32 protein-coding genes and 2 pseudogenes (1 of these 34 only partly in view) are annotated in these 45,011 nt (G+C 67.3%); 20 read left to right on the top strand and 14 right to left on the bottom strand.

The genetic code is table 11. The annotated features are described in order from the left end of the window. Positions 1 to 69: 69 nt before the first annotated feature. Together AB0I81_RS51075 and AB0I81_RS51070 are read left to right on the top strand one after the other, a co-directional pair. A complete protein-coding gene (locus AB0I81_RS51075; protein WP_360674608.1) occupies positions 70 to 282 on the top strand; it encodes a hypothetical protein in 213 nt (70 codons plus the stop codon). A 21-nt stretch (positions 283 to 303) separates the two neighbouring features. Next, positions 304 to 684, top strand: a pseudogene (locus AB0I81_RS51070) (IS3 family transposase); the annotation flags it as partial. Positions 685 to 2,194: 1,510 nt separating this feature from the next. Here the strand turns inward: AB0I81_RS51070 and AB0I81_RS51065 are convergent. From AB0I81_RS51065 to AB0I81_RS51055, 3 genes and pseudogenes are all read right to left on the bottom strand, one after another. Next, positions 2,195 to 2,566, bottom strand: coding sequence for a hypothetical protein (locus AB0I81_RS51065; protein ID WP_360674605.1), 372 nt, complete (start codon positions 2,564 to 2,566; stop codon positions 2,195 to 2,197). A gap of 246 nt (positions 2,567 to 2,812) precedes the next feature. Then, positions 2,813 to 3,695: pseudogene (locus AB0I81_RS51060) on the bottom strand (aminotransferase class III-fold pyridoxal phosphate-dependent enzyme). Further along, a complete protein-coding gene (locus AB0I81_RS51055) occupies positions 3,692 to 4,060 on the bottom strand; it encodes an aminotransferase class III-fold pyridoxal phosphate-dependent enzyme (protein WP_360674602.1) in 369 nt (122 codons plus the stop codon). Before AB0I81_RS51055 ends, AB0I81_RS51060 begins: the two are co-directional and overlap by 4 nt. Before the next feature lie 932 nt (positions 4,061 to 4,992). On the opposite strand from AB0I81_RS51055, the gene AB0I81_RS51050 reads away from it, so the two are divergent. From AB0I81_RS51050 to AB0I81_RS51035, 4 genes are all read left to right on the top strand, one after another. Further along, positions 4,993 to 5,541 (top strand): EF-hand domain-containing protein, encoded by a 549-nt coding sequence (locus AB0I81_RS51050; protein ID WP_360674600.1) that lies wholly within the window; start codon positions 4,993 to 4,995, stop codon positions 5,539 to 5,541. 66 nt (positions 5,542 to 5,607) lie between these two features. Further along, positions 5,608 to 12,810 (top strand): SDR family NAD(P)-dependent oxidoreductase, encoded by a 7,203-nt coding sequence (locus AB0I81_RS51045; RefSeq protein WP_360674597.1) that lies wholly within the window; start codon positions 5,608 to 5,610, stop codon positions 12,808 to 12,810. Beyond that, complete coding sequence (locus AB0I81_RS51040; protein WP_360674594.1) at positions 12,807 to 13,886, top strand: thioester reductase domain-containing protein; 1,080 nt, start codon at positions 12,807 to 12,809, stop codon at positions 13,884 to 13,886. The genes AB0I81_RS51045 and AB0I81_RS51040 overlap by 4 nt, the downstream gene beginning before the upstream one ends. 393 nt (positions 13,887 to 14,279) lie before the next feature. Further along, positions 14,280 to 14,630, top strand: coding sequence for a hypothetical protein (locus tag AB0I81_RS51035; protein ID WP_360674591.1), 351 nt, complete (start codon positions 14,280 to 14,282; stop codon positions 14,628 to 14,630). Between the two features lie 231 nt (positions 14,631 to 14,861). Here the strand turns inward: AB0I81_RS51035 and AB0I81_RS51030 are convergent, their stop codons facing one another. The 3 genes from AB0I81_RS51030 to AB0I81_RS51020 form a co-directional block, all read right to left on the bottom strand. After that, complete coding sequence (locus tag AB0I81_RS51030) at positions 14,862 to 15,014, bottom strand: hypothetical protein (RefSeq protein ID WP_360674588.1); 153 nt, start codon at positions 15,012 to 15,014, stop codon at positions 14,862 to 14,864. Positions 15,015 to 15,249: 235 nt separating this feature from the next. Next, a complete protein-coding gene (locus tag AB0I81_RS51025; protein WP_360674585.1) occupies positions 15,250 to 15,696 on the bottom strand; it encodes a cupin domain-containing protein in 447 nt (148 codons plus the stop codon). Positions 15,697 to 15,705: 9 nt separating this feature from the next. Then, positions 15,706 to 16,260: an EF-hand domain-containing protein gene (locus AB0I81_RS51020; RefSeq protein ID WP_360674583.1), complete on the bottom strand. Its 555-nt coding sequence runs from the start codon at positions 16,258 to 16,260 to the stop codon at positions 15,706 to 15,708. 511 nt (positions 16,261 to 16,771) lie between these two features. On the opposite strand from AB0I81_RS51020, the gene AB0I81_RS51015 reads away from it, so the two are divergent. Then, positions 16,772 to 17,158, top strand: coding sequence for a hypothetical protein (locus AB0I81_RS51015; RefSeq protein ID WP_360674580.1), 387 nt, complete (start codon positions 16,772 to 16,774; stop codon positions 17,156 to 17,158). 615 nt (positions 17,159 to 17,773) lie between these two features. Here AB0I81_RS51015 and AB0I81_RS51010 read toward each other — a convergent pair. Next, on the bottom strand, positions 17,774 to 17,941 hold the full coding sequence (locus AB0I81_RS51010) for a hypothetical protein (RefSeq protein ID WP_360674577.1): 168 nt from the start codon (positions 17,939 to 17,941) through the stop codon (positions 17,774 to 17,776). Positions 17,942 to 18,131: 190 nt separating this feature from the next. Here AB0I81_RS51010 and AB0I81_RS51005 point away from each other — a divergent pair, with 190 nt between their 5' ends. Continuing rightward, positions 18,132 to 20,309, top strand: coding sequence for an AAA family ATPase (locus tag AB0I81_RS51005; protein WP_360674574.1), 2,178 nt, complete (start codon positions 18,132 to 18,134; stop codon positions 20,307 to 20,309). Positions 20,310 to 20,706: 397 nt separating this feature from the next. Here the strand turns inward: AB0I81_RS51005 and AB0I81_RS51000 are convergent, their stop codons facing one another. The 4 genes from AB0I81_RS51000 to AB0I81_RS50985 all read right to left on the bottom strand — a co-directional run bounded on the left by AB0I81_RS51000 (position 20,707) and on the right by AB0I81_RS50985 (position 28,748). After that, positions 20,707 to 22,170 carry an IS1380 family transposase gene (locus AB0I81_RS51000; RefSeq protein ID WP_360674572.1) on the bottom strand — a complete coding sequence of 488 codons (1,464 nt, stop codon included), beginning with the start codon at positions 22,168 to 22,170 and terminating at the stop codon, positions 20,707 to 20,709. A gap of 378 nt (positions 22,171 to 22,548) precedes the next feature. Continuing rightward, the gene (locus AB0I81_RS50995) at positions 22,549 to 27,393 is read right to left on the bottom strand and encodes a type ISP restriction/modification enzyme (RefSeq protein ID WP_360674569.1); all 4,845 of its coding nucleotides are present in this window, start codon (positions 27,391 to 27,393) and stop codon (positions 22,549 to 22,551) included. 517 nt (positions 27,394 to 27,910) lie between these two features. Then, complete coding sequence (locus AB0I81_RS50990; RefSeq protein ID WP_360674566.1) at positions 27,911 to 28,063, bottom strand: hypothetical protein; 153 nt, start codon at positions 28,061 to 28,063, stop codon at positions 27,911 to 27,913. Positions 28,064 to 28,328: 265 nt separating this feature from the next. Beyond that, positions 28,329 to 28,748, bottom strand: a complete 420-nt coding sequence (locus AB0I81_RS50985; protein ID WP_360674564.1) for a hypothetical protein — start codon at positions 28,746 to 28,748, stop codon at positions 28,329 to 28,331. Between the two features lie 331 nt (positions 28,749 to 29,079). Between AB0I81_RS50985 and AB0I81_RS50980 the strand changes: the two genes are divergently transcribed. From AB0I81_RS50980 to AB0I81_RS50960, 5 genes are all read left to right on the top strand, one after another. Then, entirely contained in the window at positions 29,080 to 31,077 is a 1,998-nt protein-coding gene (locus tag AB0I81_RS50980) for a DUF87 domain-containing protein (protein WP_360674562.1), read from the top strand. A 3-nt stretch (positions 31,078 to 31,080) separates the two neighbouring features. Then, complete coding sequence (locus AB0I81_RS50975) at positions 31,081 to 32,490, top strand: hypothetical protein (protein ID WP_360674559.1); 1,410 nt, start codon at positions 31,081 to 31,083, stop codon at positions 32,488 to 32,490. A 46-nt stretch (positions 32,491 to 32,536) separates the two neighbouring features. Then, entirely contained in the window at positions 32,537 to 33,772 is a 1,236-nt protein-coding gene (locus AB0I81_RS50970) for a DNA adenine methylase (RefSeq protein WP_360674556.1), read from the top strand. A 219-nt stretch (positions 33,773 to 33,991) separates the two neighbouring features. Next, positions 33,992 to 34,207: a hypothetical protein gene (locus AB0I81_RS50965; protein WP_360674553.1), complete on the top strand. Its 216-nt coding sequence runs from the start codon at positions 33,992 to 33,994 to the stop codon at positions 34,205 to 34,207. A 10-nt stretch (positions 34,208 to 34,217) separates the two neighbouring features. Continuing rightward, positions 34,218 to 34,511: a bacterial transcriptional activator domain-containing protein gene (locus tag AB0I81_RS50960; RefSeq protein ID WP_360674550.1), complete on the top strand. Its 294-nt coding sequence runs from the start codon at positions 34,218 to 34,220 to the stop codon at positions 34,509 to 34,511. 57 nt (positions 34,512 to 34,568) lie between these two features. Here AB0I81_RS50960 and AB0I81_RS50955 read toward each other — a convergent pair whose 3' ends face one another. Beyond that, on the bottom strand, positions 34,569 to 34,961 hold the full coding sequence (locus AB0I81_RS50955) for a hypothetical protein (RefSeq protein WP_360674547.1): 393 nt from the start codon (positions 34,959 to 34,961) through the stop codon (positions 34,569 to 34,571). Positions 34,962 to 35,245: 284 nt separating this feature from the next. On the opposite strand from AB0I81_RS50955, the gene AB0I81_RS50950 reads away from it, so the two are divergent. The 7 genes from AB0I81_RS50950 (at position 35,246) to AB0I81_RS50920 (ending at position 43,023) form a co-directional block, all read left to right on the top strand. Then, positions 35,246 to 36,757 carry an ATP-binding protein gene (locus tag AB0I81_RS50950; protein WP_360674544.1) on the top strand — a complete coding sequence of 504 codons (1,512 nt, stop codon included), beginning with the start codon at positions 35,246 to 35,248 and terminating at the stop codon, positions 36,755 to 36,757. 1,402 nt (positions 36,758 to 38,159) lie between these two features. Further along, on the top strand, positions 38,160 to 39,359 hold the full coding sequence (locus AB0I81_RS50945) for a hypothetical protein (protein WP_360674541.1): 1,200 nt from the start codon (positions 38,160 to 38,162) through the stop codon (positions 39,357 to 39,359). A 285-nt stretch (positions 39,360 to 39,644) separates the two neighbouring features. After that, positions 39,645 to 40,649, top strand: a complete 1,005-nt coding sequence (locus AB0I81_RS50940) for a DUF932 domain-containing protein (protein WP_360674538.1) — start codon at positions 39,645 to 39,647, stop codon at positions 40,647 to 40,649. Positions 40,650 to 40,872: 223 nt separating this feature from the next. Then, positions 40,873 to 41,331, top strand: a complete 459-nt coding sequence (locus AB0I81_RS50935; protein ID WP_360674535.1) for a hypothetical protein — start codon at positions 40,873 to 40,875, stop codon at positions 41,329 to 41,331. A 95-nt stretch (positions 41,332 to 41,426) separates the two neighbouring features. Then, entirely contained in the window at positions 41,427 to 41,954 is a 528-nt protein-coding gene (locus AB0I81_RS50930; protein WP_360674532.1) for a hypothetical protein, read from the top strand. A gap of 68 nt (positions 41,955 to 42,022) precedes the next feature. Beyond that, positions 42,023 to 42,532 (top strand): hypothetical protein, encoded by a 510-nt coding sequence (locus AB0I81_RS50925; protein WP_360674529.1) that lies wholly within the window; start codon positions 42,023 to 42,025, stop codon positions 42,530 to 42,532. Positions 42,533 to 42,645: 113 nt separating this feature from the next. Further along, on the top strand, positions 42,646 to 43,023 hold the full coding sequence (locus tag AB0I81_RS50920; protein WP_360674526.1) for a ParB N-terminal domain-containing protein: 378 nt from the start codon (positions 42,646 to 42,648) through the stop codon (positions 43,021 to 43,023). 77 nt (positions 43,024 to 43,100) lie between these two features. Here the strand turns inward: AB0I81_RS50920 and AB0I81_RS50915 are convergent, their stop codons facing one another. Both AB0I81_RS50915 and AB0I81_RS50910 read right to left on the bottom strand, forming a co-directional pair. After that, positions 43,101 to 43,355: a hypothetical protein gene (locus tag AB0I81_RS50915; RefSeq protein ID WP_360674523.1), complete on the bottom strand. Its 255-nt coding sequence runs from the start codon at positions 43,353 to 43,355 to the stop codon at positions 43,101 to 43,103. Between the two features lie 1,290 nt (positions 43,356 to 44,645). Continuing rightward, a protein-coding gene (locus AB0I81_RS50910; RefSeq protein ID WP_360674520.1) for a methyltransferase domain-containing protein crosses the window boundary here: on the bottom strand, positions 44,646 to 45,011 show its 3' end. It continues 762 nt past the right edge of the window; the window shows 366 of its 1,128 coding nt (coding positions 763–1,128); the start codon falls outside the window, past its right edge — the gene reads right to left on this strand; the stop codon is at positions 44,646 to 44,648.

Here is a 45,011-nt window from a genome sequence, read left to right as displayed (position 1 = left end):
TCCTGATGGCTGGGCAATGGGAGCCGGATGAGCTGCGAGGTTCACGTCCGGTTCTGCGAGAGCCGGGGGGTGAAACTCCCCCCGGCTACTCACCTGGTGCTGTGTCATGAGGTCACCGTCCTGCGTCGTCAGGTCTCCCGGCCACGACCAGACTGGGTCGACCGAGCGCTGCTGACCGCACTGGTGCGACTGCTGCCCACGCGGCTTCGCCGCCATCGGATCGTGACGCCGGGCACCTTGCTGGCCTGGCACCGCCGCCTGGTCAGCCAACGCTGGACCTAACCGAACGCGACCGGACGTCCGCCAATCCCGGATGAACTGCGTAACCTGGTGATCCGAATGGCCGACGAGAACCCACGATGGGGGCGCCGGCGGATCCAGGGCGAACTGCTCGGCCTCGGCCATCAGATCGGAGAAGGCACCATCCGCCGCATCCTCACCGCGGCCGGCCTCGGTCCAGCGCCACGCCAGACCTCACCTACCTGGCGACAATTCCTCACCTCACAAGCCTCCGGCATCCTGGCCTGCGACGTCCTGCACATCGACACCGTGTTCCTCAAGCGCCTGTACGTCTTGTTCGTCATGGAGATCGAGACACGCCTCGTGCACTTGATGGGCGTCACCTCCAACCCGACCGGCGCATGGACCACCCAGCAGGCCCGGAACCTGCTGATGGACTGGTGAACGCGCCGGCGCCTTCAGGTTTCTCATCCGGGACCGTGACGGCAAGTTCTCCCGCTTCTTCGATGAGGTGTTCACCGCCGCTGGCGGGGGTTCACTACTTGCGCGGCCGGCGCCCTTACCGAAAGCCCTACAAGCTTCGGCGATAAATCGCCAGGCCCCTAGAGGTTCGACGTAGTGATGGGCGCTCACACCGGAGAATAGCCACTTTGGGTGGCACGAACGACCCACAGGCTGCGCCATCCAAAAGTGTCCAGCGCGAGGCCACGCCATGGTCCGTGCCAGATCACACGGAAGGGCTCGTGTGCGTATCCCTGCTTGTCATCCCGGCCACGGGGCGCACCCCCGGCGCGCGGGGTTGACAGCGAGATAGCAGTCCCGCGGCGACCTGCGCCGTGACGCGAGGGCCCGCCGCCACCATGCCGGTGGCGGGCCCTCGCCGTACACCCGGAAGGCGTACTTATGGGAAACGCACCCCACGTTTGCCTAGCAGACGCTCTGAAGCGGAAGCGGGAGCCCAGATGCCTCCAAGGAAAGGCCGGGCACAGCCCCGGTGCCCGGCCCGCAGAACGGGATCGCGCCCCCGGCGGTGCCGTGGACCGTGTTCACGAGGCCGCCGGGAAACGGCGCCGCCGCGCCGGGACCGCGAGCGCGCACAGCGCGGCGGCTCCGGCCAGGACAAGAACGCCGGTGGCGAGGCTGATGATGCGCATGGGAGTGACCCTCCTGATCGGGGAGGCCCTTGATGTCCCCTGCGCTGTCTGTGCCACGCGAGCCCACCACCGAACGTCACTGGTGGTGACGGTGCGCTGTCAGGCGCGGGGGTTCGCGGCTTCGTGCGGACAGGACGGCCGACGCAGGCGCACACTGGGGCGGGTGGACGCCTCTCGGGATCAGTGGCGGGCCGCCGTCGAGGAGTCCCGGCGCCGGGCCCGGCGGGCTGCCGAGATGACGGCGCGGGTCCGGGAGTACGCGGCACGAGCGGCCGAGCGCCTCCGGGCCGTGCAGGAACGGCGGGAGCGCTGGTGGCGCGCGGGGTGGGGCCAGAACTCACCGTCAAAAGTGAGCCTCGATCCAGGATCAGAGCGGCGCTCGCCGGAGCGCGAGTTCCTGGCGCAGAGGAACAGTGAGCCGCCCCAAGACGGTGACCGCAGAGACGGAGCGCGCGACCTCATCCACGAGCGGATCCTGCGGACATCGAATGGAAATGAACGCGTTGGCGGGGGGCGAGTCGGCGCTTCCGGCGGGGTTCCCGTTCGTGTTCGTCAGACGCCGAGTACCTCGCGCCCGCCTCCCGATCCGGTCGTGGCCGGGATCGACGGGTTCCGCCCTCAGGGCACCTGGCCGGGCAGTTCCCGGCACGACGGAACCCCCCCCGGCAGCGACGGGGGGGTCCACTTTTGCAAGGTCGTTGGAGGTCGGCGGCGAACGGCCGGGCCACGAACGCCCGGCCCGGCCGCCGGCCGCCACTCACCGGCACGGAGTATCCCGCGCGCTCTGGCGCCCGGTGTGGCTAGGGGATGGTCAGGTAGAACTGCGTGTCCACGCGCGTGCCATCGGAGGCACGGAAGGTAAAGACGGTGACGGTGTTTGTTGCCTTGTTGTTGCACTCGGTGTTCGGCCAGTTGTAGGCGCTGATGGTCCTGCTGCCGCTGCGTGCCGTGGCTTGGATCGGGGTGCTGCTCGTCACGGTTACCGAGGGGTCGACGGCGATGCAGTACTTGCCGGTGTCGTATTTGGTGACTGAAGCGATGTTCTTGCTCGACTGCAGGGTTCCATCGGCTGCAACGATGGCGTAGGCCTGCGCGTAGGGGGCGTCAGCGGCATGGGCGGTAGCCGGCGCCATGATGGCAGCCGCCGCCATGAGCCCGACGCCGAGACGCATGCCGGTCCTAGTAATGATCACGGGAGTTCCCTTCCTGACAGCCGCTGCGTGCGGCCATAAGATCAGCATTACCGAGAGTAGCTCTTTGATTACTCAACGCCATATGAGGTAAGCATATGGTTACCTGGCGGTGACGTTCATGGCCCGTCAGTGCCACTGGCCCAAGCGGGCCCAGGCAAGCGCCGCCCCCGCCAGGCGCAGCGCCCCGCGCCGCCTGGCCCGTCTCCTGCTCACCCATCCGACCGGCTACGCGACAGCGACACTCAACTGGTGCAGGAACTTCACCGCCGCCCGTCCTGAGCTGACCGCGCTCGCCCGCCATGTCCGCGACTTCGCAGCACTCCTCACCCCGGCTGAAGGCAACGACGACAGCTTCACCGCCTGGATCACCAGCGGCGGGGTCAGAGCCGCCCGGTCTTTGACCCTGCGCAGCAGGATGCCCGCCTTCAGCGCGCGCTCATACAGCTCGGGCCTCGGCTCGGCGAGTTCGACGCCGATCATCAGGCCGACCCCGCGAACCTCCTTGACCACGTCCCGCTGTGCCAGCGGCGCCAGCTCGGCGAGCATCCGCGCGCCGAGATCGGCGGCGCGGGCGACGAGCCGCTCGCGTTCGATGATGTAGATTGGCCAGCGCGACGGCGGCCCACGCGGCATGCCCGCCGAAGGTGAAGCCGTGCATCACCGGCGCCTCGCCGAGCATCGACACCACCCGCTCGCGGACCATGACCGCGCCCATCGGCACGTAACCGCTCGTCAGCGCCTTGGCAACGACCATGAGGTCGGGGCGGATGTCGTAGCGTCCGGCGGCGAACCAGCGCCCGGCGCGGCCGAAGCCGGTGGCCACCTCGTCGGTGATGAGCAAAATGCCGTGGCGGCGCAGCACCCTCTGCACCTCCGCCCAGTAGCCGTCCGGAGGCGGGATCATGCCCGCCACGCCCAGGACGGGCTCGGCGATGAACGCGGCGACCCGCTCCGCCCCGACCCGGTCGATGACCGCTTCCACCTCCGCGACCAGATCCTCCGCCGGGCGGCCGTGGAGAGGCGACAGGTGGACGAACCCGGGCGCGAGCGGGCCGTAGTCGTGGCGGTAGACCTCCATTCCGGTCGCGGCCATGGCGTTACCCGTCACGCCATGGTGAAAGGCGTGCCTGGCCAGGACGAGCGTACGGCCGGGGCGCCTGTTCGATGCCAGGCCAGGCGCGCCAGCTTGATCGCGCTGTCCACGCCCTCACTCCCGCCGCTGGTGAACAACACCCGGCTCAGCCTGGCCGGAGCCAGGGCGGCCAGCCGGTCGGCCAGCAGCCGGGCCGGCTCGTTCACCATGGCCGCCATCAGCGGAAAGGAGGCCAGCTGACGCATCTGCGCGGCGGCGGCCTCGGCCAGCTCGGCGCGCCCGTACCCGACCGCGCACTGGCAGAGCACGGCCGTGGTGTCGATGAGGTCGCGGCCGGTGTCGTCCCGCAGCACGGCGCCGCTGCCTTCGATCAGAGACACGGCAGGAACGCATCAAGCCGCGCGAACCCAGTGAAGAGGGCAGAATTCATCGATCAGCTCCACGGCATCGCGAGTCCGTCACATCAGCCTCTCTTTTCCGGCGAAGCGATCATCCGTGTTGCGGGAAGCGTCCACCCGACCAGTGCGCGAAGCCATCGGCCCAGAGGCGGCCTGCCGCACCGGCCCTGTGGCCGCCGTTCCTGCCCGAGCCGTTCCGGCGTTACGGGCGCCACAGTGTCAAGCTCCGGCCAAGCTTCCCGCCTTGCCCCACGCCCGTCGCGGCCCGGCAGGGTGACGGCGGGTCTGACGGCTTCCGCAGGTACGTGCGGGCGGGAGCCCCGGCTGGTCACCGGACGTGCCCGCCTTCCGCATCTGCGCGGGCCGCGCGGCGCGGTGGCAGGCCCTCCGGCGCGAACCTCCACGTCAACCAGGTCGGCTGGGTACCGACAACCCCGGGCGCCCACGGCCCCACCGCGGCTCCGTCCCATCACCAAGTACAGGTAAGCACACACCCGAGATCAGCATCGGCACCGTCCTGGCGGGCCTGGCTTTGGCCGCCGTCACCGTGACGATCGCGTCCGCCGTCCACGCCACTGCCGCCGTCGACAAGGAGGGCAGGTGTCAGGTGACGCAGTATCTGGCCGCGTGGCGGTGCTCGCCGATGTCGGGTGGTGTGCAGCGCTCTCCATGGATCACCGGCGGCCACGTGTGGAATCCCGGCCCGCGTTCTTCGCAGAAGAAGGTGATCTCGCTAGTGGCGTGGGCGTAGGGGGCAGCGATCAGGCTGGGGGCGATGCCGAGGATGACAGCGGTCGCGGCCAGTGGCGTTCGAGTGAAGCCGAAACGTCAACGCCTTGACTACTGTAAGTAATTGTTTGATTATTCTCTGTAGTTGATCGGCTATCGGCTGTACCGGCCGGAGGGGACTCGGCGTGCTCACAGACTTGCAGGAACGCAAGCTCGACAAAGCGTTCGGTCACATGGACGTCAACCGCAACGGGCGTCTGGAACTCGATGACCTCATCGCCCTGGGAACCAGGGTGCTGGCCGCCTTCGGCGTCAGCCCCGACAGTAACCTGGGCAATCGCCTGTTCAGCAGCTACTCCGACTACTGGGAAGTCCTGCTCACCAAGATCGATCTGGACGGCGATCGCAAGATCAGCCCCGAGGAGTACCGGCTCGGGATGAACGCGGCCTTCGTCGAGGACCCCGACGGTTACGAGAGGGCTCTGCGGCCGGCGATCCAGGCGACGCTCGACGTCACGGACGTCAACGGCAATCGTGCGCTGGACCTGGAGGAGTTCCAGCGGTTCCAGTCCGCCTTCGGCACCAGCCCGGAGGATGCGGAGTTTGCCTTCCGGAAGATCGACACCGACGGTAGCGGCGCACTCACCATCGAGGAACTGGTGGAGGCCGGTCGGCAGTTCTATGTCGGCGAAGACCCCGTTCTGACCGGCAATTGGCTCTTCGGCCCGGTCTGAGGCAGAACGATGGCGGCCGCCTGTCACGCTCGGGACGGGCGGCCGCCGACTGAGAAGCGGGGGGTCATGCGGGAACCGTTGGCGATCGTGGGAGTCGGCTGCCGCCTGCCGGGCGGCATCGAGAGTCTGGAGAGCTTGTGGGAGGCGCTGGTCGCCGGAAGTGACCTGGTGACGGAGGTGCCTGCCGATCGGTTCGATCCGGCGTGGTTCGTCGATCAGGCGACCAGGCGGTACGGCAAGAGCTACACCGCCCATGGGGCGTTCCTGGACGACCTGGCCGGATTCGACGCCGACTACTTCGGGATCGCGCCGAAGGAGGCCGACCGGCTCGACCCGCAGCAGCGACTGATGCTGGAGCTCGCCGTCGAAGCTCTCGACGACGCCGCCATCGATCCGGCCGGCCTCGCGGGGTCCGACACCGCGGTGTTCGTAGGCGTGTTCAACGGCGACTACGGCAACCTCCAGTGCCGCGATCCCGCCAGCCTCAACGCCTACTCCGTCGCCGGATGGACCTTCGGCAACACCGCCAACCGGGTCTCCTACTGCCTGGATCTGCGCGGTCCCAGCCTGGGTATCGACACCGCCTGCTCCTCCGCGCTGGTCGCCCTGCACGAGGCGGCCCAGGCCGTACGCTCAGGGGAGTGCGGGATTGCCCTGGCCGGAGGCGTCAACGTGCTGCTCGACCCGTTCTCGTTCGTCGGGTTGTCGCAGGCCTCCATGCTCTCGGCCCGCGGCAGGTGCCAGGCCTTCTCCGCCGCTGCCGACGGTTACGTGCGCGGTGAAGGTGCGGGCATGGTCGTGCTCAAGACGCTCGCGGACGCGCAGGCCGATGGGGACCGGATCCACGCCGTCCTGCTGGACACCGGCACCAACGCCGACGGCCGCACGCTCGGCCTGACCCATCCGGGCGTCGAGAGCCAGACGCGGCTCCTGCAGACGATGTACGCGGACATCGATGTGGACGACCTGGTCTACTGGGAGGCGCACGGCACCGGCACACCGGTCGGCGATCCCGTCGAATGCGAGGCGGTCGGCCGGGCCGTCGGGTCGCGCCGCTCGCCGGGCAACGCGCTCCCGATCGGTTCGATCAAGTCGAACATGGGCCATCTGGAGTCGGCGGCGGGCATGGCGGGGCTGATGAAGGCGCTCTTGGTGCTGCGGCACGGGCAGATCCCGCCCTCGCTGCACGCCGAGGTGCTCAATCCGGCCATCGACTGGGCGGGGCTGAGCCTGTCGCCGGTTCGCGAGCAACGGCACACCGCACAGGTGGAGCGGGCGCTCGCCGGAGTGAGTTCCTTCGGCTTCGGCGGCGTCAACGCCCACGCCCTGCTGGCCGCGCCACCGCGACGAGCAGCGCCGCCGGACAGTGCGGCGCCGTCAGACATGGCCGGTACAGCGGGCCCGGTGGCGCGAGCCGTACCCCTGATCGTTTCCGGGCGAACGCCGGCCGCCGCGACGGAGCTGGCGCTGCGCGTGGCCGACCAGTGCGAGACGCTGCGGCCCGAGCAGTTCCACGATCTGGCCTACACCCTCACCCGACGCCGCGGCCTGCGCGAACACCGGGTGTCGGTGCTCGCCACCACCCCTGCGGAGGCCGCCGGGCTGCTTCAGCAGGCCCAGCCGACGGCAGCCGGGCAGGACGGCAGGATCGCCGTCGCCTTCGGCGGCGCGGGCACCCCGTGGCCGGGCATGGCCGACGATCTCATGGCGGCGGATCCGGATTTCCGCGCCACGATCAGGCACATCGGCAAGCTGCTGTCCAGGCACGTGTCCTGGTCGCTGGAGGCCGAGATGGCCGCCCCGGCGAGCCGTTCCCGGCTGGCCACGGCCGAAGTGGGCCAGCCCGCGATCTTCGCCATGCAGATGGGCATCCTCCAGATCCTGAAAAAGCATGGCCTGGTGCCTGATGTCGTTTTCGGGCACAGCGTGGGAGAGATCGCGGCCGCCTGCGCCTCCGGAGCGCTCGACCTGGAGAACGCCGTCCTGCTCTGCGCCGAACGCGGCCGGGCTCAGCAGCTGACCATGGGCCAAGGCGGCATGGCCGCGGTAGGCCTGCCCCCTGACCAGGCCGCGGAAGCCATCGAGCCCTTCGGCCTCGAGATCGCCGCGATCAACAGCGACCGCGACGTGACGGTCGCGGGCCCCGGTGAGGCGCTGGAGCAACTGGAGGAGGAGCTGGCGGGCAAAGGCGTCTTCTTCCGCCACCTCGCCGTGGACTTCGCCTTCCACAGCCAGGCCATGGATCCCCTGCAGGCTGGCCTGACCAAGGCACTGGCGGAGCTGACACCCGCGTCCCCGGCCATCCCGATGATCTCGACGGTCACCGGCCGCCCCGTCGAGGCCCCCCTGGATGCCGCGTACTGGTGGCGCAACGTCCGTCAGCCGGTGCTCTTCGGCCAGGCGGCCGCTCACCTGGCAGACGCGGGATTCCGCATCTTCCTGGAGGTCAGCCCGCACTCCGTCCTGCAGACCTACCTGAAGCGGGCCGGCCGGCAGGTCACCGTCCTGCCCACGCTCCGGCGCGACGAGCCGGGCTCGCCGGCGGTGCGTACGGCTGTCGCCGCCCTGCTCGCCGCCGGTGCGAAAGCCGACTGGACAACGTTCTTCCCCCTCCCTGGACGGGTGCTCGACCTGCCTGCCTACCCCTGGCAGCGCGAACGCCACTGGAATGGCCAGGCCGACTGGTGGGCGCCCAGACTGGAGCATCCGCTGCTCGGAGCGCGTACGCAGGCGCTCGACCCGACCTGGAGCGCCCCGATGGACCCGGCCAGGGTGACCTGGTTGAACGATCACCAGGTGGCCGGAGCCGTGGTGGTTCCCGCGGCCGGATTCGTCGAGATGGCCCTCGCGGCCGGTGCGGAGACACTCGACGGCCCGGTCGAGGTGGTGGACATGAAGGTGCTGCGCCCGCTGGCCATCCCCGAGGAGCGGGTCCCGCACGTCCAGGTCTCGATCTCCGAGGACGGCAGCGTGCGCATCGCCTCCAGGACCGGCGCGCAGGAGGAGTGGCACCCGCACGCCCGATGCCGAGTGCGCCAGGCGGTCTCGGCAGCCGTGCCGAAGGCACCGAGCCCAGCCGTGGACTCGGCGCTGGAGCTCGGAGCGGAGGAATACTACGCCCTCGCGACCCGGGCGGGCCTCGACTACGGACCGGCGTTCCGCGGTGTGCGGAGTGTGCGAATCGCGGACGCGCAAGCGCTCGGGCAGTACCGCTTCACTGAACCCTCCGGCGCCTACCAGGTGCACCCCGCACTCGTCGACAGCGCCCTGCAAACCGGGCTGGCCATCCTGTGGCAACACGGCGACGAACCCACCGCCTACGTGCCGATCTCCTTCGAACGCGTCAGGCTGTGGCGGCAACCACCGGGCACGGGCCTGGTCCACGCCAGGCTCCGGCCGCAGATCGACCCGCGCGAGGCGGTCGTGGACTTCACCATCACCGACACCTCGGGGGTGGTCACGATGGAACTGACCGGATGCCGGGTGCGCCGCCTGCCCGGGGAGGAAGCTCCCGCACGGCACGTGACCGTCCTGCGCGCGGCCCCGCACCCCGGCACGGGGGCCGGCGCGGGCATCGCCATGACCGACCTGCTCGCCGCGGTGGAACCGCACCGCCTCGACCTGCGCAAGCGGCTGCTGGCCCGGCGTGACCGGCACGCGCGGTTCATGACCAGCTACGGGCGGCTGGCCGCCCACTTCACCGTCAAGGCGATGCGCGACCTGGCCGGCGAGCGCTGGAGCCCGGCCGACCTGATCTCAGCCGGGATGCAGCCGAAGTACGTCCGGCTCGCCCGCACCCTGTGCGCCCAGGCCGGCGAGCTGTGCGAGCCGGCAGGCGAGGGTACCTGGCGGGCGACCGGCCACCCCGATCCCGGCCCGCTCTTCTCCGACGCCCTGTTCGAATTCCCGGAATACGCGGCCGAGCTGCAACTCCTCGGCCAATGCGGGCGGCAACTGACCGAGGTGCTGCGAGGTGCCAAGGACGCCGTCGAAGTCGTCTTCCCGCAGGGTGGGCTCCAGGCCGCTGAACATTTCTACGACAGCGGCCCAGTGCTGCGCCCTGTCAACCTGCTGGCCCGATCCGTGCTCGAGGAACTGGTCGCCGCCTGGCCCGCCGGCCGCCCGCTCCGCGTCCTGGAGGTGGGTGCCGGGACCGGCGGGATGACCGCGACCCTCCTGCCCGTGCTGCCGCCCGAGCGGACCCGCTACACCTTCACCGACCTGTCTCCCGCCTTCCTCACCTCGGCCGCCGCCCGCTTCAAGGGCTTCGACTTCGTCGACTACCGGGAACTGGACCTGGAGGAGGACGCGGCAGAGCTGAGAGCGAGCTTTGATGTCGTCATCGCGGCCAACGTGGCGCACGCCACCACGGATCTGGAGGCGACACTCGGCCGGATCGCCGATCTGCTGGACGATCGCGGTCTCCTGCTGCTGGGTGAGACTCTCGACGCGGGCCCGACAACCATGATCTTCGGCCTGCTGGACGGCTGGTGGTCGGCCACCGACACCACCCTGCGTCCCGGCGGCCCGCTGATCCGGGCAGCCGACTGGCTGCGGCTGCTGCCGCGCTGCCGGCTCACAGAACCTGCCGAGCTGCGCGCGGAGGAGGAGGCGATCGGCATCGACACCGCGCTCTTCCTGGCCACCCGAGAGCCGAGAGCCGAAGCCGCCGCCCCGCCGCCCGTCGCGACCGGAGACTGGGCGATCATCACCGAGTCGGGCCGCGACCAGGCACTGGCCGAAGCGGTCGCGGGCGAGCTGACCAGAGCAGGAGCCCGGGCCGGCGTCGCCCCCGACCTGGGAAACGCCCGCCATGTCGTCTACTTCCTCGACGGCGACCACGCCGCGGCGGACGCCGACCCGGCGGACTGCGCGCAGCGGGTCGTCTCGGCCACCGCGACCTTCGGCGCGATCGCCGCCGCCCTGGAACCGGGCGCCACACTCTGGCTCGTCACCCGCCCGTCCGGGACGTTCCCCGCCCCGGAACGGCCGGACTTCCCCGGTGACGCTGCCCTGTGGGGAGTCGCCCGCTGCCTGGTCAACGAGATGCCCGGGCTCGCCGTACGGAAAATCTCCCTGGAGCGTGGAGCGTGCGACGCCGAGCGACTCGTGGTCGAGTTGCTCGCGCAGGACGAAGAGGACGAGGTGGTGCTGACCGCCTGCGGCCGGTTCGTGCCGCGGCTGCGCCCGGCACCGGAGCCCGCCGCGGTCGGTGCCGAGCCCCGCGTCCTGCGGCTGCGCAACCAGGGCTCGGCTTTCCGCCTGGACTGGGCGCCCATGGCGGTGCCCGTCCCGGGCCCCGGCCAGGTGACGATCGAGGTCCGGGCGGCGGGCGTAAACTACCGCAATGTGCTGTGGGCGCTTGGCAGGCTGCCCGCTGACGCGGCGGGCGGGCCGAGCCACGAACGGGTCTACGGCTTCGACTGCGCCGGAGTGGTGACCGCGGTCGGCGCGCAGGTTCAGGACCTCGTTCCGGGCGACCGCGTATTCGCCGCCGCCGAGCACCCGCTCGCCTCGCACGTGGTGCTGGAGCGTGCCGCGCTGGCCCGCATTCCGGACACCATGGGGTACGGCGAGGCCGCCACGCTGCCCGTGGCCTTCCTGACCGTCCGCCTCGCTCTCGCAGACGATGCCGTACGGCTCACGCCGGGCGAGACGGTGCTGGTGCACGGCGCTTCCGGCGGCATGGGCCTGGCCGCGATCCAGCACGCCAAGCTGGCAGGAGCCCGGGTGATCGCGACAGCGAGCACGCCAGGCAAGCGCGACCTGCTCAGGAGCCTGGGCGTGGAGCACGCCCTGGACTCCCGCGGCCTGCGCTTCGCCTCCGAGGTCAGGGCCATCACCGCAGGCGAGGGCGTGGACGTGGTGCTGAACTCGCTCGCGGGCGACGGCCTGGCCCGCGGGGTGGAACTGCTGCGTCCCCGCGGCCGCTTCGTCGAGCTGGGCAAGCACGATCTCTTCTCCGACGGCAGGCTGGCGCTGAGCCTGCTCCGGGGCAATGTCTCCTTCGTCACCGTCGATCTCAAGCAGATCGCCGAACAGGTGCCCGACGTGGCGCATCGGCAGTTCGGGGAGATCGCGCGCCTGGTCGCGGCGGGCACCTATCGGGCTCTGCCGTACCGGAGTTTCCCGGCGGAGCGCATCACCGAAGCCTTCGACCAGATGCGGACGTCCCGGCACATCGGAAAGCTCGTCATCGAGTTCGAACCTTCGGCCCCCGCCACGCAACGGCGCGGGCTGGATCCGGACGGGGTCTACCTGGTCACGGGCGGGCTGGGCGGGTTCGGCGCGCGGGCTGCCCACTGGCTGGCGCGGCAGGGCGCCAAGCGGATCGCGCTCACCAGCAGGCGCGGCCTGGACGGGCCGGAGGCGCGCCAGACCGTCGAGTCGCTGACCGCCCTGGGCGTGGAAGTGACCGCGCACCGGGCCGACGTCACCAATCTGGAGGCGATGCGTGCGATAGCCGGACCCGAGGTCAAGGGCGTGATCCACGCGGCGATGGTGCTCCAGGACGCGCCCCTGACGGAGTTGACGCCGCAGCACGTGCTGGCCGCGCTGGAACCGAAGCTGCGCGGCGCGCTGGTGCTCGACCGGCTGGCGCCGTCGGCGGAGCTGTTCGTGCTGTTCTCCTCCGTGACGGCGACGGTCGGCAACATCAGGCAGGCCAACTACGCGGCCGGCAACCTGTTTTGCGAGGCGCTGGTCAGGGCAAGGCGGGCGCGCGGCGCGAGCGGTCTGGCGGTCGCCTGGGGAGCGGTCGGCGAGGTCGGCTACCTGGCGCGTACCAGCGAGGCCGAGGCGTTCGTCTCCCGATGGACCAGCCCGATGAAGCCGGCCAAGGCGCTGCCGGTGATCGGCGAGCTCCTCGCCCAGGACCTGGACGTCGCCCTGATCGGCTCGGTCGACTGGGACAGCGCCCGGCTGCTGTTCCCCTCGCTGGACGCGCCCCGCTTCTCCGCCATTCGCTCGAACGATCCGGCCGCGCCGACCGCAGACCTGCGGGAGCTGATACGGGCCGGCGACGAGGCCGGGCCGCTGGTCACCGAGGCCGTCACCCGGCTGCTGGCCGGAGTCCTGCAGGCCGAACCCGCCGACATAGCGCCACAGCGACCGCTGGACGAGCTCGGCATCGACTCCCTGATGCGAGCCGAACTGCAGGGGGCGATCTGGCGCAATCTCGGCTGCGACATCCCGATCATGGCCATCGGACCGGGTACCAGCGCCGACGAGCTGGCCAAGCAGGTCCTCACCCGGATGCGTGCCCTGTGAGCGTCCTGGTGACCGGGGCCACCGGCTATCTCGGCGGTTACTTGTGCGCGCAACTGCTGCGGTCGGATCAGGTCTGCTGCGTGGTGCGCGGCCGTACCGACCAGGGTGCGGACGAACGGTTGCGCGCCCACCTCACCAGGCTGGGCGGGCCGTTCGACCAGGAACGGCTGACGGTGGTGCGCGGCAACCTGAGCCAGCCGCGTATGGGTCTGTCCGCCGCCGTCTACACGAGGCTGGCCGAGCGGGTGGAGACGATCTACCACTGCGCGGCGACGGTGAACCTGGCCGCCTCGTGCGAGCATCTCGTCCCGGGCAACGTGACAGCGACGCAGGAGATCGTCCGGTTCGCCCGCCACCGCAGGGCCAAGGCACTCCACCATGTCTCCTCCGTCGCGGTCTTCGCCGCGGCCCGCGAGCTGGGCTGCACGGAGGTGGATGAGGCCACTGAGCCGATCCTGGCGATGAGCGGCAGATTCGGGTACGGCCAGGCGAAGTTCCGCGGCGAGGAACTGGTGCGCCTGGCCGCCGCCGAAGGCCTGCCCGCCACCATCTACCGCCCGGGCGCCATCCTCGGGCACAGCCACGACTGGCAGTTCTCCGACACAGACCTGTGGACCCGGCTGATCCGCGCAGCCATCGAGGTGGGCGCGGCCCCGGCCAGCCCGGCCACCATGCCGGGAGCGCCCGTCGACCACACCGCCGCGGTGATCATCGCGCTGTCCCGGTTGCCCGGCGCGGCCGGACAGGTCTTCCACCCCAACTACCTGGAGCCGATCACGGTCAGCTCCGTCTTCGACCAGGTGCGGGCGGCCGGCTACCACCTTCCGGCCATCGATCCGGCCGACTGGAAGCAAGCACTGCTGCGCCAGGCCCACCTGCCGGCCGCCGGGCTCGTCCTGGCGTGCTGGCCGGGTATCGCGTACATGGTGGTCCCCGAGCCCCGCTACCTGCCTCCGCATTGTCGCGCGCGACTCACGACCTCGGCGGCACCGATACCGGAGCCCGCTCTCGACCGGGCGTACTTCGCCCGGATGCTGGCGGGTATCGCGGAACGGGGCTACATCCCGAGGGCGTGACCACGACTGAGCTCAGCTGCGCGTACGAGCCACCCAGAAAGCGCCACCACCATATTCACGGATCCTTCGAAAGCGCAGTTCAAGATCGAAGCAGATCACGTGATGGCCGCGGAACAGTGTGATGCCCGGGCAGTGGCCGGCGCAGTACATCCTGACCGGCGACCCGGACTTCGTTGTGACCCATGGCGGGGGACCATGGCAGAGACGTTGATGTCGGCCGAGGCCGACGCCCCTGTGCGGCGCCGCCCGCCACGGTGAGCGAACTATAGCTGTCCACCGCCAGCCCTCACCATGCCCCAGTCAACACCGACAACAGAACGGCCGGCCGCCCTGCCCCCGCGCCGGTAGTTCGTCTCTATCAGTCCTATCGCCACCGAGAAGGAGTGCACCGTGATGGCTCAGGCGTTCCCAGACGACAGCACGTCCGCCGACACGAGCGAGACGAATCCAGTACGGCTCGAACTTGAACGGCGTGAGGACGGAACCTACCTGCTGAGGGCAACCGACGGTAACGCTCTGCCGGCGCAGATCTCGGTCGTGAACTCGGCCGGCGAGCCCTGCGCCACCTACACGGGGCAGCCGGAACCCCTCGAACGGCACCCCAAACGCGGTTCTTCCGGATCCCCACCTATCGGGTCGCCGGAGGCCGTAGCCCTCGTCTGGGAGAGGGCAACCCTGGCGGCGATGACCGCTTCGGGCGCGTCGGGATCGCCTCCTGTGCAGCGGAAGTTGAAGGGGGAGTAGTGCCCCAAGATGGCGGGAACTCGAACGAGCCGATCTCGGTGGCTCTGTTGGATGCCGCGGACGCGAGGAGTGGCGGACGGCGCTGCCGCCGTGCCCGCAGCCGGCGCTCGGGGCGTCCGCCGACCATGACCGCCGAGCGGATCCGGCTTACCCGCCGCCTGCTGTTCGGCATATCGGTTGGCGGCGGGCGAGCTTGTCGCGGCGGAAGCCGGAGAGCATGCGGGGAACTTCCTAGATCAGGTGACCGGTCGCTTCTGCCGCGCTTCGATTGCTTACGGTCATAGAACGGATGGGGCACATCTGCTGAACGGCGGCGCGAATGCCGGAGGAAGCCATCAGTTCATGCGAAGGCTGTGGACCGGCGAATTTGGTCACCAGCAGCATGGGGATGCTGTCCGGGCTGACACGTGCCCGACGAGCCGCCGCCAGCCTACCTACGGGCATCTTGAGACCTCTGCGCATGACGCCGGGCGCGGAGGGAACCGCGAGCTCGCGCGGGGAGGGGGCCGCAAGGAGCCGGGCAGGCCAAGAAGCTGCTCAAGAGCCGCCTGACCAGCCGGACCAAGATGTACGCGTCCGCGGTCCGATGGATCCGTGCTGCCATCGGCGAGTACGCGCTCTAGTCGGCCGTGGCCGAGGGAGCGTGCACGGCCGGCTGGCGTTCCAGGTCGGGCAGGAGCACCGTGCTCTCCTGCTCGCGCGGGTCGGTGCGGGCCAGCACGACCTCGGCCGGTTCGCTGTCGCTGAGGTTCACCGGCATGTGCGGGGTGCCGGCCGGGATGTAGATGAACTCGCCCTGGCGGGCTTCGAGGTAGTGCTGCAAGTTCTCGCCGTACCGGGCGCCTACGGAGCCCTTGATGACGTAGATGGCCGTTTCGTGGTGGTCGTGCTTGTGGGCCCGGCCGCTGCCGGCGGGTGGGATGGTCTGCAGGTGCATGCAGATGTTGCGGGCGCCCACGGTCTCGGCGGCGATGCCGGCGAAGAACTGCAGGTGCTGTTTGCCCTCGTACATCACGGCGGAGCGGATGACCCGGCAGTGGCCGTCAGGCTGTGGTGAGTGGTCCACGTCGTCTCCTCAGAGCCGGCCGAAGATCAGGTTGCCGGGCGCGTCCGGGTCGGTGCTGCGGTAGAAGTCGCGTTGTGCGGCGTGGATCTCGTCGAGGCCGAGATGGCCACTGGTGTCGGTGTCGAGCCGGTCGAACACCTGGCGGCGCTCCTCGTCGGGCAGCGCGGAGATGCCGGGAATGGCGGCGAACTCCTCGTAAGAGATCCGGCCGTCGTTGTCGGTATCGCAGACGGTGAGGACGGACTCGGCGACGCGGCCGGCCGTCACCTCGTAGCCGTGAGCCCGGAACTCGTCGCCGGCGAGGTAGGCGACGAACTCGGCGCGGGTCAGCTGCCCGTCGCTGTCGTCGTCGGCGCTGTGGATCAGGGCGTTCCACATGCTCGCGTACGCGGCCAGCACGTCGCGGCCCTTGTCAGAGTCGGCGGGGACGTCGAACGCCGCCAGGAACTGCGCGGCGGCGGCCTCGAAGTCGTCCTTGGTCAGCACGCCGTCGCCGTCGGCGTCGAACAGCGCGAATCGTTTGTCGAACTTGCGGGCGAGGACGTCGGGCACGGCGAAAGCCATGGCACCTCCTGGAATGGAGCGTTTCTCGATGGCGCCTCCACCCTAACATCACTTAAAGCTACGGTAAATTACTCTCTGTAATTGGTGATGGTGGGCCGGCAGTTCCTCCCGGAGCGTCACAGTGCCTTCCTCTCCGCAATCCTTTGCACCGGCAGGCCCGCTCGGTCGTGACGGGTGCCATATCGACCGGGTGCCGACCGAGCGGACCGGGCCAGTGACCGCGAGGCCGGCTCACCGTATTGGCGCGTTGGTCGAGCCAGAGAGGGTGGTATGGGCCGGCCACCCCGCTGAACGACAGGCCGCTGAGAGATCCGGCGCCGGACCCCTCGGACCGTCACGTGCAGGGGAGCTTGGGCATCTGTGCCATCAACTCCGGAAACCGGGGCGATTCAAACGGCTTGACTACTGCTTGGACAGGTCTGCGATCAAGTCGGGCGTGTCCCGCCCGCTAGGCGCTTCTATCCGGCCCTTCTCTTGGGTGTCGTGCGGGTCTGGCTTTACGGTCCGGCCTGTGGCGGTCGATGCCCGTCAGCGCAATCCGCCACAATTCGCTCTCACCATCGGCCCGCCGATGTGCCGGACGCGTGCCGAAGAGCATGTGACGAGCATGAACTCGGCCATCTTCGCCTCGAAGAAGGCGGCCGAGAATCGAGAAAGTGCAGGTCAGGTGGGGTATGGAGTGGTAGGGCGCCCGGGGCTCGAACCCGGAACCTACGGATTAAAAGTCGCAAGGTATTGTGTCGGGCCATATTTCAACGTATTCAATTGTATCACTCTGCTGAATTTTGTCGCATTCAAAATGTCTGAAAATGTCGGCCAGTGTTCACGGGTACCGATAGCCGAAGAGCACGTGACGAGCACGCGGCCGGGCATCCGATGCGCCATGGCACACTCTTGACCGTTCGATTTGCCATGATCTCTGCATGTTGGTCTTCTATCGGTAGGGCCAGGTGCCAAGTGCCAAGTGCCAAGTGCCAAGTGCCAAGTGCCACGAGAGCGTAGTGGGTATTGCCGCCGGATGTCAGTTGCTCCGCCACGAAAGTGTCAGTAACGGCGGGGCTCTCGGGTCAACCGCGCAGGTCGGTGTCTCGGCGAGATCCAGCAGCGACGCCATCTCGCTATTGACACTGAACAAGACCAGTCGGCTCAAAGCCCGGCGCGTGCCCCGGGCCACGCCGTACCGTCTCGGTCGTGACACGCCAGAACGCGGCAACCGACCCGCCCTGCGACGACGACGGCCCGGTGACCGCGCTGCCCAGCGTCTGCCACCGCTTCGGCACCCCACGTCGACCTGCTGGCCGACCAACTCGCCGCAGTCGACCTGAGCGCCGACGACGCCCGAGCACATCAATGATGTGATCATGCGCGCCTTCACCGCGAGCGCGCTGGCTGGCTGGATCGCGCTGGCTGGCTGGATCTGGGTACAGCCACGGCGCGCGGTGGCTCTCGATGATGCGCCGATGTGCCGCGCACGGTGCGGCCCCTCACCTTGGCGGCGGCCCTACCCACCCGTTCACCGCTTGCCCCGCACGGCCCGAACCACCTCGGCCACCGCGCGCAGCACGCCCGCGCGGTCCCTCGAGGCGCATCCCCTGAGAGCCACGGAGACGATCAGCACGGCCGCCAAGGCCGCGCACACCAGGCTGGCCACCGGCACCAGGATCCACACCTCGACGTTCATCCGCACGTCCTCTCTCTCACGTGCGGCCGCGCTCCCGGCCGCATCTGGTGGCATTTCAGCGCACCGCCGCCAGAGGGTGAAGGGTTGCCGGACCGGCCGGAGAAACGGGGAAAAGGCCAGGCCACGACGTTGTCCGGCGACGATCCGGCCGGACCCGCCGGATCAGAACCCACCGGAGAGGACGAAACAAGTGACAGGAAAGAAGCCGATCTCTGCGGCAAGAGCGGTGCTGAGTCAGGAGCTGCAGCAGTTAGCGCAACAAGCCCGCGCGTGCTCGCCAGGCCTGACACGAAAGAAGGTAATCCAAGAGGCCAGCAGTCTGCTGGCGGGCAAGGAGAAGAAGGAAGAGGGCGCTAATGCCCCCAATGCCGTGCCCGGCTTGGGCAAAAGTGCGGTCGATGAATGGTTCAACTGGGGGACTCCTGCCCAAGACTTCCGCCTGCTGTGGAGCGTGGTCCGCGTCCTGCTGGAGCATGTAGGCACCCTCCCGTCCTACAACACCACGCACGCTGGTTGGCGACACCAGTTCGAGTTATGGAAGCTGCGCTGGGAGGCTGCCCGTGTCGTAGACAAGTCGCCGCGAGGGACCGCCCCGCCCCCTGACGTGCCTTTCACGCTTCCCCCAGGCATCCCGATCTTCGTCGGCCGGGACGGCCAGCCGGCCCGGCTCCGTGAGGCGCTGGACCCCGACTGCGCCGAGCAAGGCCTGCAGGGTGCCGTGATCGACGGAATGGCCGGGGTGGGCAAGACCAGCCTGGCGTTGCACATCGCGCGTGAGACCGTGACCGAGGGATGGTTCTCCGGCGGGGCGCTGTTCGTCGACCTCCAGGGGTACGACAAGAATCGCAGCCTGAGCGCCGACCAGGCCGCCGCGGAACTGCTGTGCCAGGCGGAGCGTGCAGAGGGTACGTCTACTTCGGCGTGGCTGGACGCGTACCACAAGATGCTCCGCACGGCCCCAGGGCCCATGCTCATCGTCCTGGACAACGCCTCCAGCGCGGGCCAGGTCTCCCCGCTACGGCCTTCGGGACGCGGCCACCGGATGCTGGTGACCTCCCGCTACAAGCTCCCAGTGGTGGGACTGCGCAAAGTGGACCTGGGCGTGATGACGCCCGCGGAGGGCACTGCCCTGATCAGACGGCAGTTGCGTGTCGGCGATCCGCGGGATGCCCGGATGGAGCGGGAGCCTGCGGAGGCCGCACGCCTGGTTGGCCTGTGCGGCTGCCTCCCGCTGGCTCTGTTCATCGTGGCCGCGTTGCTGGAGATCGAACCGGACCGGCCGCTGGCGCGTCTCGCCGACGAGCTGACCGGCGAGCGCAGCCGGCTGGAGCTGCTGCATACCGGTGACGCGGCCGAGGCCCCGGTCCGCGCCGCGTTCACTCTCTCCTACCGCCACCTCGGTCTCGGCAACTCGGAGCGAGGCGACGCCCTGCGCAGGCTGTTCAGCTTGCTGCCCCTCGGGCCCTTCCCGGATCCGAGCACGCCCGGCGCAGCGGCGATGTTCGGGCGACCGGTTGAGGAGACCCGTCCGCTGCTGCGGGAACTCGCCAGAGCCCACCTCATCGAACCCGGCCGACGAGCCGAACTCTGGCGCATGCACGATCTGATCCGACTGTACGCCTTAGAGCTGTGTATGGAGCACATGTCCGCCTCTGAGCGAAGCGAGGCCTTCAAGCAAGCCGGAACCGCAGATATGTACCGCGTCCACCGGGACTACACCAATAGCGTCGAGTGGGCGGGACGGGTCGTGGCACGCTTCAACGGCTGGGGCGACGCACTCGCCTGGCCCGATGCCGAGCGCTCGCGCCGTCTGCTGCACGTCAACGAGCTGGCGGAACGCACCGGGCACGCCGACGCCCGGGCCTACCTGGCGGCGGGAATTGCCGCCTTCGGTGAACATCACCTGCCCGGCGAGAGCCTCGACGAGGTCCTGGAAGTTCTCGATGCTTTGATGCGGTCACTCGACGAGTCGGTGAAGTACGCGGACTCCGTTCCGGTCGAGTGGGACGAGGACGGCGGGACAGGGACGGACGAAAGCTCCGGCTCGACAGCGGACGAGCTGCTCCTAGAGTTCGTTTCGCGCACCTTGGCCGATGTCGCGCACACAGTTGCCGCGGGCAGGTACGACGAGGCCATCGAGGTCCTCACGGAGGCAGCGGCGGCTCTGCGCCACGGCCCCCCGATCGGCCCGTTCTACGAGGCATGTGTCCTGCTGTGGATCGGCGAGGTCCGGACGATACAGGGCCGCATCTCCGAGACGCGCCAGGCATGGCACCGTGCGATAGAACTACTCACCGAGGCTGGCAACACGGAGGAAGCCGAGCGGCTCCGGTCGAAGCTGCGCCGGCTGCCGGGACACGAAACCTGAGATCTCAAAAGTGGATCTCATAGGTGATCCTGGTCGCGCGAGCTCCTTCGCAGCAGGGGCATGGACGGCCTCGGCGATCTGCAGGTCAGATGGGGCGTGGAATGGTAGGGCGCCCCGGGCTCGAAACCTACGAATTAAAAAAATCGCGATGTCTACAAATACCAGTATTGAAAATGTCTAAGCCTGAATCCACGGTGTGATTCCAGGTGAGTCGTTCTCTGGTCCGATTCCTCTACGAGGAGCGATTCCGCAGGTAGATGGGCTGTTTTAGGGCGTGGGAGGGCCGCCGCGCGCGGGTCGCGGCTTGTCCGGTGTCTGGGGAGGATCGGGGTGTGCGCGGTGGCGCGGGTGACCGTGAGGGTCGTCGGCGGTGCGTGTGGCGGGGGGTTTTGGCTGGTCAGGCCGTTCGGGTGGCGGGTGGGTCGTGGGTGGCGGTGGAGGCGTTTATCCAGGCGTGCTGCCAGCGCCATCGGGCGGGCAGGTGCAAGACCAGGTGGCCACGCCCGTCGGCAGGTCCGTGCCGGGCCAGCCGGGCGGGCACGCTGATGAGGTGACGGCGCAGGGTCGCCCCGCGCGCCTTGGCGTGGAAGGTCGAGGCCAGGCAGCCCAGCGCGCGCAGCAGATTGTGAGTGATCGCCGCCAGAGTGAGCCAGGCGGCATTGGCCGTGAACATGCCTGAGGGCAGGTGTGCGAGCGGCCCGTCGATCAAATCAGCGTTGACTTGCTCCTGCACCGCGTGATCACGATGCTGCTCCTCAGCTTGGAGCAGCGCGTACGGACTGTCGGTGAAGATCGGGTAGTAGCGCCAGGCGGGAAACAGTTCGTCTTGGCCGCGCTCGGCCTGCTCGTTGAGCTTCCTGACCCGCCGCACGATCAGCCGGGCGGGCACGGTCTGGCCCTTCTTGCTGGTGAAGGCGGTGTAGCCGACCTCGGCGACCTCGGCGTCCGACACCCAGCCGCCGGCCTGCTCATCGAAGATCGCTCGCGGATATCTGATCGGGGTCCAGGCGTCCTCATCGATGGCGGCGATCGCCGCTTCGACCTTGGGATCCAGCTTGGCGGTGACGGAGAAGCGCGCGTCCTGAGCACGGCAGGCGCCGATGACCCCGGCGCTGTAGAAGGCCGAGTCACCGCGCAGGATCAGGGTGCCTGAGCAGCCCGCGGCGCGGGCAGCCGGGATCGACTCGCGCACCAGGGACGCCGCGCCGCGGGCGGAGCCCGCGCTGCCGCCCCGCAACCGGGTGGCGGCCACCACCGGCGCGGCCAACGGCGTGGACAACGTCACGGCCAGCACATTCAGCCCACGCACCAGGACACTCTTCCCCTGGATTTTCGTGTGCCCGAACCCGGAGCCCTGCTTGGCATAGCCGTAGGTGCGCCGCTGCATCGAGTCGATGTCGAGGAAGGCCAGCACCTCCTTACCCGGCAGCAGCGGCGTGTGCGCGGCCAGCGAGACCAGCATCTGCCGGGCGACCTTGTCCAACTGGCGCACGTTTCCCCAGGTGAAGGCGCGCAGGAACGACCCAAGCGTGGACGGCGCGCGAATACCGTCGAACAGGTGTGAGCACACCAGCAGTACCGGGACGTCCGCGCTCATCCAGTAGTCGATGTCAGATGCATCACATAGAAAGTGGAAAGACCTCTCGTTCTCGCCCGAGAAGAGACGGTCCCGTGCGTTGCTCTGAACGAACAGAACCCGGTTGGCGACTTCGCCTGTTGCAGGGTTGCGGAGCTCGATCTCGCCATCGATGCCGGCGTCCAACTTTCGCTCGTGCCAGGCGAAGCCCATCCGGCTGACGAGTTGGTGGATCAGGGCGATGCCACTGTCGCCGATGTGGGCGCTCTTATCTAGCTTCTTCAAGAATGCTCGCTCCGAACTTGTCCGGGCAGGGGCGATAGCAGCACTCTATTCCTCAGCACCGACAAGTGGGTCTCGGTAGCTCGCCAGCCAGGTTGGCACCGGCAACGCCCCACGCGCCATGGCTACACCTTGCGCAACCGTGCCATCGGAGCGCGCGAGCGACCACGTCACGGCGCCTGACCTGGCAGATCGGCCAGACGCGACTGGTCAGGCCGTGCAGCCTGGATGAACGGCAAGCCTCTGAAGGAAATTCCAGGCTAACGTTCAATCGTCCTCCTCGGCGTCGAGGAGCTTGCGCCCGCATCCACGCATCCTCCAGTATGCTCAGCCCGACGGAGCAGTTCAGGGGCTCGCACGTATCATCACCGTGGTGAGTGCCTACTCCATAATGTCCAATGGTGGGAGATGATCCACGATTTTCATCGTCTCCAGGCTGACCGTCACAATGCGCTTGAGAAGGTCGATGATGTAGCGGGGATCATCGGACCACTCGTTGGGATCGTTGACAATGCCGGACGCCTTATCGATCTTCACCTGGTATCGATCAATGATCCACTCGATCGCTGAGCGGGCGCCAAGCTGGTAGTGGTATGCCTCCTCCGGGATGTTGGTGAGGGTGACCCGGCTGTTGTAGGAGATCGTCGAGTAGTCCGTCCGCCCTTTCACCTTAGGGATCTTCATCTTCACGACGCGGTATAGCTCACGCTCCGGAGTATCGGTGGCATTGCTACTGATCGTCTCGACGATGCCCTTGTACGGCTCCGCCTGCTCATAATGGAGGTGCACCTCAGCGAGTTTCCGGCCAGCCTCAGCGTATCCGCGGAAATCTCTCACCTTGGGGATGCGTGGGAGAGATTTCTTGAGGTCTGCGGCGAAGCGGGTGCGGTAGTCGGGGGAGTGGAGCAGGCCGTACGTATAGTAAAAGATGTCGTCCTTACTGATCGACGAGTCGCCGTACATAGCGCGGTAGCCGCGGAGGGCGACATCGGTAATGTTGTCGACGCGCTCATAGCTGTCTCCATGACCGGCCTCTACTGCGGCAAAAATGTCGTCGCCCTTACCGAGGCCGCGGTAGGTGTAGCGCGGGTAGAAAGTTCCTCCACTGCCGGCGCCGGTCACATGGAGGTCCGGAATGGCATCAAGCATGAGCACCGAGAAAGGGACAGCAGAACTGCTACCAACATTGTAGTACCCGAAGTTCGAATGATCAGGCGTCGGAAATGCCTGGGGCACCTGTGAAACTGTCGCGTTGACCTGCCGGTCCATATAGAGGTGCTGCCTAGCGAATGGCCGATAGGTTGCCGAAGCAATTCGCTCCTCGTTGAATGCGTAGCGCTTTCCCCTGGCGATAGCTCCTTCATCGGCGCGATTCCAGCTGATCCTCTTTGAGTCGAAAGTGATGAACCCCTTCACGTCGGAAGGTTTGGGCGAGGTGATCGCCCTCATCTGACAATACTCAAAGAACGCTCGACTCTGGGAGTTGTAGAAGTCGATCATCGACTCCATGTTTTCCGTGAGTTTCGATTCGGAGAAGTTGTACGACCAGGGGTCCCGTCCGGTCACGATACCGTTGGTATGGAGCCGGAAAATTGGCTCTCTACGACCAACCTTGTCCTTCTCGCCGAGGGGTTGAAAGGTGGCGAACCGCTCGTCCCGCTGATTGATCCAGTCCCCGTTGGTGTGCGCTGTGATTTGTTGCCAATCCACCGTGTCGAGGTTCTGTGAGCCGACGGCGCGGAGTTTGTCCTCGCGGCTGAGGTAGTCGCCGATGTCCCGGTAGTACAGTGTGCACCCGGTGCCGGTGCCGGAGGCCTTGCCGCCCTTGACGAGGATCAGGATGGCGACGGTGTTCCGACTACTCGAGCCGAAGACGTTTCCCGCCTCCTTCTGGCGTTGCTCCCCGGCTGTTCGGGCGTTACCTCGCAGATTGTAGCAGTAGATCGCGTCGAACTCGCCGACTAAGGACTTGCGTAAGCCGTCATAGGTATTGCCATCGATGTAGCCGCCGTTCGCGACGTACGCGACAACACCCTCGCCCTTAATTCGGTCGGAAGCCCAGCGGATGGCACGGACATAGGAGTCGTACAAATTGCGCTTTAGCGTTGCCGTTGACTTCGCCGCGTACGTGCACTTAATACGCTCGTCCAATACCTCATATTTGATGTTTTGGTTATCGTCGTTCTGGCTGTCCTGTCCTACCGAGTATGGCGGGTTGCCGACGACAACCGTAATGTCCTGCGTCTGCTGCTTCTTCGCGCGTTCGCTATTGCCTTCTAAGACATCCATACCATCGAAATGGGCGGCACCCTCTGCGAGTTGGAAGGTGTCAGTGAGGACGATGCCCTCGAAGGGTTGGTACTCGCCGCTGGCGAGGTCGTGGAAGGCGGCCTCGATATTGATGGCGGCGATGTAGTACGCGAGGAGCACGATCTCGTTGGCGTGCAGTTCGCTCGCGTATTTGCGCTGCAAGTCCTTTGGCTTGATCAGGCCGGATTGGAGAAGGCGTACCGGAAAAGTGCCAGTGCCGACGAAGGGGTCGATGATGTGAACGCCTTCGTCGGACAGGGATCGCCCGTAGTGTTTGGCCAGGGCCTGTTCGGTGGAACGGATGATGAAGTCGACGACCTCGACGGGAGTGTAGACGATGCCGAGCGCGTCGGCGGTCTTCGGCAGGGCGGTCTTGAAGAACTTGTCGTACAGCTCGATGATGACCCGTTGCCGGCCCTCGTGGTTGTCGATGCCCTCGGCGCGGACTCTTACCGAGTCGTAGAAGCCCTCCAGCGTCTTGGTCTCGGCGTCGAGGCTCTGATCGTCCAGGATGTCGAGCACCCGCTGCATGGCTTTGGAGACGGGGTTGTGCTCGGCGAAGCCGGAGTCCTTAAACAGGGCGTCGAAGACGGGTTTGGTGATGATGTGCTGGGCGAGCATATCGACGGCCTGGGCTTCGCCGACGCCAGGGTTGATGTTCGAGCGCAGTTCGTTGACGAACTCCTCGAAGGCGGTCTTCTTCCGGGGAACCGCCAGGGCCGCTTTGATGCGGATGACGTGGCGGTTGGCGATCTGGGCAATGTCTGTGGCCCATTTCTCCCAGTAGTGCCGCTCGCCGACCTTGTCGACGATGCGTGCGTAGATCGCGTTCCGCCAGTCGCTGATGGAGAACAACGCGTCCTGGATGTGTTGGGCGCTCTGCGCGGCCCTGTCCTTGGTGGCGTCGTCGCTCTCAGTGGTGCCGGAACCGTCCGCGCCCCCGACTGACTCGTCGTTAGGGCCGATGCTGCCGATGCCGATCTTGTTGTCGGGCTTCTTCTTGTTCAGATCGATCTGGTTGACCGTCGCGTTGAAGCGGTCGTCGTGGGCGCGCAGGGCCTGGAGGACCTCCCAGACCGTCTTGAAGCGCTTGTTGTCAGCAAGTGCCTTCTCCGGTGACATGCCAGCGGGGATGGCGACAGGCAGGATGATGTAGCCGTACTCCTTGCCGGGGGCCAGGCGCATCACGCGGCCAACGGATTGGACGACGTCGACCACGGAGTTTCGGGGGTGTAGGAAGAGGACCGCGTCCAGGTTCGGGACGTCGACGCCTTCGGACAGGCACCGAACGTTAGACAAGATCCGGGCCGTGGCCGGACCTGGGTCCTGCTTCAGCCAGTCCAACCTCCTGTTGCGCTCCAGGGCGTTAAACGTGCCGTCGACGTGCTCGACCTCGCAGCGCAGCACATCATCGTCCGCGCCGTCGTAGGCATCGACGATGTCGTTGAACCGGTCCGCGATCTGCTTGGAGTCGGCGATGGAGCGGGCGAAGGCCACAGTGCGCTTCATCGGCTCCTCGCCTTCGGCGAATCCCGACCCGTCGGCGAAGGTTCCGGTGCGTTTGGCCATCGCGTTCCAGCAGCCGATGATCTTCGCCGCGTCATCGAGGGCCAGTTCGGACCCGCCGCCAGCAAAGCCTTCTTGGAGGGTCTTGGCGACCACGCCCTCATCGACGGTCAGGATGAGAACCTTGTAGTCGGTGAGCAGCCCCTGATCCACCGCCTTGCCGAAGCCCAGGCGGTGAAACTCGGGTCCGTAGAGGGATTCGTCATCCATGGACGCGAGCACCGCGGAGCTGTCCTCTGCCTGGGACTTGCTGCTGTCGTCGTACAGGCGCGGAGTGGCCGTCATGTACAAGCGCCTGGCGGCTTTCAGGTATTGCTCGTCGTGGACCTTGACGAAGTTGGACTCGTTCTGGCCAGCCAGGGTAACACCGGTGGTGCGGTGGGCCTCGTCGCAGACGACCAAGTCGAACTCGGGCAGGCCCTTGTGCTGAGCCTCGGCAACCACCGGTAACGACTGGTAGGTGGAGAAGGTGACCTTGATGTTTCCTTTCGGGCCGCCGCCGGTGATCTGGTTGTACAGCTTGTCAGCGTCGGTCGTGGCGGGAAAGACGAGGTCGTACGGAGAGATGTCCTCGTTGTCGCTCCGGCTGCCCGCCTTGGTGTCCGAGCACACGGCGTATGGTCGCATCGGCACCTTGGCCTCTGCGGTCCATTCCCTCAGCGTCTGGGAGAGCAGGGAGATGGAGGGGACCAGCACGAGAACGCTGCCGCCCGTTGGGACGAGGTCCTCGGCAATGCGAAGTGAGGTCAGCGTCTTACCCGTACCGCACGCCATGATCAGCTTGCCTCTGGCGTGAGACAAAAATCCTTTGCGCACCGCGTTCAGAGCGAGGTTTTGGTGGGGGCGCAAGTCCTTTTTGTTCTTGCGCTTCAGCATCTCGGGGGCGTCGAGGCTGAACTGCGACCAGTCGACGCTCGATTCATCCAGATCCTGCACCCGCAGGCGCGTTACGGGAATCTGTTGGCCTCTTAGGGCATCTTCCGCGTGTTTGCTCCATTTGTCGGTTGTGGACACAATGAGGCGTGAAGAGAACCCATCCTTGCCAGATGCGGTGAAAAACGAATCAATGTCGCTTTTCTGAAGGGTATGACTAGACCGATAGAACTTGCACTGGATGGCGGTCAGGGCCCCCGTCTCCCGCTCCTGGGCGACAAGATCGATGCCCGTATCGGGCTTTCCGGCCCGTCCAGGCCAGTCGTTCCAGAGCCAGACCCTGCTGAACCGACTGGACCACGAGGGGTCCACACGCAGGTAGGCAGCGATCAGTCGCTCGAACTTGCCCCCCTTGTCTAGCCCGCCAGTCGAAGAGATATCTAGCTTTTCAAGAACTTCTTTAATACTTGTCGCCAACGTCCGATTCCTGCTCTCGCGCTCCCGGTTCCTGCTGGAGATAGAAGCCATAATGCATGCGGAGGTTGACCGTTAAGTATGGAAATAGATGTCCTTTTGTGGACACGCTGGATCATTGACAAACGACTACATGCCTGGCTGCGGGAGCACCACAAGTGCGTATACCCCTTCCTCGTGTCATGGCCAGGCGCTCAGTTCGCTACCGGATCACGAACCCCGACCGGTCAGCCATCCACGACGGGGTATCGTCCATGCCATCTGCCACGAGTTCATCGCGATCCACAGGTCTACATGAACCACTCCATGAGCACGGCATTGCCTGGAGCGGATTCGCAGCACGCGCCGCAGGGCTGCCTAACGTCAACCCCCTGTCAACCCCCGGCGTCCCCGCCCGGCTCTGCCCCGCCGTCCTCCTCCTTGGGGACCGCCAAGCGCAGGATCTGCCACTCGTCCGCCGCGCCCGCCACCCGCCAGTACGACGGCCGCAGGGGCAGCGGCTAGACCCGACCGCAGTCCGTCAGTCGGTCGAGGTGCTGGCCCAGCACCAGATCGCCTCGGTCGCGGCGTTCTCGCTGGGGGCGGTGCCGCGGCGGGCCGCGGCCAACGTCGATGCGCTGCTGTGCGAGACGTTCCGGGTGGTGGTGGCGGCGTTCGGCCGCGTCGTCGACACCGCGGCATGGATCCGGCCACGCGGCCGACGCTGGACCTGGCCCCCCGGCCACCCTCGATGCGGCTGTCGGAACTGCAGCACGGCTCCGCGACCTGGGCCAGGTACCCGTACTCAGGTGCAGCCCGGCACTGCAGACGTACCCTCGCCGAGGCCGCGATTGTTGTCGCCTGACAGTCGGTTATCGGCCACCCCTGGAGGTGCTTAACGAGTCTCTCTCACTCCAAGCAGCCGCATAAGCTCAACGCCATAAAACGGCTGTCCGGAATCACCGTGGCCCCCCACTCACCGGCTCACCGCGCTCTTTAAGAACGATCTTGGCCGTCGCTTCGATCAGCTGCTTGGCGGCGCCGACTGCGTCATCTGGGTGTTCGGCGACTGATCGGCGTATCCGCTCGAGCTGGTAGTCGGCGGGGAGTTCGTCGGCGCCGGAGACCTGGTGCCGGTAGGGGATGATCGCCGATCCGGAGCTGGTCGACGCGCAGGTGGCGGTGCTGGTGGCCGGCGCCGGCATGTCCCGGCCGACGGCTTCGGGCTCGGGCTCGGCGAGCATCTGGGTGATGACCTGCTCGGCCACGCTCACCCGGTCGAGTTCGTGTTGGACGTCGGTCAGTTGCTTGGTCAAGTGCTGGGCCTGCTCGGTCAGTTCGGTACGGCGGGCGGCGATCCGTTCCAGCAGTGGTGACACCCTGCCTCACCTCCGGCGATTACCGTGGATAATCACACGGATACGGATGCTAGAGGGTGGATGTGATCGGCTGCGGTGGAATCGGTGAGAAACATTGATCCGCTGATGGCGGACGATCACTCGTCATGATTCCCACGTATCACCAGCCCGAGTATGCCCAGCCGCAATCAGGCAAGGCCCCTGGCCTGCAGTTTCAGGTTGACACGAGCCCAGTTGGGTTAAGGGAGACAGTTTTGTCGGTGGCGCGTTGTACCGTCGCTTCCTGACTCTGGATCACAATCTTCGGTCTCTGGCGGATGCGTCAGCGCATGCGCCCACGGAGGGAACGCGCATGACGGGCATCATGGAGACAGTCGCGGCGACGGTGGGCCTCAAGAAGCCGCTGACGGCCTTGATCAATAAGGGTTGTATGCCAGTGGGGGGCATCTTCCGCTTGGACTATGACTCGGCGATCGTGCTCACCGATGACTTCAAGAAGCACCAGGCCGGCGGGGTGCCCCGAGGCGGGTTCCTCCTCGCGGTTGCGGGCGAGAACTCGGGGGCCGGGTTCATTCTCGAGGACCAGGAGGTCATCCTGCTGCGCGTGCGGGGGACCGCTCCGCTCCCCAACGAGTCGGAGCTGATTCAGACGCGGCTGGCGGTCGTCCGTGATGCTGGTGCGTCCGGCGTCGGGTTCGACGACGTTACCGATGTCCTCACCCGTAACGAGCTTCAGCAGTCGGCGTTCGACTGCGAGGTGCTGGGGACCTTCTACACCGAGACCGACGCCCGTGATGCGCACATAGAGTACGGCGCGGATATCGACAACGTGGTCGTCTCTGCCCGATATCAGGTCTTCCTGCCGTCCACCGAGGTCCTGTCGTGGCTGGCGTCTTACCCCGAGCCCGCCGATCAGCGGGATGCTCTCGCCATCGGCAAGGTGCGGTTCGCTGCCACCCGGCGTAAGGCGCTGATCGCCGGGACTGACCAGGCGGAAGTGCGTATCGACGTGGCTGACTTCGTCGGTCGCAAGACCGCTGTGTTCGGCATGACCCGTACGGGAAAGTCCAACACGATCAAGACTCTGGTCACCGCGGTTCACCGCTACGGCTCAGAGCACGGCCGAACCATCGGCCAGTTGATCTTCGACCCGCAGGGCGAGTACGCGAACGTCAACAAGCAGGACGGGACGGGCCTGCGCCTGCTGGGCGATGACGACACCACTGTGCGGATCTACAAGGTGGAGCCCGACGCCGGCGACCCGCGCGAGAAGCCGCTGCGTATCAACTTCTACGACCGGCAGGTTCTCGAGGCCGCGTGGAGTCTGGTCAGCGATGCGACGGCGCCGGTCAACACCAACTACGGCAAGACGTTCCGGGCCGCCGCACTCGCGGAGCCGGACCCGAACGACCGTAGCGCGCACTGCCGGTGGTCATGGGCGATGGTCGCCTATTACGGGCTCTTGTCCAAGTGCGGATTCTACGCCGGCAGCCTGCCCCAGGAACTCATCATCCAGGCGAAGGCTGACGCGATGAAGGGGTTCAGCTCCGCTGATGTTGTCCCAGGTAGCAAAGCGGGATATTACCGCGTCCGCACCCCCGCTGGTGCCTTCGCGCTCGCCGAGTGGGTCGGCGACCACCCGACCGAGTTCGACAAATGGCACGACGATCAGCGCTGCGAGTTCAAGGCTATCTGGGGCGTCTATAAGTTCACGGGCATTACTGCGGCGATCCGCACGATTCGCGCCTTCCATGGCGAGCAGTCTGCTGGTGACGTCAGTGAGCACCTGTGGGAGGACATGTGCGCTGGCCGCCTGGCCATCGTTGACCTCTCCAGCGGTAACGACCTGGTGGCCAAGACCATGTCCGAGCGCATCGTCACCCATCTACTTAACCGTGCGGGCGAACGATTTCGCGCTGACGAGGACCCCACCGAGATGCAGATCATTGTCGAGGAGGCACACAACCTCTTCGAGCGCGGCGGTCGCGAGGTCTCCGACAACCCCTGGGTCAGGTTGTCGAAGGAGGCGGCCAAGTACAAGATGGGGCTGATCTACGCGACCCAGGAGGTCACGTCGGTCGACAAGCGCATCCTGTCCAACACCTCCAACTGGCTGATCGCTCACCTCAATTCCGACCACGAGACCAAAGAACTCGCGCACTACTACGACTTCAAGGTCTGGACCCCCAGCATCATCCGCGCCGAGGACATAGGCTTTGTCCGGATGAAAACTTACTCGGGTAAGTACATCGTGCCGGTCCAGATCGCCAGGTTCGACCACGCCATGGTCAACGCCGCCCGGCAGGCTGCCGGGCTCGTCGTGGTCCCTCGCCCTGCTGAAGGTGAGTGATTTATGTCCTATGACGGCGAGAAGGCGTCTCGGCTCGGACACGTGGACACAGTTCGCAACGAGCGAGTAAAGACGGCTCTTCAGCGCTGGTCCATCACGACCGCAAAGCCGGGCAGCAGAGACGAGATCGACGGGCTCTGCAAGCCACTCGAAGATCTGCCGATGGTCGGTAAGCTCGAGGACGTCGACTTCTCGATCACCGTGGACGGCTCTGACACCGAGGTCGAGACAACCCGCGACCACCCCACGGTAAAGGTCGGTTATCTCCGGGTTGCGGGTTCGGTTGTCCGGTTGGACGCATTCCGCAATCTCTCGCGTCTCAAGCACATCGACCCGCGGGAGGTGCGCAAGTCCCACAGTGAGTACGCCTTCGACGTCGCGCTGCCCGGCTCGCAGCTCGCACGCCCGGGGATGACGGGAGCCGACACCTGGCGCGCCGAGCTCGATGACTTCCTGCAGAGTGCGCGGTTTGACTCCAAGACCACCATGACGCTCGCCGACGGGCTCCTCGCGCTTTACGGCGTGCGTGGGGCCCCGGCGACTCGGCTCGCGCTCGGAGTCTGTCCGAGCTGTGGCCTGAAGGCTCCGGACGAAACCACGCTCCTCGTCGGGCTCAGGGGAGGGATCTGCCCGTCCTGTAGTTCCCATCTCTACCTTGCCGACGTGCTTCGCACGCATGAGGAATACAACGTCGAGGGCTCTAACTTCACGCCCTTGGGCCGGGTCATGACGGCCGCAGAGCGCCTGATGTCGCTGTGCTACCTGAACTTCTTTGCAGACCAAGCCCCCGAGGCCCTGCGCCACACCGTCTTCATCACGGACGGGCCACTCGCATTGTTCGGGCCGATGGCTCCGCTCAAGCGCCGGTTCCAGGCGCACCTCAGCGATCTGAGTAGCTGGTGCGCGCAGCATGATCTCGTCGCGCCCCTGATGGTCGGCATCGAGAAAACCGGGGCGTTCGTTGAGCACGCCGAGCAGATCAAAGAGCTCATCCCCTCCGGCCACGTCGTGCGGCTAACCAACAGCTATATCAACAGGATCTCGGGCCGCCCGGAAGAAAACCGATACGGCGTGGATGAATTCTACGGCCGCCGGTTCATCTACCGCACCCGCGCAGGCGACCCTTTGGTTATCACAATCCTTCCCGCTCCGGGGGTATCGCCGTATGACGGGAGCCCCGAGGCTGAAGGTTGGGACGCTTACCCTACGCTGCGGCTGATCTGCGAGATTCTCGATTCGCTCAGGACTCGCATGTACCGGCACGCTGTCGTACCGGTGGCGCTCGCTCACTCCGCGGCAGCGCTGCCCCTGGGTGTTGGCCGCTCCGTCCTGACGATGATGGCCCAGCAGAACATCCCCGGCTTGAAAATCGACATCCAGGCTGTTCAACCGCCAACTTATTTCAAACGGTAGGCCGATCCATGCGGTCGAACACCCGTCCATGCGGCAGTATAAGATCGTGACGACCCTGACCTCAGCGCCCGCCCGCGCCGAAGCCAGCGATCTTGATGTCTCCGGCAGCCCATTCGGCGTCAGCGAGGCCATCCATACTCAGCCACGCCCGTTGGTCCCAACCCTGGGGCCGGTCTCCCATGCTCTGGCCCACGGCCGGTTTCAGTCCCCGCTGCGCTACCCCGGGGCCAAGTCTTCGCTCGCGCCCATAATCGCCAGGATTATCACTTCTGCAAAGCGATCAGAAAAAGTCCCTGAGATCAACCTGTTGGTTGAGCCCTTTGCCGGCGGGGCGTCAGCCTCCCTCCGCATGATCGGTGAGGGTGTCGTCGACCGTATCCTCCTCGCTGATGCGGACCCCCTCGTTACGGCCCTATGGCAGGTAGCGGCCGCTGAGACTGAGCAACTCGTCGACCGCATGCACGACGAGTGGAACCGCTACGTTTGCCATGGGGGAAGAACAGCCGTCGACCGGTGGGACCATTGGCGAGCCTGGAGTCCCAAGCACGGCACGACACCGAACACCCGCCGCCTGGAATATGCCACAAAGTGCCTTTTCCTCAACCGAACCACCTTCTCGGGCATCTTGCATGGGAAGGCTGGGCCCATCGGAGGCCGTGCGCAGGCCAGCGACTACCCGATTAGTTGCCGCTGGAACCCGGAATCGATCACGGAACGCCTTCGATACGTCGGGCATCTTTACCAAGCCGGACGCCTCGTTGACGTCTGGTGCAAAGACTGGCGTCAGACCCTCGACGACGTACCGGAGCACTACCCCCAACTTTTGCCCTCGCGCGTCGTTGCCTACCTCGACCCTCCATACGTTGAAAAATCCTCCCTGCTCTACCGAACCTCGTTCGATCCACGGGGCGGTTACGCCGGAGACGCGACGGACGACTCGCTGCCCAGCGCCGACTCGCTCCATCTCAAACTCGCCGAGTACCTCCGGACCAAGGCACAGTTCAGATGGCTCCTCAGCTACGACCATCAACCTTTGCTGACGGAAAGCCCCTGGTTGTACGCGCGTAACCAGATGACCCCCTCCAAGGCCGACAGAGAGCTCCTCAACATCCGAAGCTGGCGGATCAGCAAACGCCTGGTTACCACCCGGTACTCGGCAGCAGGTCGCACCGGGAAACGGTCCGCGGAGGAACTCCTGATCACAACCCTTCCCCCAGCAACGGTCCCGATCGACGATCAGCTTAGACTTGTTGATGCGGGTCGTGTCCTCGGAGCGGTGTAATGGCTCAACGAGGTAGGTGCCGTGGGTTGATCTTAGGCGGCTGTCGTTTCGGGTGTCGAGCCGGAAGCCGTGGTGGTGGCCTGTGGGGCTCAAGAACACGATTCGTCGCCAGCACCGGGGCGGGACGGCGTTTCGGCCGAGGGGATCACCGAGACGCTGTGGCCAGACGAGGTTGCCGGGCGCCGGTTGGAATCGGCGGTACGGGAGATCAACCGGACGATGCGGCAGGCAGTGGGTTGCGCGGCCAGCGTACGGTTCGTGCTGAAGTCCGGGGAGCGGCGACTGCTGCCGGAGGCATCGTTCGACGCGGACTTCTGGCGGTTCGAGGACGCGTGCAAGCTGGCCTCGATCTCGGCCGAGGACGCTGTGCGGGTGGCGGCGTTGCATGAGGCGCTGTCCTTGTATCGGGGGGCCGCTGCTGCTGGCTGGGTGTGATGATCTGTGGGTGCTCCCGTTGCGGCAGGCCGCTCAGCGGCAGGCGGCCGATGCCGCTGAGCGGATGGCCGAGCTGATGCGGGCCGATGATCCAGGTCGGGCGGTGGACGTGCTGAGGCTGGCGGTCGAGTGCATCGATCCGTACAGCGAGACACTGTGGTTTCTGCTGATGTCGGTTCAAGGCGAACTCGGGCGCCTGCCCGCGGTACGGCGCTCATTCGAGCTGCTGCGGGAGCGGCTAGTCGAGATCGACGCGGTGCCGAGTCCGCTGGCCCGGCAGGTGTATGAGCGGTTCGTGTGTTAGCCAGCCGGTCCTGTGGGTGAGAAGCGGGCTGCGGAAGAGCCTTGACCCTGCCGGGGCTCATGCGTCTGTTCGGCGTAGCGCGTACTGGTCACGCGGGGCATAGGTGGCCAGCATGGCGGGGGTGAGCAGGCAGGAAGGTTGGGTGCCGTAGATGCGGGCCAAGAGGTGCAGAGTGTAAGGGGAGGGGCGTCGGCCTGCCTTCGGCCAGTTCTCGTAGTCAAAGAGGCGCGATTCGCGCAGTCCCGCTCCAGCGGTGTCGGCGAGCCGGTGGAAGACGTTGACTACCTGCGCAGCGGTGAGGCCGGCGGCGTGGCGGTAGAGACGGAGTGGGGTAGCCGGGTGATCAAGGACCAGGATAACGGCGATTTCGTCGATGGTGAAGCCGTGCTGGCGCAGGTATCGGCTGCGCCGACGGCAGTCGAGCAGCGTTTGGTAGCCGGTGGCGGACATGCGTGAGGTCCCCTGTTCCGTTCAGTGTGTGAGGGCGTGTTGTCCCCCGTGAGTACGGGGTTAGGGGACGGTAGGCGGGCTCTGGCGAGGGGCTCAAGTGTCTGCGTGGGGTGATCGTTGGGGGCGGGCGCGGGCCTGTGGTGGCGGTTGGGGTGGCGTTGGTGCTGGTCGGTGTGCGCTGGGTGTGGGTTGCGGGTTGGGGATGTGATTCGGGCGGGGAGGTGAGCGATGGTGCTGGCCGCTTCCCGGGACGGGCCGGGGGCGTGATGGGAAGGGACGCCAGCATGGACCACCACACGCAGCACACGCTGTCGAGCGAGTCGAGTCGCCTGCTCGCACCGCGGACGTATCGGCAGTCGCCGGTGGGGGAGGAGTTCCCGGATCTGGCGCCGGGCCTGGTGATGTCGACGTTCCGTACCCGGCAGGTGTGGGGCGGGATGGCCTGGCGGCAGGCATTCCCGGGACGGGCCGATAAGTCGGCTCCGGCTCGCCGCATGGTGGGCCAGGTACTGGCCGACACCGGCCGGAGGCAGGACGCCGAGTGGGTGGCGGCCGAGCTGATCGCCAACGCCGTGCGCCACACGCGTTCGGGGCAGGAGCGGGGGTTCTTCGTGGTGGAGGTGCTGCGCGGCGCGGACGTGGCCCGGATCGTGGTGTATGACCTGGGCGGCGGCTCGGTACCGGACTTCTCCCGAACGCCGGGTTCGTCGCCGGGGCTGGCCGAGCACGGGCGAGGACTGGCCGGGGTGGCTGAGCTGGCAGTCCGGGTCGGGGTGGCGGGTGATGCGGTCACCGGGCATGCAGCGTGGGCGGAGCTGGCCCTGTCTGGGGAGATGGTTCAGGCGGTGGGCGCGTGCGATGCGGCCGGTGTTGTCGGCCGGGGGCCGGGCCCGGACCGTTCACCCAAGCCGATGCCGATGTTCTCTGGGGAGGTCGCAACCTCAGCGGATCATGTTGACGCCGGTGTTGGCGTCTTGTCGGTGGGCTGTGAGGGAGCCTCTGGTGCTCTGAGGGCGGGCCGGGTGGGTGATGTGCCGATGTCGGCGTGCCGACCGGGCTCCCATGATGGCGAACGGGCGTTTGCTCTGGCCCCGGTCTCTGTCCCCTGCGGGGAAGGGATGGTGAGGCAGGAGGCGGATCGGGTGTCGGCGTTTGGTCAGGAGGTGTGGGCGCGGCAGGCGCTGGCTGGGTTGCGTCGGGATTGGCCTGATTGGGCCTTTCTGGTGATTCGGTTTCGGTGGTTGGCGATGCGTGGTTCCCAGGTGGTGATCGGCGCGGCGGGTCCGGAGGAGCTGCGTCAGGCCCTGCCGCCGATGCCGTTGAGGTGCATCCCGGCTACGTCCGGGTGGGCCCTGTCCATCCTGGGCGAGCGCAGCGCGGTGGAGCCTGGTCCGCCGGTACCGACCCTATCGGGGCAGCTGGGGGTGGAGTCGCATGACGGCTGCGCAGGGCCGGGCAGGTCAGCGCCGCCTGCGTCGGCGTCAGGGGTGGGTGGGGGTGCCGGTACGGGGCTGAGCCGCACCGTGGCGGCGGTTCCGTCGCCGTTGGGGGTGGTGGCTGCCGAACGGTCGGGGACGGGCACATGGGCGGTTGCCGCCGCCGTTGCCGATCCGGTGCGGGTGGCGTGGTGGCCGCAAGGGTGGCCGTGGGGCAGAGGCGGGGGCCGTTCACGGACTGATGCGCAGGCCGGGGAAGACGATCGCCAGTCTGATGCAGGCGGGATACCCGGGGGTGGGCGTCGTCATCGCCGGGTTCGGGCAAAGCCCGCCACAGTGGGCGCTGTGGTGGCCGCCTGAGGCTAGGCGCGTCCCCGGTGTGACGCGGGGGCTTGACACCTGGGGCGCAGGTGGGTGTCGATACCGGTCCGGCCGTCCGGTACGGGGGCGCTGGGCGGCCGGATCGGACGCATCGGGCTGAGGCTGGGCCGCCGTTGGCGGGACGAGGCGGATCCGCAGCCTGCGGTGGGAGGCGGCTGTCGGGTCCGTTGGGGGTGTCGCGTTCGCTGTTGCGGGTTCACGTGAGGGGCGTTGTTCTGTGTTGTGTTCGGTGTCGCGTTTTGTTGTCGCGTCCGGTGTCGCTGCTGAGAGCGCGACACCCGGTGGTGTGTCTTTGGCTCAGGTCATGCGGGTTTCGGCTGTTGCGATGGCCGCCCCGAATCGTCTAAAGACGACTCCCTTGAATATATGTGCGGTACGTTGGCGTGCTGCGTGCCGCGTGGTCCTATGCCGGTGTTTGGTGCCCATCGTTTTCTGCTTTCCGCTGCCTCAAGTCGCGTCCTTGAATAGGTGCGGGGCGTGTTCGCGTGCGCCTGTCGATCTTGTTTATCTGTGCGTTCGACGTGTAGGGGTGTTGAGTGGGCGGATTGGGGTGGTTGCCTCGCATCTGGGGAGGCGTCCCGACTCGCACCCGCGTCCTTCCTGTCGGTCTCAAGCCGACCGCGTTGATCGCGGTTGGGGGCAGATCTCCGTACTGGAAATTGGGGTGGCGTTCCCCCTCGCGATTAAGGCCGCTACCCCGCGAAGGTGTTGTTTTCGCAGGCCTTACCGGTTTCGGGCAGCGCGGTGGGTGCCCCGACTCGTCTAAGGACGACTCCCTTGAATATGTGTGTGGGCTGGTTGGCGCACTGCGTGTGGTTCTTAGCCGATGTGGTTCCCGTCGTCTGCTGCTTTCCTATCTTGCTGATGTTCGTGTCTGGGCTGCTGGCGGGTGCTGGCTTGCCGGCCTTGGTGAGGTTCTTGCGGAGAAGGTCTTGGGTGGGCAGGTTCTCTTCGCCGCCCGCCGCCCGCCGCCCGCCGCCCGCCGCCCGCCGCCCGCCGCCCGCCGCCCGCCGCCCGCCGCCCGCCGCCCGCCGCCCGCCGCCCGCCGCCCGGCAGTGTTTGTCAACCGGGATGCGTATTAAAGTCGCGGATACTTTCGCGCGTCATTCGGGCAATCGGGCATCGTTCGCCGTCGTCCGGTGGAATGGCTCAAGAGCTGGACGCGCGTCTAATGTCAAGCCGATCCTATGGGTTTCTCGTGGGATGTTTCCGCATGTCAGTGGTTTGTTTGTTAGGTCAGCCTCTCCAGCCGTTGGGGTGACATAAAAAATGGCCCGGTCGACTTGCTGCCCGCATTAGGTGCGAGGGATGGTCGTGATGCAATCGAAAAACACCGGCCCGGAATGGGGCCGGGAAATGCGACCGGAAAGGGCGTCACGTCATGGCTATCACCGCACAGGAAAACGCCGCTGTAGAAACCATTCCTACCGGCACCGCCGATGTCATCGCCCCTGCCGACGCGCCCGTGACGGCCCCTGACGGGGCCGGTACCGCCATCCCGGACACCGACCCCGCCACGGATGTGGACGGGCGTGTGGCGGCGGTGTGGGCGGCGCTGAACGCCGAGCCGGGTTCGTCGGCCACGGTGATCGGGGCGGCGGCGGGTCTGTCCCGGATGGTGGCGGGCAAGATCCTCAACCAGTTCGAGGCCGAGGGGCGGGCCCGCCGTGAGCCGGGGGTGAACGGCGGTCAGACACGGGGCCGCGCGGCTGACCGGTGGTTCCCGATCAACAACGACACCACCGCCCCGGACACGTCCGCCCCAGGCACCTCGGACACCCCGGGTGTCGAAGGGCCGGGCATCGCGCCCGCCGCCTCCGACGCTGACGCCTCAGCCCCGGAGGGTGCCGCCGTGCCCGGGTCGGATGAGGGGACACTTCCGGCCGTCATCGATTCGGCGGAGCCGATCCCGGCGGACGAGCCGACCGACGAGGCGGACATGATCGAGGAGGAGAAGGGTCAGCCGGAGCCCCTGAGCGGCGACGAGGCGTCCGGCGAGGATTCGGACGGAGTCCATAGTGACCTTGTCTCCGGCCCGGACGCGCCAGCGTCCGAGCTGAGTTCTGAGCCGGTGACGGATGATCCGGCCTGGGCGCGTGTGCAGGCCGAGCTGGCGGAGCTGATCGACCTGTTCGGCGGGGTCACTCTGGCACGAACCCGGGGCAGCGATGTGATGGCGCTGGGGTGCCTGGAGATGGCCATGTCCAGGGTCGCCTCGGTGCACCGGAACGCGCGGGCGGTGCTGACCGGCACCGACGCCGCCCCGGCCCGTCCGGTGTCCGGTGCCCGGCCGGGCACCGGTGTGGGCGGTGGGGTGCGGCCGGGGGCGTTGCGGGATCGGGTGCACGCGCACCTGCTCGAGTACCCGGACAAGGACTTCACCCCGTACGAGATCGGGAAGGTGCTCGACGCCTCATCCGGTGCGGTGGCCAACGCCCTGGACCGCCTCGTCAACCTCGGTCACGCGGTGCTGACGTGTGAGCGGCCCCGCCGGTTCGCCCTCGCCCCGGCCGTCACCCCCACCCAGGCCCCCGCCCCGGCCGAACCCGGCACCGAGGCGGCGCACACCCACGGCGACTGAGCCCCCGGGCCGGGCGGGCCACCCACACCAGCCCGCCCGGCCCCGGACCCCGTAGCCCGTCCGGTCATTCCTACCGACCCGTGCCGCGACCCACGGCCCACCCCTCGCGCCGGGCGGCAGCACCCCCGACCGGCCCGCCCCGCCGGTCCGGCCAGCACCGATCACCGGTCCACCGGCCGCCCCTGAAGGCTGTACCCGACCGCCCCCTCCGTCATCGCGCGCCTGTTTCGCATGCCCGTACATCACCACCACGCATCAGCACCGCACCTCAGAAAGGGACCTGTCATGGCTCACGAAATCGAGATCTTCGCTAACGGTTCGGCCGGGTTCGCCGCCGCCGGGAAGCCGGGCTGGCATGGGCTCGGCTACACCGCGCCCGGTCCGATGACCGCCGAGGACCTGCTGTCCAACGCCCAGCTCGCCGGGTGGAAGGTGCGGAAGGTGCCGGTCGGCCAGGTCACCGACCCCGTCACCGGCCAGCCGGTCGTCACGGACGAGGACTTCCTCGTGGTACGGACCAACCCCGTCACCGGAGCACCGGAACGGCTCGGCCGGGTCGGCAAAGAGTACGAGGTGCTGCAGAACGAGGACGTCACCGCGTTCCTGCAGACGCTGGTGGATGAGTCGGGGGCGGTGTTCGACACCGGCGGGTCGCTGAACAACGGGCGGCGCATCTTCGTCACCATGCGCCTGCCCGAGCCGCTCATGGTCGGCGGGTTCGACCAGGTCGACCTGTATCTGGCGGCGTTCTCCCGGCATGACGGGTGGGGGTCGTTCGTCACCGTCGCGACCCCGGTGCGGGTGGTGTGTGCGAACACGGAACGGGCGGCGTTGGCCAATCATGCCTCGAAGTTCACCGTGCGGCACACGGGGCGGATGGCGGGGCGGATCGCCGAGGCGCGGGAGGCGCTGAAGCTGACCTGGAAGCACGGGGAGGCGTTTGCGGCCGAGGCCGAGAAGCTGCTCGCGGTGCCGATGGAGGTCAAGGAGTTCCGGCAGTTCGCCAACCGGCTGCACCCCCTCCCGGCCGACGCGAAGGAACTCGCGAAGCGCAATCACGATCTGACGATGCGGGAGCTGGAGTACCTGTTCGCGCAGGCGCCGACGCAGGAGCCGATTCGGAACACGCGGTGGGCGGCGTACAACGCGGTGACCGAGCGGCTGGATCACAAGAGCCCGGTGTTCGGCAGCCGCGACGTGGCCACCGTGCGCGCCGAGCGGGCCCTGCTGGACGATCACGACAACGCCAAGCTCAAGGCCCGCGCGTTCCGGCTCCTGGCCACCGCCTAACCCACAACCCGCCTGACCCACAACCGGGCATCCGGTACGGCCCCGAGGCGGGGCTGTACCGGCCCGACGCCGCCCACATGCGGACCGGCCACACCGCATCCCGCGCCGATCCACGGGGCCGCCTCCGTAGGTGCGGCGATCCCCCCGGCCCGGGGCCGAGGGATCTGACCGGCCGCAACCCCCAACCCGCCCACGTCACCAACCGTCACCGAAGGAGATCGTCATGGGACGACTCGAAGAGCAGGCCATCCGTCACGCCAACACCGCCCGCTGGGAACTCGGCGAGGCCCTCACCCGCATCGCCTCCCTCGATGAGGAGGGCACGTTGCACGACAAGGACCTCGCTCGTATCGCCTGCGCCTATCAGCGGATGTCGTGGTGGCAGCAGGTCACCGACCTGACCCACGGCCGTGAGGACACGGTGGACGGTGGCACCGCCGTGCTGACCGTGCGGCAACGGGCCCAAGAGGTGCTGATCAACGCCCGCCCGGTCATCAACGGCGGCCTGTTCGCCCTGGCCATGGCCGAATCCCGCCGAGGCGGCGCACGGGCCTTCCTGGACGCGACCGAGAAACTCGCCGAAGCGCTCGCCCTCCCCTGTGATCAGGGCGTCCGTCCGGCCGACACCGGTGCCCCGGCTGCCGCGACCGTGCGGGCCTCGGCTCATAGGCACCGGCCGTGACGGTGCGGGTGAACGCCAATCCGCAAGCTAGGCGGCCAGTCCTTGACCTCTCACCCCTCACCTGCCCCAATCGCCCGACGAAAGGAACACCCGCGATGGATGACCCCCGCCAGCCCGGCTCCCTGCCCTCACCTGGAAAGGAGGGGCGATCGTTCGATTGGCTAACCCGCGAGAAAATCACCGCAACCCGCCAGGCGTTCTACACGGCAGCGGCCAAGGCGATCTTCGCGTTGCAGAACGGACGACGGCTCTACGGCGAGCACCTGTTTGCCACCGCCCACGCCCAGGCAGCACGCGCCTGGTGGGACCTGGTGGACGAGGAGGTCACCGGTAAGAAGCTAGCCTGCGATCACGCGGTCCGGCGGGTGCGCTCCTGGGCCCGCCACTACCTCACCACAGAACCTCCGGTCGCCCGGCCGGGCACGCTGTTCGATCACGCCCTCGCGCACGCCGCGCGTATGGCCGCGCGTGACTTCCTCACCGACAGCAGCCACCTGCTCACCCAGCACCTCATTGGCCAGGCGGACACCTTGGCCACGTCCACGGCCACGGCCGTGGAACACGACCACGACCCCCGGCCGGTTAGCCCCGACGCGCCGCCCTCGATGGTGGCGGGGCTGTGACCGAGCAACCGGCCCCGTCGGCGCATCCCGGTGCTGGCGACATCCCCCAAGGAAAGGACACCACCGTTATGAACGACGCCCCGCAGTATCCCGCCACCGGCGCTCCACCCGAAAAGCTTCCGGTCGCGCTGGAGGCGATCATCGAGCAGGCCCGCAGCGCCCGCCAGCATCACCTCGACGACATCGTCCGGCGTCTGGGCCGGGGCGAGCGGCTGGCCGCCGAGCAGGTTTACAACACCCTGCGCGCGCAGACCCTCGCCACGTGGTGGCTGCTGGTGGCCCGGCACATCCAACACGCCGAGAGCGGAGGCTTGAACCCGGCTCAGGCCGTGGCCAGGTTCGTCTCCTGGATCAAGCCCTACCTCGACGACCCCACCCCGCCGGACCCCAGCCCGGCCGTACCGGCAGACGGGCAGGCCGGCGAGCTCGAACTGGCGCTGGCCCACCTCGGCCACAGCCTGGCGCTGATCCGGCAGGGCGCCGCCCGAAGCTTCCTCGCCCAGGCCGAGTCCCTGATGCCGGCCTGCTCCGCAGAGCAGGCCGGTGGTGGTTCGACGGGGCAGCAGGCCACGGCATGACCCACCCTCACCACACCGGATCCGGCACCTGCACCTGCACCGGCGAATCTACGTCCACCGCGCCGGAGACCACGGCCACGAACAGTCCAAAGTCGGGGGTGGATAGTTCGCGGGTGGAGTTCTTCCAACTGCTCGGCTGGCGGTGGGACATCACCGCCGCCAAAAAGCTCACCCAGGGCCGGACCCCGGAGCGGCGGATCATGACCGAATGGTGGGCGGTCATGCTCAACCTGGTCACCATCGACGCCGAACACGCGACTCAGGTGGATCTGTCCGAGCCGCTGATTGTGGCCACGGTCCCGACCGGCGGCATGCTGATCATCGACGGCTGGCACCGGCTGAGCAAGGCCGTGACCATCGGCCTTCCGGAACTGTCCGCCGTGGTGCTCACCGCCGAGGAGGAACACGCCTGCCGCATCCTCGGCGGAAACGACGACAGAAACGAGGGCGGAGAAGAATGGCCGGAGGAGGAGGCAGCGGGTAGCGCCTGAGCCGGTGGCGTAGGTGGCATGCCCCGTCCAGCACAATCGAAGTGTGCTGGGCGGGGCACACCTCCTGCACCACCGGATCAGCCCCAGCCGTCCGGCAGATCCGCCGTGAGAAGGGGATGTGTACCATCCCTGACGCGCGCGATCTTCTCCATCACCTTTTCCATCGTGGGGTTCTGCATCAGGTACGGGTTGGGCCCGAGCCCGAGGGGACTCACGTAGCGGGCGGGCTTGTCCGGCTTGGGCTCCGCTTCGATCGGCTTGACGAGGGGTCCGCCACCATCGGGTGCGTCTGCTGGGCTCGGGTAGAGGGTGTGGCCGATGAGCCGGAGCACGGACTCGATGGGCCACAGGTAGTCGAGCAGGCTGGTCTCGTCGTCGTCGGACAGGGTGGGGTCTTCGGGCCGGTTGCGGTTGCGCAGCTCGACCTGGGCGGCCTTGGCGAGGTGGTCGTAGAGGCGTCCCTCCAGCCAGCCTCGCTACTGTTCAACGTTTCGTCGTCGTTGGATTCGTAGCGGATGAGCAGGGCCCGGTACCAGTGGGCGCGGTCTTTGAGCTGCTGCAGCACGCGGTGACGCAGGCCCGGTGTGGTGGCCTTGCCGACGTAAGCGCCCCACCGTCCCTCGTGATCGGGCCGGTCGAGCAGGAGATAGGCGCCGGGCACGTTCCAGCCCTGCTCGAGGCGGTTGGCGTGGGCGCGGTCGAGCAGGAGCATGCCGGCGACCTTGTGCTTGGCACGAATCTTCAACGGGTTGTTGAGGTCGTCAGAGAGGCTGACAACGAGCTGGGACGGGGCGAACCGCATCGCGCACACGGGGGTCTTCCTTTGCCTGGCGCTGCTGAAGGCTTCTCGAAAAGTATCGGCCAAATCGCTCTGTGTGACCACGAATTTCGGGAAGAACGTGCAGCTCGCCCGCAGATAGGGCGTCTACTTGGCACCGGACGACGTTACACCGGATGCGGTTGCGGCCCTGGGTGGGTGTTGCCCCGCGCGGTCCGTGGTGGTCATGCGGGGGCGCGGTGGACCTGTCCACGGCCAGCGGGGAGCCGTACGGGGCTGTTAGGCGTGCCGTACGGTCGTCCCGTATGCGGCTACGCTGTCGCTGTGGCGTACGGTCAGCGTGCATCGGGCTGACCGGCGGTTGAATGGGCCATCGGTGATTAAATCCGCGATCTGCTTCTCCTCCTGACGAGGCGGTCTCATCTGGTGGGCATCGGAACGGCCCTTCATCGTCGTCCAGACCCCGCCAGGGGACCTACCGCCTCTCGACATATACCTCCAGACGCCCTGCCACCCTGTCCGCACCCGCCGCGAGGATCTATGGGCTGGCCAGGGCAGGTTGAACGAGACAACAAGACGCCCAAGCGATCGGCAGGCGGTGAACCTCCCGGACAGGAACACCTTGCCAGATCGCCTGGTCCGCACGCCTTTGCACGGGTCGGATCCCCCTCCGGGCATCCGACCCGTGCGCGCATCATCGTCGGCGTGATCGCTCGGCAGGACTCGGTGCGGTCTCCTTTTCAGGCGAGTCAGGAGGGGTTTATGGCGGCCTCGATGTCTGGGGTGAGGGCCAGGCTGGATCTGGTCTCGCTGGGCGGCTGGTTTGGCACGTTCCGGGAGTGGCTCATCTACGGCGCCAGTCCGTCGGGTAGAAGATCGGCTCGTTGGCTCCGGATAGGGTGAATTGGCAGGTCCAGTCGGAGATCTGGGGCCGCTTCGCCTCGTCCCATGCCCATACGTGCTGGAGCAGTTCGTAGGCCACATCTTGGCAGCCGGTATAGCGAATATGCCCGTCACGCTGCACCCATGCTGTGCCCTGCGTCGGGTCGTGCAAGCAGACCATGCCGAGCGCGGGGTCAAGGTCCTCCGTGTAGGCCCGGGTCGTTCGATGGTCGTGAACGCCGAGGGCGAACCAAAGATCGAAGTAGGCGTCGTCGACGAGGGTGGGGACGGCGTCGGAAATCGTCGTGAGCTCGACCGCCGGCAGTTG

It is taken from the genome of Nonomuraea sp. NPDC050404 (assembly GCF_040655495.1).
Classification (GTDB): domain Bacteria; phylum Actinomycetota; class Actinomycetes; order Streptosporangiales; family Streptosporangiaceae; genus Nonomuraea.
The sequence above is the reverse complement of the archived record's forward strand: the minus strand, read 5'-3'. Positions and strand labels throughout refer to the sequence as shown.

What these genes read in the sequence shown, in the direction of transcription:
- AB0I81_RS51065 (WP_360674605.1), bottom strand. Translation starts at nt 2,566, where the DNA reads ATGCGTCTCGGCGTCGGGCTCATGGCGGCGGCTGCCATCATGGCGCCG.
- AB0I81_RS51045 (WP_360674597.1), top strand. Translation starts at nt 5,608, where the DNA reads ATGCGGGAACCGTTGGCGATCGTGGGAGTCGGCTGCCGCCTGCCGGGC.
- AB0I81_RS51035 (WP_360674591.1), top strand. Translation starts at nt 14,280, where the DNA reads ATGGCTCAGGCGTTCCCAGACGACAGCACGTCCGCCGACACGAGCGAG.
- AB0I81_RS51030 (WP_360674588.1), bottom strand. Translation starts at nt 15,014, where the DNA reads ATGCTGCTGGTGACCAAATTCGCCGGTCCACAGCCTTCGCATGAACTG.
- AB0I81_RS51020 (WP_360674583.1), bottom strand. Translation starts at nt 16,260, where the DNA reads ATGGCTTTCGCCGTGCCCGACGTCCTCGCCCGCAAGTTCGACAAACGA.
- AB0I81_RS51010 (WP_360674577.1), bottom strand. Translation starts at nt 17,941, where the DNA reads ATGAACGTCGAGGTGTGGATCCTGGTGCCGGTGGCCAGCCTGGTGTGC.
- AB0I81_RS50980 (WP_360674562.1), top strand. Translation starts at nt 29,080, where the DNA reads ATGACGGGCATCATGGAGACAGTCGCGGCGACGGTGGGCCTCAAGAAG.
- AB0I81_RS50975 (WP_360674559.1), top strand. Translation starts at nt 31,081, where the DNA reads ATGTCCTATGACGGCGAGAAGGCGTCTCGGCTCGGACACGTGGACACA.
- AB0I81_RS50965 (WP_360674553.1), top strand. Translation starts at nt 33,992, where the DNA reads ATGCGGCAGGCAGTGGGTTGCGCGGCCAGCGTACGGTTCGTGCTGAAG.
- AB0I81_RS50955 (WP_360674547.1), bottom strand. Translation starts at nt 34,961, where the DNA reads ATGTCCGCCACCGGCTACCAAACGCTGCTCGACTGCCGTCGGCGCAGC.
- AB0I81_RS50950 (WP_360674544.1), top strand. Translation starts at nt 35,246, where the DNA reads ATGGACCACCACACGCAGCACACGCTGTCGAGCGAGTCGAGTCGCCTG.
- AB0I81_RS50945 (WP_360674541.1), top strand. Translation starts at nt 38,160, where the DNA reads ATGGCTATCACCGCACAGGAAAACGCCGCTGTAGAAACCATTCCTACC.
- AB0I81_RS50940 (WP_360674538.1), top strand. Translation starts at nt 39,645, where the DNA reads ATGGCTCACGAAATCGAGATCTTCGCTAACGGTTCGGCCGGGTTCGCC.
- AB0I81_RS50935 (WP_360674535.1), top strand. Translation starts at nt 40,873, where the DNA reads ATGGGACGACTCGAAGAGCAGGCCATCCGTCACGCCAACACCGCCCGC.
- AB0I81_RS50930 (WP_360674532.1), top strand. Translation starts at nt 41,427, where the DNA reads ATGGATGACCCCCGCCAGCCCGGCTCCCTGCCCTCACCTGGAAAGGAG.
- AB0I81_RS50925 (WP_360674529.1), top strand. Translation starts at nt 42,023, where the DNA reads ATGAACGACGCCCCGCAGTATCCCGCCACCGGCGCTCCACCCGAAAAG.